The 57,671-nt window shown below is 62.8% G+C and carries 48 protein-coding genes (2 of these 48 cut by a window edge); 18 read left to right on the top strand and 30 right to left on the bottom strand.

Features of this window, described 5'->3' with window-relative positions; genetic code table 11:
- From G9X67_RS04295 to G9X67_RS04280, 4 genes are all read left to right on the top strand, one after another.
- On the top strand, positions 1-703 hold the 3' portion of the coding sequence (locus G9X67_RS04295; protein ID WP_171598186.1) for a carbohydrate ABC transporter permease. 236 nt of this gene lie to the left of the window's left edge; the window shows 703 of its 939 coding nt (coding positions 237-939); its start codon lies beyond the left edge, outside the window; it ends in the stop codon at positions 701-703.
- Positions 704-706: 3 nt separating this feature from the next.
- On the top strand, positions 707-1,807 hold the full coding sequence (locus G9X67_RS04290; protein WP_171598185.1) for an ABC transporter ATP-binding protein: 1,101 nt from the start codon (positions 707-709) through the stop codon (positions 1,805-1,807).
- 26 nt (positions 1,808-1,833) lie between these two features.
- Positions 1,834-3,081 (top strand): ABC transporter substrate-binding protein, encoded by a 1,248-nt coding sequence (locus G9X67_RS04285; protein ID WP_171598184.1) that lies wholly within the window; start codon positions 1,834-1,836, stop codon positions 3,079-3,081.
- Positions 3,082-3,165: 84 nt separating this feature from the next.
- A complete protein-coding gene (locus tag G9X67_RS04280; RefSeq protein WP_138389834.1) occupies positions 3,166-3,654 on the top strand; it encodes a VOC family protein in 489 nt (162 codons plus the stop codon).
- A 4-nt stretch (positions 3,655-3,658) separates the two neighbouring features.
- Here the strand turns inward: G9X67_RS04280 and nadC are convergent, their stop codons facing one another.
- The 8 genes from nadC to G9X67_RS04240 all read right to left on the bottom strand — a co-directional run bounded on the left by nadC (position 3,659) and on the right by G9X67_RS04240 (position 11,671).
- Complete coding sequence (nadC, locus tag G9X67_RS04275) at positions 3,659-4,582, bottom strand: carboxylating nicotinate-nucleotide diphosphorylase (RefSeq protein WP_171598183.1); 924 nt, start codon at positions 4,580-4,582, stop codon at positions 3,659-3,661.
- On the bottom strand, positions 4,560-6,101 hold the full coding sequence (locus G9X67_RS04270) for an L-aspartate oxidase (protein ID WP_171598182.1): 1,542 nt from the start codon (positions 6,099-6,101) through the stop codon (positions 4,560-4,562). The genes nadC and G9X67_RS04270 overlap by 23 nt, the downstream gene beginning before the upstream one ends.
- Positions 6,098-7,069, bottom strand: a complete 972-nt coding sequence (nadA, locus tag G9X67_RS04265; protein ID WP_027665421.1) for a quinolinate synthase NadA — start codon at positions 7,067-7,069, stop codon at positions 6,098-6,100. The genes G9X67_RS04270 and nadA overlap by 4 nt, the downstream gene beginning before the upstream one ends.
- A gap of 69 nt (positions 7,070-7,138) precedes the next feature.
- Positions 7,139-8,137, bottom strand: coding sequence for a hypothetical protein (locus G9X67_RS04260; RefSeq protein ID WP_171598181.1), 999 nt, complete (start codon positions 8,135-8,137; stop codon positions 7,139-7,141).
- A 29-nt stretch (positions 8,138-8,166) separates the two neighbouring features.
- On the bottom strand, positions 8,167-8,982 hold the full coding sequence (locus tag G9X67_RS04255) for a 3-methyl-2-oxobutanoate hydroxymethyltransferase (RefSeq protein ID WP_171598180.1): 816 nt from the start codon (positions 8,980-8,982) through the stop codon (positions 8,167-8,169).
- Positions 8,983-9,008: 26 nt separating this feature from the next.
- Complete coding sequence (locus G9X67_RS04250) at positions 9,009-10,235, bottom strand: FAD-dependent oxidoreductase (protein ID WP_171598179.1); 1,227 nt, start codon at positions 10,233-10,235, stop codon at positions 9,009-9,011.
- An 11-nt stretch (positions 10,236-10,246) separates the two neighbouring features.
- Positions 10,247-10,561: a MocE family 2Fe-2S type ferredoxin gene (locus G9X67_RS04245; RefSeq protein WP_171598178.1), complete on the bottom strand. Its 315-nt coding sequence runs from the start codon at positions 10,559-10,561 to the stop codon at positions 10,247-10,249.
- 21 nt (positions 10,562-10,582) lie between these two features.
- Entirely contained in the window at positions 10,583-11,671 is a 1,089-nt protein-coding gene (locus G9X67_RS04240; RefSeq protein WP_171598177.1) for a fatty acid desaturase family protein, read from the bottom strand.
- Positions 11,672-11,801: 130 nt separating this feature from the next.
- On the opposite strand from G9X67_RS04240, the gene G9X67_RS04235 reads away from it, so the two are divergent.
- Positions 11,802-12,830 carry a LacI family DNA-binding transcriptional regulator gene (locus tag G9X67_RS04235; RefSeq protein WP_171598176.1) on the top strand — a complete coding sequence of 343 codons (1,029 nt, stop codon included), beginning with the start codon at positions 11,802-11,804 and terminating at the stop codon, positions 12,828-12,830.
- 161 nt (positions 12,831-12,991) lie between these two features.
- Entirely contained in the window at positions 12,992-13,804 is an 813-nt protein-coding gene (locus G9X67_RS04230) for a TIM barrel protein (protein WP_171598175.1), read from the top strand.
- A gap of 97 nt (positions 13,805-13,901) precedes the next feature.
- Here G9X67_RS04230 and cobM read toward each other — a convergent pair whose 3' ends face one another.
- Positions 13,902-14,660 carry a precorrin-4 C(11)-methyltransferase gene (gene cobM / locus G9X67_RS04225; RefSeq protein WP_171598174.1) on the bottom strand — a complete coding sequence of 253 codons (759 nt, stop codon included), beginning with the start codon at positions 14,658-14,660 and terminating at the stop codon, positions 13,902-13,904.
- A gap of 4 nt (positions 14,661-14,664) precedes the next feature.
- Positions 14,665-15,897, bottom strand: a complete 1,233-nt coding sequence (cbiE, locus tag G9X67_RS04220) for a precorrin-6y C5,15-methyltransferase (decarboxylating) subunit CbiE (RefSeq protein WP_171598173.1) — start codon at positions 15,895-15,897, stop codon at positions 14,665-14,667.
- On the opposite strand from cbiE, the gene G9X67_RS04215 reads away from it, so the two are divergent.
- Positions 15,896-16,666, top strand: coding sequence for a cobalt-precorrin-6A reductase (locus G9X67_RS04215; RefSeq protein WP_171598172.1), 771 nt, complete (start codon positions 15,896-15,898; stop codon positions 16,664-16,666). The genes cbiE and G9X67_RS04215 overlap by 2 nt on opposite strands.
- Here G9X67_RS04215 and G9X67_RS04210 read toward each other — a convergent pair.
- The 5 genes from G9X67_RS04210 to cobF all read right to left on the bottom strand — a co-directional run bounded on the left by G9X67_RS04210 (position 16,630) and on the right by cobF (position 20,971).
- On the bottom strand, positions 16,630-17,394 hold the full coding sequence (locus G9X67_RS04210; protein ID WP_171598171.1) for a precorrin-3B C(17)-methyltransferase: 765 nt from the start codon (positions 17,392-17,394) through the stop codon (positions 16,630-16,632). The two genes, G9X67_RS04215 and G9X67_RS04210, sit on opposite strands and share 37 nt — an antisense overlap.
- On the bottom strand, positions 17,391-18,122 hold the full coding sequence (locus G9X67_RS04205; RefSeq protein ID WP_171598170.1) for a precorrin-2 C(20)-methyltransferase: 732 nt from the start codon (positions 18,120-18,122) through the stop codon (positions 17,391-17,393). Before G9X67_RS04205 ends, G9X67_RS04210 begins: the two co-directional genes overlap by 4 nt.
- A complete protein-coding gene (locus tag G9X67_RS04200) occupies positions 18,119-18,751 on the bottom strand; it encodes a precorrin-8X methylmutase (RefSeq protein WP_171598169.1) in 633 nt (210 codons plus the stop codon). The genes G9X67_RS04205 and G9X67_RS04200 overlap by 4 nt, the downstream gene beginning before the upstream one ends.
- A 2-nt stretch (positions 18,752-18,753) precedes the next feature.
- Complete coding sequence (gene cobG / locus G9X67_RS04195) at positions 18,754-20,133, bottom strand: precorrin-3B synthase (RefSeq protein ID WP_171598168.1); 1,380 nt, start codon at positions 20,131-20,133, stop codon at positions 18,754-18,756.
- A gap of 73 nt (positions 20,134-20,206) precedes the next feature.
- On the bottom strand, positions 20,207-20,971 hold the full coding sequence (cobF, locus tag G9X67_RS04190) for a precorrin-6A synthase (deacetylating) (RefSeq protein ID WP_171598167.1): 765 nt from the start codon (positions 20,969-20,971) through the stop codon (positions 20,207-20,209).
- A gap of 203 nt (positions 20,972-21,174) precedes the next feature.
- Here cobF and repA point away from each other — a divergent pair, with 203 nt between their 5' ends.
- From repA to G9X67_RS04170, 4 genes are all read left to right on the top strand, one after another.
- Positions 21,175-22,371 (top strand): plasmid partitioning protein RepA, encoded by a 1,197-nt coding sequence (repA, locus tag G9X67_RS04185; RefSeq protein WP_171598166.1) that lies wholly within the window; start codon positions 21,175-21,177, stop codon positions 22,369-22,371.
- On the top strand, positions 22,368-23,363 hold the full coding sequence (repB, locus tag G9X67_RS04180) for a plasmid partitioning protein RepB (RefSeq protein WP_171598165.1): 996 nt from the start codon (positions 22,368-22,370) through the stop codon (positions 23,361-23,363). The genes repA and repB overlap by 4 nt, the downstream gene beginning before the upstream one ends.
- Before the next feature lie 154 nt (positions 23,364-23,517).
- Entirely contained in the window at positions 23,518-24,732 is a 1,215-nt protein-coding gene (gene repC, locus G9X67_RS04175; protein ID WP_171598164.1) for a plasmid replication protein RepC, read from the top strand.
- 180 nt (positions 24,733-24,912) lie between these two features.
- The gene (locus G9X67_RS04170) at positions 24,913-26,046 is read left to right on the top strand and encodes an RHE_PE00001 family protein (RefSeq protein ID WP_171598163.1); all 1,134 of its coding nucleotides are present in this window, start codon (positions 24,913-24,915) and stop codon (positions 26,044-26,046) included.
- A gap of 326 nt (positions 26,047-26,372) precedes the next feature.
- Here the strand turns inward: G9X67_RS04170 and G9X67_RS04165 are convergent, their stop codons facing one another.
- From G9X67_RS04165 to G9X67_RS04155, 3 genes are read right to left on the bottom strand one after another with little or no spacing between them, the layout of a single operon-like run.
- Positions 26,373-27,083: a Bax inhibitor-1/YccA family protein gene (locus G9X67_RS04165; RefSeq protein WP_171598162.1), complete on the bottom strand. Its 711-nt coding sequence runs from the start codon at positions 27,081-27,083 to the stop codon at positions 26,373-26,375.
- 20 nt (positions 27,084-27,103) lie between these two features.
- The gene (locus G9X67_RS04160) at positions 27,104-27,871 is read right to left on the bottom strand and encodes an anti-sigma factor (protein WP_164052531.1); all 768 of its coding nucleotides are present in this window, start codon (positions 27,869-27,871) and stop codon (positions 27,104-27,106) included.
- Entirely contained in the window at positions 27,858-28,397 is a 540-nt protein-coding gene (locus G9X67_RS04155; RefSeq protein ID WP_064655082.1) for a sigma-70 family RNA polymerase sigma factor, read from the bottom strand. The genes G9X67_RS04160 and G9X67_RS04155 overlap by 14 nt, the downstream gene beginning before the upstream one ends.
- Before the next feature lie 188 nt (positions 28,398-28,585).
- Here G9X67_RS04155 and G9X67_RS04150 point away from each other — a divergent pair, with 188 nt between their 5' ends.
- Positions 28,586-28,894 (top strand): hypothetical protein, encoded by a 309-nt coding sequence (locus G9X67_RS04150; RefSeq protein WP_171598161.1) that lies wholly within the window; start codon positions 28,586-28,588, stop codon positions 28,892-28,894.
- A 42-nt stretch (positions 28,895-28,936) separates the two neighbouring features.
- Here the strand turns inward: G9X67_RS04150 and cueR are convergent, their stop codons facing one another.
- The 5 genes from cueR to G9X67_RS04125 form a co-directional block, all read right to left on the bottom strand.
- Complete coding sequence (gene cueR / locus G9X67_RS04145) at positions 28,937-29,326, bottom strand: Cu(I)-responsive transcriptional regulator (protein ID WP_025397678.1); 390 nt, start codon at positions 29,324-29,326, stop codon at positions 28,937-28,939.
- Positions 29,327-29,335: 9 nt separating this feature from the next.
- The gene (locus G9X67_RS04140; RefSeq protein WP_171598160.1) at positions 29,336-31,861 is read right to left on the bottom strand and encodes a heavy metal translocating P-type ATPase; all 2,526 of its coding nucleotides are present in this window, start codon (positions 31,859-31,861) and stop codon (positions 29,336-29,338) included.
- 106 nt (positions 31,862-31,967) lie between these two features.
- On the bottom strand, positions 31,968-34,577 hold the full coding sequence (treY, locus tag G9X67_RS04135) for a malto-oligosyltrehalose synthase (RefSeq protein WP_171598159.1): 2,610 nt from the start codon (positions 34,575-34,577) through the stop codon (positions 31,968-31,970).
- A gap of 102 nt (positions 34,578-34,679) precedes the next feature.
- Entirely contained in the window at positions 34,680-36,758 is a 2,079-nt protein-coding gene (gene pbpC, locus G9X67_RS04130; RefSeq protein WP_171598158.1) for a penicillin-binding protein 1C, read from the bottom strand.
- Positions 36,755-42,223 carry an alpha-2-macroglobulin family protein gene (locus G9X67_RS04125; RefSeq protein WP_171598157.1) on the bottom strand — a complete coding sequence of 1,823 codons (5,469 nt, stop codon included), beginning with the start codon at positions 42,221-42,223 and terminating at the stop codon, positions 36,755-36,757. The genes pbpC and G9X67_RS04125 overlap by 4 nt, the downstream gene beginning before the upstream one ends.
- Positions 42,224-42,422: 199 nt before the next feature.
- Between G9X67_RS04125 and msrA the strand changes: the two genes are divergently transcribed.
- Positions 42,423-43,127, top strand: coding sequence for a peptide-methionine (S)-S-oxide reductase MsrA (msrA, locus tag G9X67_RS04120; protein ID WP_171598156.1), 705 nt, complete (start codon positions 42,423-42,425; stop codon positions 43,125-43,127).
- Between the two features lie 66 nt (positions 43,128-43,193).
- Here the strand turns inward: msrA and G9X67_RS04115 are convergent, their stop codons facing one another.
- Positions 43,194-43,733, bottom strand: a complete 540-nt coding sequence (locus G9X67_RS04115; protein ID WP_138331553.1) for a L,D-transpeptidase family protein — start codon at positions 43,731-43,733, stop codon at positions 43,194-43,196.
- Between the two features lie 282 nt (positions 43,734-44,015).
- On the opposite strand from G9X67_RS04115, the gene G9X67_RS04110 reads away from it, so the two are divergent.
- Entirely contained in the window at positions 44,016-44,456 is a 441-nt protein-coding gene (locus tag G9X67_RS04110) for a response regulator (protein ID WP_138331554.1), read from the top strand.
- 29 nt (positions 44,457-44,485) lie between these two features.
- On the opposite strand, the gene G9X67_RS04105 is transcribed toward G9X67_RS04110, so the two are convergent.
- Complete coding sequence (locus tag G9X67_RS04105) at positions 44,486-45,226, bottom strand: TetR/AcrR family transcriptional regulator (protein WP_138331555.1); 741 nt, start codon at positions 45,224-45,226, stop codon at positions 44,486-44,488.
- A gap of 268 nt (positions 45,227-45,494) precedes the next feature.
- Here G9X67_RS04105 and G9X67_RS04100 point away from each other — a divergent pair, with 268 nt between their 5' ends.
- The gene (locus G9X67_RS04100) at positions 45,495-46,694 is read left to right on the top strand and encodes a multidrug effflux MFS transporter (RefSeq protein WP_138331556.1); all 1,200 of its coding nucleotides are present in this window, start codon (positions 45,495-45,497) and stop codon (positions 46,692-46,694) included.
- Between the two features lie 179 nt (positions 46,695-46,873).
- On the opposite strand, the gene G9X67_RS04095 is transcribed toward G9X67_RS04100, so the two are convergent.
- The 5 genes from G9X67_RS04095 to G9X67_RS04075 all read right to left on the bottom strand — a co-directional run bounded on the left by G9X67_RS04095 (position 46,874) and on the right by G9X67_RS04075 (position 53,755).
- The gene (locus tag G9X67_RS04095) at positions 46,874-47,911 is read right to left on the bottom strand and encodes a LacI family DNA-binding transcriptional regulator (RefSeq protein WP_171598155.1); all 1,038 of its coding nucleotides are present in this window, start codon (positions 47,909-47,911) and stop codon (positions 46,874-46,876) included.
- Positions 47,912-48,038: 127 nt separating this feature from the next.
- Positions 48,039-49,079 carry a LacI family DNA-binding transcriptional regulator gene (locus G9X67_RS04090; protein WP_171598154.1) on the bottom strand — a complete coding sequence of 347 codons (1,041 nt, stop codon included), beginning with the start codon at positions 49,077-49,079 and terminating at the stop codon, positions 48,039-48,041.
- Positions 49,080-49,291: 212 nt separating this feature from the next.
- Positions 49,292-49,591 carry a hypothetical protein gene (locus tag G9X67_RS04085; RefSeq protein ID WP_138389802.1) on the bottom strand — a complete coding sequence of 100 codons (300 nt, stop codon included), beginning with the start codon at positions 49,589-49,591 and terminating at the stop codon, positions 49,292-49,294.
- Positions 49,592-49,802: 211 nt separating this feature from the next.
- Positions 49,803-51,701, bottom strand: a complete 1,899-nt coding sequence (locus G9X67_RS04080) for an ABC transporter ATP-binding protein (RefSeq protein ID WP_171598153.1) — start codon at positions 51,699-51,701, stop codon at positions 49,803-49,805.
- A gap of 92 nt (positions 51,702-51,793) precedes the next feature.
- Positions 51,794-53,755, bottom strand: coding sequence for an ABC transporter ATP-binding protein (locus G9X67_RS04075; RefSeq protein WP_171598152.1), 1,962 nt, complete (start codon positions 53,753-53,755; stop codon positions 51,794-51,796).
- Positions 53,756-53,877: 122 nt separating this feature from the next.
- On the opposite strand from G9X67_RS04075, the gene G9X67_RS04070 reads away from it, so the two are divergent.
- The 3 genes from G9X67_RS04070 to G9X67_RS04060 all read left to right on the top strand — a co-directional run.
- A complete protein-coding gene (locus G9X67_RS04070; protein WP_171598151.1) occupies positions 53,878-54,495 on the top strand; it encodes an NAD(P)H-dependent oxidoreductase in 618 nt (205 codons plus the stop codon).
- A 353-nt stretch (positions 54,496-54,848) separates the two neighbouring features.
- Positions 54,849-56,255 (top strand): FAD/NAD(P)-binding protein, encoded by a 1,407-nt coding sequence (locus G9X67_RS04065; protein ID WP_171598150.1) that lies wholly within the window; start codon positions 54,849-54,851, stop codon positions 56,253-56,255.
- A gap of 68 nt (positions 56,256-56,323) precedes the next feature.
- On the top strand, positions 56,324-57,671 hold the 5' portion of the coding sequence (locus G9X67_RS04060) for a PAS domain-containing sensor histidine kinase (protein ID WP_171598149.1). It continues 581 nt past the right edge of the window; 1,348 of the gene's 1,929 nt are visible here — the first part of the coding sequence; it begins with the start codon at positions 56,324-56,326; its stop codon lies beyond the right edge, outside the window.

Here is a 57,671-nt window from a genome sequence, read left to right as displayed (position 1 = left end):
CTGGACGCTCGAGGCCTGGGACCACGCCTGGAACAAGGCCTGCTCCGGCATCAACTGCAACGGGTTGAAGGTCGGCTTCTGGAATTCGGTGCTGATCCTCTTTCCGTCGCTGATCCTGTCGATCGCGCTGTCGATCGTCACCGGTTATGCGCTGGCGCTCTGGAATGTGCGCTGGGCGAATGCTTTCCTGTTCCTGCTCTTCATCTGCGCCTTCGTGCCCTTCCAGGTCATCATGTATCCGCTGATCCGCATCACCGCGGCGATCGGCATCTACGGCACACTCTGGGGCATCGCCGTGGTGCACGCGGTGCTCGCCATGCCGGTGCTGACGCTGATCTTCCGCAATTATTACAAGGATATTCCGCAGGAGATCATGCGGGCCGCGATCATCGATTCCGGTTCCTTCTGGCGGATTTTCATCGAGATCATCCTGCCGATGTCGGGCAATATCCTGATCGTCGTGCTGATCCTGCAGATCACGTCGATCTGGAACGACTATCTGATTGGCGTCACCTTCGGCGGGCTCGGTACGCAGCCGATGACCGTCATCCTTGCCAATCTCATCACCGTGTCCACCGGCGTCGTCGCCTATAACGACAATATGGCGGCTGCCCTGCTCACCGCCATTCCGCCCCTCGTCATCTATTTCCTCGTCGGCAAGTTCTTCGTTCAGGGGATCACTGCCGGCGCGATCAAGGGTTGATCCATGCCGCGTGTTTCCTTCGAACATATCGTCAAGTCGTTCGGCACGGTGACGATCCTCGACGATCTCAATCTCGCGGTCGAGGATGGCGATTTCCTGGTTTTGCTCGGCCCCTCCGGCTGCGGCAAGACCACGCTGCTCAATCTGCTCGCCGGCCTGCTCGAAGTCTCCGACGGCCGCATCATGATCGGCGAGCGCGACGTCACCGATCTCGACCCCAGGGATCGCGGCCTGGCCATGGTCTTCCAGTCCTACGCGCTCTATCCGACCAAAACCGTCTACGGAAACCTGAAATTCGGCCTTGCTGCGAGCCGCCTCGACCGGGCGGAGGTCGAGCAGCGAATCGCCGCTGCCGCCAGGCTGCTGCAGATCGAGCCGCTGCTTGCCCGCAAGCCCGGGCAGCTCTCCGGCGGCCAGCGTCAGCGCGTTGCGATCGGCCGAGCCCTCGTCAAGCAGGCCGGCGTGATCCTCTTCGACGAGCCGCTGTCCAATCTCGATGCGAAGCTTCGCACCGAGATGCGCCTGGAGATCAAGAAGCTGCACGACACGCTGAAGCCGACCGTCGTCTATGTCACCCATGACCAGATCGAAGCGATGACCATGGCGACGAAGATCGCGGTGATGGATGGCGGCGTCATCCAGCAATTCGGTACGCCCGATGAGATTTACGGCAAACCCGCCAATCTTTTCGTTGCCGGTTTCATCGGCGCGCCGGCGATGAACCTCCGCCCGGCGCGGCTGAAGGTGGATGGCCATTGCGTCAAGGCGGGCTTCGATACCGGCGATGTCATCGATCTCGGCGACTATGGTTTTTCGCAGCGGCCGGAAAGCGGCGCCGGGGTCGTTATCGGCCTAAGGCCCGAGCACTTCGTCGTCGCCGATCAGCCGATTGCCAATGCAGCGGCAAGCTTCGAGCTGCCGCTCAGACATGCCGAACGCACAGGCTCCGATGCCACCGCCTATCTCGGCTTCGGCGATCAATTGCTGGCGCTGCGCGTCGATCCGGACCGCGCCGCCGGCCTCAACGCCGGGGAGAAGCTGCGCGCCGATTTTCCGCGCGGCAAGGCAAACGTCTTCGACGCCCGCACCGGGCGACGCATGTGAATGAGCAACCAAAGGGAGGAATGGAAATGATGAACAGGATACTCGCCGGCATCACCGCCGCCATGCTTGCGGGCGCCGCCCCCTTAAGCGCGCAGGCGACCGATCTCGTGATCTACCACACCTGGTCGGCGCCGCCTGAAGTGGCGGCGCTGAACGTGCTCAAGAAGAACCTGGAGGCCAAAGGCGACAGCTGGACCGACCTCGCCATCCCGCATGACACCGGCTCCAACGTCAACCTGATGAACCTCGTTGCCGGCGGCAACCCGCCGAACCTGTTCATGGAGTCAAATCCCGGCGTCTATCGCGATCTGACGAAAGCCGGTCTCGGCCGGCCGCTGACGGATTTCTTCAAGGAGCATGGCTACCCGGACAAGTATCCGGATGCTGTGGCCCATTCGATGGTCGTCGACGACCAGGTCATGAAGGTGCCGACCGCGCTGCACATCGACGGCATGGTCTATTACAATATGGATGTCGCCAAGAAAGTCGGCATCGATCCGACGGCCTGGAAATCGCTCGACGAAATGTTTGCCGACTTCGACAAGATCAAGGCGGCTGGCGTCATTCCGCTGGCCGTTGGCGGCCAGCAATGGCAGGTGGGTTACCTCACCCATGCGCTGGCGGCGACGATCGGCGGACCGGACTTTTTCAACAAGATCTATGGCGAAAAGCCCGATCCCGCCGTCTTCGATACGCCGGAATTCCGCCAGGTGTTCGACTATCTGCGCAAATTCCAGCAGGCGGCCGACGAAGGCTCGGCCAACCGCGAATGGAACCTCACCACCAATCTCGTCATCACCGGCAAGGCGCTGATGCAGATCCATGGCGACTGGATGAAGGGCGAATGGCTGGCGGCCGGCAAGACCGCCGGCAAGGATTTCGGCTGCATCCAGATCCCCGGCGCTAAAGCCGTGGCTGCCAGCGTCGACAGCTGGGGCCTGCTTGGCGGCCAGCCTGCTGACAAGGACAAGGCCGAACTCGACTTTGCCTCGATCGTCGTCGATCCGAATGTCCAGGCGGAATTCGCCAAGGCCAAGGGTTCGACCCCGGTGCGCCTCGATGCGCCGCAGGACAGTCTCGACGCCTGCTCCAAGGAAGTGCTCCGCATCGTTGCCGATCCGAAGCATCAGGTACAGAACCCGCACGCCATCAGCGACGCCGACTGGGAGAACTCGATCTGGGACGTGGCCTTCAACTTCTGGAGCGATCCCGACATGAGCGTCGACGACGCGATCGCCAAGATCAAGGAAAACTACAAGACCATTCTCGGCTAGAGCAGCGGTTCGACGCTTCTCCCGAAGGGGCGGTCCGTTTCCGAAACGGCGGGCCGTCCCGCCCCATCGCAGAAAGGAATACCGATGGACAAGCGTTTGCTTGATGAAGATGCCGTCATGCAGATCTGCTTCGTGACCGACGATGTGCAGAAATCCGCTGCCTGGTTCTCGGAACTGACCGGCAAGCCGGTTCCGCCGGAAGGCAAAGCCGCCGAGCCGGATGAGGCGCAGGCGATCTACAACGGCAAGCCCGCCGAGGTCGGCTGCCGCATCATCATGTTCAAGTTCGGCAACATCGACGTCGAGTTCCTGCAGCCCGGTCCGGAGAAGAGCGCCTGGCGCGATCTGCTGGAGGAGAAAGGCCCCGGTTGCCACCACATCGCCTTCAAGACGAAGAATCTCACCGAGCGAAACCGCTATCTGGAAGACAAGGGCCACCGCCTGCTCCAGCGTGGCGAATTCGACGGCGGCCACGGACGCTATGCCTATTACGACACAGTACCCGATCTGGGCGTCATGATCGAACTGCTGGAATTCGACAGCGACAAGGAAGTCCAGCCGAAGCAGGCCTGAGGGATTACAGCACCTGTGCAATCCGTCTCGGGCTTGTTTCCGTTGCGGTCGCGGCCTCGACGAAATCGAGCCCGATATCCAGCACCGGGGCGCTATGCGTCAACCAGCCGACGGAAATGAGGTCGACACCGGAAGCCGCGATTGCGGCGGCCGTTATCGGCGTGACCCGGCCGGACGCTTCGGTGATGGCTCGGCCGGCGACGATGGCGACCGCCTCGCGCAGCTGGTCCGGTGTCATATTGTCGAGCAGCACCGCATCGACGCCGGTCTCCATCGCTTCTTGCAACTGATCGAGGGTGTCCACTTCGACCTCGATCTTCACCATATGGCCGACGCCTGCCCGCGCCCGGCGGATCGCTTCAGCGACCCCACCGGCGATGGCGACGTGATTGTCCTTGATCAGCACCGCGTCATAAAGCGCGAAACGGTGGTTCATGCCGCCGCCGGCCCGCACCGCATATTTCTCCAGCGCCCTCAGACCCGGCGTCGTCTTGCGCGTGCAGGCAACTGATGCCTTGGTGCCGCGGATGGCGGCGGCGATCCCTGCCGTCACTGTGGCGATGCCAGAGAGGTGACCGAGGAAATTAAGCGCGGTGCGCTCGGCGCTCAGCAGGCCACGCGACGGGCCTTCGATGGTGGCGATCACGTCGCCAGGCTTGACCGCGTCGCCATCCTGAAGATGGCGGCGCATGACGATCTCGGGATCGACGAGAGAGAAAGCGAGTTCGGCGGCATCGAGACCGGCGATCACGCCCGGCTGACGGGCCGCCATCACCACCGTCGAACGGTGATCGCGAGGGATGACGGAGGCCGAGGTGATATCACCGGCAAGACCGAGATCTTCAAGCAGGGCCGCCCGCACCAGCGGTTCGACGATCAGGCGCGGAAGGGGAACGAGGCTCATCTCAGGCACTCCTTGCAAGGGCATAGGGCGGCGTCGCGCGGGCGATCTCCAGAACGTCGGAAAGGTGCATCTGGCGCCGGTTGGCATTGGCGAGTTTCAGCGGAAAGTCGGTGCGGGCATGGGCACCGCGCGATTCCATCCGCAGGCTGGCAAAGACGGCAATCAGTAGCGCAACGATGGCCGGATCGGCGGCAGGGCCGTTGCCTTCGGCAAGCGGCAGCAGGGCGGCGATCGCCCCCTGAATGGCGCCGGCATTGCGCAACACGCCGAGATGGCGCGAGACGATCGGCCGCACGAATGACGCATCAGCTGGCGCCGGCAGTCTCTCGGGGAAGATCGTGCCGGCGGCACTTGCTGGCACGTCTGATATGTCGCGCGCTGCTCGCATGCCCATCACCGCCGCCTCCAGCAGCGAATTGCTTGCAAGCCGGTTTGCGCCGTGCAGGCCGGTCGAGGCCGCCTCACCGGCGACCCAGAGGCCTGGCACCGAGCTGCGGCCATTTGCATCCGTGGCCACGCCGCCCATGTGATAGTGAACGGCCGGGCGCACCGGAATGGGGTCTTTCGCCGGATCGATACCGGCCTCGCCGCAAAGGGTCGAGATGACAGGAAAGCGCATGGCAAACCGGCTGCCGAGAGCATCGCGGGCATCGAGAAAGACTCGTCCGCCACGGGCGATTTCGGCGCTGATCGCCCGCGCCACCACGTCGCGGGGTGCAAGTTCGGCACCTGATGTGCGGGCCATGAACCGTTCGCCTCGTTCGTTGACGAGCAAAGCCCCCTCGCCGCGCACCGCCTCGCTGATCAGTGCCAGCGGCCGGCGGCGGGAATCAAGTGCGGTCGGATGGAACTGGACGAATTCCATATCGGCGAGCGCGGCACCGGCTCTTGCTGCAAGCGCGATCCCCTGGCCGAAATTGCCCGTCGGATTGGTGGTCGCGTCGTAAAGCCCGCCGATGCCGCCGGTGGCGAGCACCACCCTTGAAGTCGGCAGAATGGCGGCGCCATTCGCGGTCGCGCAGAGCAGGCCGGCGACCTGATCGCCATCCATCAGAATCCGCCGCGCCTCGAAGCCTTCGAGCACTGATATAGTTGGCGTTTTCATCACCGCCTTGATCAGCGCGGCGATGATCGCCGTACCCGAGCCGTCGCCTTCAGCATGGACGATGCGGCGGCGATTATGGGCCGCCTCCAGCCCGAGCGAGAGTTCGCCGGCGGTATTCCGGTCGAAGCGAACGCCGGCCTGCTCCAGCGCGACGATCGCCGCCGGCGCCTCGGCGATGATGCTGGCGGCAATGGCCGGATCGCAGAGCCCGTCGCCGGCGGCAAGCGTATCGGCAAGATGCAGTGCCGCGCTATCGTCGGCGCCCATGCTGGCGGCGATGCCGCCCTGCGCCCAGGCGCTCGACGTCTCTGCGCCAAGGGCCGCGCGAGTGACGATGACGGAGGGTTCGGGCGCCAGTGTCAGCGCGGTCATCAATCCGGCAAGCCCGCTGCCGACGATCACCGTGCGTCCAGCAAGATGGTCGAGAAGCTCGGTCATATCGCCAGCATCCTCTCGACGGCGCGGCGCGCGGCCACGGCAATTGCTGGATCGACGGTGACCTCGTGGCGGTTTTCCTCAAGGGCGGCGCGGATATTGGCCAGCGTGATGCGCTTCATATGCGGGCAGAGATTGCAGGGGCGAATGAACTCGACATCGGGATGGTGCACGGCGACATTGTCGCTCATCGAGCATTCGGTGAGCAGCACGACGCGCGCCGGCTTCTGCCTGCCGACATAATCCGACATCACGGCGGTGGAGCCGGCGAAATCGGCTTCGGCCACCACTTCGGGCGGGCATTCGGGATGGGCGAGCACGGTGACGCCGGGATGGTTTTCGCGCAGCTGGCGCACGTCCTCGGCGGTGAAGAGTTCATGCACCTCGCAATGGCCATGCCACGCAATGATCTCGACGTCAGTCTCGCGGGCGACGTTACGCGCCAGATATTCGTCCGGGATCATCAGCACCTTCGGCACGCCGAGCGATTCTACCACCTGCTTGGCATTGCCCGAGGTGCAGCAGATGTCGGAGGCAGCCTTCACCGCGGCCGAGGTATTGACATAGGTGACGATGGGCACGCCGGGATGGGCCTGGCGCAGCAGGGCGATATCCTCGGGCGTGATCGAATCCGCCAGTGAACAGCCGGCGCCGAGATCCGGGATCAATACTGTTTTCCCGGGGTTCAGCAGCTTTGCGGTCTCGGCCATGAAATGCACGCCGGCAAGCACGATGACATCGGCATCGACCTCGATCGCCTTGCGGGCGAGCGCCAGGCTGTCGCCGACGATATCGGCCACGCCGTGGAAGATCTCCGGTGTCTGATAGTTGTGCGCGAGAATGACGGCGTTGCGGCGGCGCTTGAGCTCGAGGATCGCGTCGACGTCATTTTCGAACGTCATCCACTCGGCTTTGGGAATGACACGGCTGACGCGCTCGTAGAGCGAGGATGCGGAAACAGGGTAATTCATGACCGGCTCCTAATTATGCTCTCTTTGAGCATATCATAGGCAAAGAGATATTCTCACGGTGAGCATATGTCAATTGCGGGAGAGCGGTAATTTCGTTCCTGCCAGCGCCCGTTCCTCAAGCACGGTGTGGCGAAAGCGAAAAAGCTTGGCCGGCCGGCCGCCGGTTTCGCTTTCGGTTCCGCCGGTTTCCTCGACCAGTTCCTGCTGTTCGATGAGGCGGCGGAAATTCTGCTTGTGCAGCGTCAGCCCCGCCAAGGCTTCGATGGTGCGCTGCAGCCTCAGCAGGGTGAAACTGTCAGGCATCAGCTCGAAGACGACGGGGCGGTATTTGATCTTGGCGCGCAGCCGGGCGATGCCGGTTGCGAGAATACGGCGGTGATCGGCAAACATCGCGCGGCCGAGATTGGCCTCCGTCCCGCATCCGGCTTCCGAGACGAGCCCCGCCTCGTAAAGCAGTTCATAGCGCTGCAGGGCCAGATCCTCGTTCCAGCCGCCGCCATCGAGGCCGAAGGTGAAATCCGCCCGGCGATGGCGATGGTCGCGCCGGGCCGGATCGGCATCGGCCCAACTCCTCAGACGCGCCATGATCTCGTCAAGCACGGCCGGCCGTCCCTGCCGATGGTCTTCCCAGGGGAAATATTCGTACCAGCCGTGCCATCCCGGCCGACCGGCGCCGGATTGCTCGTTGACAAGGCCGAGATAGCTGATCGAGATCGTCCGCCCACCTGGAATGTCGTTGTTCCGGTCACGGTCGGCGAAGGTATAGAGCTGTTCGAGATAGCCGACGGGATGTTCCGTCTGCTCCTGCACCCATTCGCGCAGGCCCGATTGCAGGGTGCGATGCCCCATTTCGAAAGGCCCTGACGGCAACGCATTGCCGGAACGGATGGTCATTACGCGCGGCTCGTCCCCCGTCACCGCGACGAGCACCGCAATCAATTCCGCATGCGCAAAGCCGATCGTCACAGGGGACCGAATACTCCGTTCCGAATGAATCGAACGGATAATTCCTGACACAGGCCGGGACGGAAGCCAATGGAGAGGAAGCGACTTTGCCGCGCTTCCCACATCATCGAGGCAATAGAACTCGTTTGCGCTCAGCTATTGCCCGTCTCGCATTTCAGCCGCTGCACGAAGATTTCCAGTTCCGCGTCGTCGATACCGACGAGATGGCGCTTTTCCGGATAGGCGCCGGTCCTGACGTCCTCGGCAAATTCGGTGAAGGCGGCGATGCGCTCGCGTTGCAGCCGGTCTTGTTCGGTGGCGAAGTCGCGATAGATCTTGGCGTGGCGCGGATAGTGGCCGCGATTGGCGCCGAGCACGTCGTCGGCGAAGAGATATTGGGCGTCGCAGCCGCTGCCTGCTCCCATGGAGATCATCAGCATCGAGGTGTTGCTGCTGATGGCGGCAGCGACTTCCCCTGGGACGACTTCGATTTCGGCGGCGAAGGCGCCGGCCTCTTCCAGCGCCTTGGTCTGCCGCCAAATCTCGGCGGCACTCGCCGCCGTCTTGCCGACGGCGCGGAAGCCGCCGGTCCAGGTCGCCTTCGAAGGGATCAGTCCGAGATGGCCGCAGACCGGGATGCCTTCATCGCGCATGCGCCGGATTGTCTGCAGGCTTGCGGCGCAATAGACCGCATCACCTCCTGCCTTCAGCGCCGCAAAGGCCGCACGCAGATAGTCCTCGGCCGAGACATGATCGCCATATTCGAGCCCCGGAATGGCAAAGGGTGTGGGGGCGATTTCGCGAAAGACCGGCCCGAGCAGCGAGGGCGGCACCGAGACGATGTCGATCCCCGCCTTTTCGGCGGCGTCCGCCTCCTCCAGCGAGGTGACGCGCAGCATGGTGAGCTGGCGCTTGCCTTTTTCCGCAAGCAGATCGGCGACGGTTGCGCGTCTATGTTTTTTCATCATCAATTCCTTTGAAAATATCGGGCGGCTTAGGCGGCCAGCAGGGATTTCAGTTTGATGTCGCTGGCTGCGAGTGCTGCCGGGTTCGGATGGGCGCGCGCTGCGATCAGCATCTCGGCGAGCCTGATGTCGCGTGCCACCGCATTGCCCGGCCCGATGCCGCTTGCAGCGATCAATCGTCCGCCGGCGTCGAGATGGAAGAGAATGAAGGCGCCTGCACCGAGCTCGCGTCGCTGATGCGTGGCGGCCCCTTCGGCAAGGCCTGATATCTGCAGCGTCATGTCGTATTGATCCGACCAGAACCACGGCACCGCCGAAACGGCCTCGTTAAGGCCGAGCATATTGGCCGCCGCCAATGTGCCCTGCTCCTGCGCATTGCGCCAGGATTCGAGCCGCACCCGCCGGCCGCCATAGATCGACAGCGGAAAGGAGCAGCAATCGCCGGCCGCAAAGACATCAGGTGCGGAGGTCTGGAGATAGGTGTCGACGGCAATGCCGTTGTCGATTGCCAGCCCGGCCCTTTCGGCGATCTCGATATTCGGCCGTGCACCGATGCCGACGAGGACGAGATCGGCTTCAACCACCTCGCCGGTCGACAATTTGATCAGGGCTTTGCCGTTTTCCGCAGTCAGCGCCTCGATGGAGACGCCGCAGCGGATATCGACGCCTTCAGCGCGATGGCGCTCGGTGATAAGATGAGCGATCTCCTCCGGCACCCCACGCTTCAGCACGCGTTCCAGCCCCTCAATGACGGTGACCTCGGCACCGAGCAGCCGCGCCGTTGCCGCAAGTTCCAGCCCGATAAACCCGCCGCCGATGATGGCGATGTGCCGCCCCGGCTTCATCGCATCGCGCAACGCCGCCGCATCGTGATGCGTCCGCAGCGCGCGAATACGCGGGCTGCCCTGCGGCGCGCCGGGGAACGACCGCGCGGCAGCACCCGTCGCAAGCAGAAGCTTGTCGTAGGAAAGCACGGTACCGTCCGAAAGCGTGACGGTCCTGGATGCGGTGCCGAGATCCGTTGCCTCGAGCCCGGTCAGCAGTCGGATGCCGTTTTCGATATATTTTTCCGCCGCGGCGATGAATTTCGGATCGCTTGCACCGGTGAAGCCGGCCTTCGAAAGCGGCGGCCGTTCATAGGGCGGAAGCGGCTCGGCGCCAACCAGCGTTATCTCGCCGGCAAAGCCCTTCTCCCGCAAGGCGAAGGCAGCGCGCGCACCGCATTCGCCCGCTCCGAGGATGACGTAGTGAGCCATGCCGGCCTCCGTCAGAGCGAGATGAAGACGGCGCCGTCTTCGATCTTGACCGGATAGGTCTTGAGATTGACGCAGACCGGCGCACCCTTGGCTTCGCCGGTCTTGTAGTTGAAGCGGCCGTTATGCTTTGGACATTCGATGATCTCATCCATGACAAGCCCGTCGGCGAGATGGATATGTTCATGCGTGCAGAGCCCGTCGGTCGCGAAGAATTCGTCGTCCGGGCTGCGATAGACCGCGAAGGTGCGCCCGTCGTGATCGAAGCGGATGACATCCTCTTCGTCGATCTCATCCTTGTCGCAGACCTGGATCCAGTTTCCGTTCATCTTGTCCTCCCTCGATTGTCTTTATTGCGCGGCCGGGGCCAGCTCGTTGTGGAATTCCTCGCGATAGGGCCGCGCGGTGGCCGGCAGTTCGCGCTTCAGGAAATAATCCTCGTTGCGCAGCTGGCGTAGGAAGGCCGGGATCATCTCGCGATAGCCGGACCATATCGATGGGTTCGGCGCCGGCAGGTCGTGTTTGATCATCGCGTGCAGTTGGGGCAGCGCGTGGTAGGGCACCATGGGAAACATGTGATGTTCGACGTGATAGTTCATGTTCCAGTAGATGAAGCGGCTGATCGGGTTCATATAGACCGTGCGGCTGTTCAGCCGGTGGTCGGTCACATTGTCGGCAAGACCGCCATGCTGGAGCAGTCCGGTCAGCACATGGTGCCAGGCGCCATAGAGGCGCGGCAGGCCGATCAGCATCAGCGGCAGGATCGAACCCATGGCGATCGTGGCCGCGATCGTCGCGATATAGATCGCCAGCCAGATGCGGGCGATGCGGATGGCCTTCGGCTGCTCCATCTCCGGGATGAACGTCTTTTCCGCCGCGCTGACGCCGCCGAAGGCATTGCGCAGCATGTCGATGATCGCATGCCAGGCGTCGAGGATGCCGAAGAAATTGAGCACCAGGCGGAAGAGATCGGGCGGCCGCATGACGGCGATCTCGGGATCGCGGCCGACGATCACCGTATCGGTATGATGGCGCGCATGGCTCCATCGCCAGGTCACCGGATTGCGCATGATCATGAAGCAGGCAATCTGGTAGACGGCATCGTTCATCCAGCGCGTCTTGAAGGCGGTGCCATGGCCGCATTCGTGCCAACGACTGTCGGAGGCCGAGCCGTAGAGCACGCCATAGGCGAGGAAGAAGGGCAGCGCGATCCACGAGCCCCAGAAATAAATGCCGAGCCCGGCAAGGACGACCATGCTACCGACCCAGAGGGCCGTGTCACGGATCGCCGGTGCATCGGAGCGCTGCATCAGCGCCTTCATCTCCTTGCGGGGAATGTCGGTGTGATACCATTCGGCTGCCGCCAGCCCCGTCTCGACGGCGGAGCGGCCGCTTTCGCCGAGAAGGTCGTAGTCACGCTTCTTTGTCTGGGTCGCCATTATCCGCCTCCCGTTGCCCTGCCTGGGAGAATAGGTTGACTTTGAAAAGCGCTCAATGCAGGCTTGATATAATCTATCAAAATCCGTCATGAATGACTTGCATTCATGATTGAATCCATCAGGAACGCCGATGCGCCGTCCCACCATATCCGATCTCGCCCGCGCCTCCGGCGTCAGCGTCGCCACCGTCGATCGCGTTCTCAACGCTCGCCACCGCGTGCGCGAGGAAACGGCGCGACGGGTCTATGATGCGGCGCAGTCGATCGGCTATCACGCTGTCGGGCTGATCAAGCAGCGCGTCTTCGAGGATCTGCCGCAATACAAGCTCGCCTTCCTGCTGCAGAAGCCGATGCAGCCCTTCTATCAGAGCTTCGTGCGTGAGATCGAAACTGCAGCGCGGGCGCTGACGAGCGCGCGCATCCAGACGCAGATCGAGTTTCCGTCCGCCGCGACACCGGCTGCGATCGTCGAAAAGATCAAGACGCTCGGCGCCCGCAACCAGGCCGTCGCTCTCGTCGGCCCGGATTATCCGGCGGTGACGACGGCGGTCGAGGAGTTGAAGGAGCGCGGTATTCCGGTCTTCTCGCTGCTTTCCGACCTCGCCACGGGCGTGCGCGACGCCTATGTCGGCGTCAGCAACCGCAAGGTCGGGCGCACCGCCGCCTGGACGATTGCGCGCACGGCGAAGAAGCCCGGCAAGGTCGCCTGTTTCGTCGGCAGCCACCGCTTTCACGGCCATGAGCTCAGAGAAATCGGCTTCCGCTCCTATTTTCGCGAGAATGCGCCTGAGTTCGATGTCATCGACACGCTGATCAATCTCGAGACAGCCGAAATCACTCATGAGGCGACGTTGACGCTGCTGCAGAAATATCCCGATCTCGTCGGCCTCTATGTCTGCGGCGGCGGCATGGAGGGGGCGATCTCGGCGTTCCGCGAAGAAGGCGTCGGCGGCAAGATCGTCCTGGTGGTCAACGAGCTGACCCCCGACAGCAAGGCCGGTCTTGCCGACGATATCGTCGCCATGGCGATCGGCACTCCCCTGCCCGCTCTCTGCAAGGAGCTGATGGTGCTGATGACGGGCGCCATCGAAAACGGTGAAACGGCTGTTCCCGGGCAGCTCTTCCTGCCTTTCGATATCCATATTTCGGAGAACATCTGAGGAATGATGGAATTCCATCAATCCTTTCGAAATTCTCTCAGCAATGAAAGCCGGCGCCGGCGATGGCGGATGGATTGCGACGCGAATTCCGATAGAGATTCGCTGACCCATTCACGAAGACTGCTCCGCCCCGACGCGGAGATCAGGAGGAGATGCCGATCATGACGTCGATCCGTTTTGCGCTCAACCATATGGCCGCGCCGTCGCTTGCCATCGACGATTTTTTCGCGCTGGCCCGATCGCTCGGCATCGATGCCGTCGAGATCCGCAACGACCTTTCCGGCAATGCCATCCTCGACGGCACCAAACCTGAAACGATCAAGGAGGTTGCCGCCAGCCATGGCGTGACGATCATTTCGATCAACGCCCTGCAGCGCTTCAACGAGTGGAACGCGACCCGGGCCGCCGAAGCGCAGGAACTGATCGATTATGCCGGCACGTCCGGCGCCAAGGCGCTCGTCCTCGTTCCGAAGAATGACGGCACCGGCTGCGCCGATGGCGAACGGCAGGCCAATCTGCGCCAGTCTCTGGCGGCGCTGCGGCCGATGCTAGAGGACGCCGGCATTATCGGTCTCGTCGAGCCGCTCGGCTTCGAGATCTGCTCGCTGCGCTCGAAGACCGAGGCGGCCGAGGCAATCAGGGAACTCGGCGCGGAATCGACCTTCAGGCTTGTCCACGACACCTTCCACCATCACCTTGCCGGTGAAGCGGCGACCTTCCCTGAGCTGGCCGGCCTCGTTCACATTTCCGGGGTCAGCGATCCTTCCGTTTCCGTTGCCGATATGCGCGATTCCCATCGGGTGCTCGTGGACGGCGACGACCGGCTCGATAATGCCGGGCAGATCAGGGCGCTGCTGCAGGCGGGCTATAAGGGTCCGTTCTCCTTTGAACCCTTTGCAGCGGAAGTTCATGCGGTCGAGGACCCGGCCGGTGCGCTTCGGGCCAGCATGGATTATCTGTCCGCGCGGGTTTGAGACCTGAGAGAAACGTCCTGATACCGCCATTGGTGTCGGGACTGGGCGGGGGACGAATGTCACGATTGGCCGCGCTGGCGCGGCCAATCGCCTGAAGTTATTCCCGGCCTCTGAACCGACGCTGATAGGCCGGATCGTAGAGCGAGCTTTCGCGGAAATCTTCCACTGCCAGCGATGGGCCGACGAAGATGATCGCCGTGCGTTCGATCGGTTCGGCCGCAACCTTTGCTTCGATATCGGCGAGCGTGCCGCGCAGGATGCGCTCGTCTGGCCAGGAGGCCTTGACGACGATCGCGACAGGGCAGTCGACGCCGTAAAGCGGCGTCAACTCTTCGACCACTTGCTTCAGCGCGTGGATTGCCAGATGGATTGCCAGTGTGGCGCCCGTTGCGCCGAACTTCGCCAGGGTCTCGTCGTTGGGCATCGGTGACGCGCGGCCGGAAACGCGGGTCAGCACCAGGCTTTGGGCCACAGCCGGGATCGTCAGTTCGCGCCCAAGCGTCGAGGCTGCGGCGGCAAAGGCCGGAACGCCTGGCGTCATCGTATAGTCAATGCCGTGTTTTTGCAGCCGGCGCACCTGCTCGGCGACTGCACTCCAGACCGAGAGATCGCCGGAATGCAGCCGGGCGACATCTTGGCCCGCCGCAGCGGCGCGAAGATATTCCGCCTCGATCTCGTCGAGCGACATCGGCGCCGTATCGACGATGCGCGCACCCGGCGGACAATATTGCAGCAGTTCGGGCGAGACGATCGAGCCGGCATAAAGGCAGACCGCGCACCGGGCGATGAGATCGCGGCCGCGCACCGTGATCAGATCCGCAGCACCCGGCCCCGCGCCGATGAAATGCACCGTCATCTCGTCATCCTTTCGTCCAGCGCCACTGCGTTACCGGCATGGCCGGCCGCCAGCCGCTCATGCCGCCGATGGGCTGGGCGCGCGATATTTCGATCCGCGTGAGGAAGCCGCCGCGTTTGGTATGTTCGGCGAGCAGCACCGCCTCCATTTCCAGCGTCACAGCGTTGGCAACGAGCCGCCCTCCCCGCTTCAGCGCGGCAATCGCAGCATCGATAACACCCGGTTCGCTGCCGCCGCCGCCGAGGAAGATCACATCCGGCTCCGGCAGGCCCTTCAGTGCATCGGGCGCCGTACCCTCAATGACGGCGAGATGCGGCACGCCGAAGGCGGCTGCATTGCGGGCGACCCGCGCAGCCCGCTCCGGCGATTGTTCGACGGCGATTGTCTTGAGGCTGGGTTCGGCGAGCATCCATTCGATGCCGATCGATCCCGATCCCGCGCCGATATCCCAGAGCAGTTCGCCGTGACGGGGCGCGAGTGCGGAAAGCGTCATCGCCCGGATTTCGCGTTTGGTGATCTGCCCATCATGCTCGAACAGCTCATCCTCGAGCCCGGCGGCAAAAGGCAGAATGCGCGCCCCCTCCCCTGCCGCAACATCGACGGCGCACACATTCAGGGGATCGATGTCCAGGAGATCAAAATCCGTCGCCGTAGCACTTCTCTGCCGTTCCCGAATCCCGCCCAGCGCCTCGAGCACTGTAAGCCGCGACTGACCGAAGCCAGCAGCAGTCAGCAGGGCAGCCAGATCGCCAAGCTCCTTCTCGTCCGAGGTCAGCGCGATGATGCGTCGTCCGGGGTGCAGATGCGGCCGGATCAGGTCGATCGGCCGTCCATGCAGCGAGATCGTCGCAACGTTCTGCAGCGGCCAGCCAAGGCGGGACGCGGCAAGGCTGAAGGTCGAGGGCGCCGGGATGGTGCGCATCTCTTCCGCCGCCACATGGCGGGAGAGCGTTGCGCCGACGCCGTAGAGGAAGGGATCGCCGGAGGCGAGCACGACAACAGGCGTGCCGCGCCTTTCGAGGATAGCGTCGACCGAGCGCTCGAAGGGGCTCTGCCAGGAAAGCTTTTCGCCTGTGATCAGCGACGCAGCGAGTGCATGGTGCCGCGCACCACCGAAGACGGCAGGTGCGGTCGCGATCAGCCCCCTCGCCTTCTCGCCCAGCCCTTCTGGACCATCTTCGCCGATGCCGATAATAGTCAGCCAGCGCTGGCTAGAGGCAGGAGAGACATCAGACATGGGAAGACCCCGCATCTTGATCCTCGGCGGCACCAGCGAGGCGCGGCTGCTGGCCGAGGCGCTGGCGGCGCGTGATGATTGCGATGTTCTGCTGTCGCTTGCCGGTCGCACCGAGAAACCGGCCGCGCAGCCTGTTCCAGTTCGCATCGGTGGTTTCGGCGGCGCTGCCGCACTTGCCGATTTCCTCAAGGCCGGCGGATATCGTCTGTTGATCGACGCCACGCATCCCTTCGCCGAGCGCATTTCGGCCAATGCCGCTTTCGCGGCCGAGACCACCTGCATCGCCGCGATCGCTCTGCGCCGTCCCGAATGGCATCGCATGGCCGGCGATCGCTGGCGGGACGTGCGGAGCATTCCGGCTGCCATCGAAGCGCTCGGCCCCTCCCCCCGCCATGTCTTCCTGGCGACGGGCCGGCAGGGTGCCCATTATGCGCAAGCCGCACCGCAGCATCACTACCTCGTTCGCAGCGTCGATCCCGTCGAACCGCCGCTTGTGCTTGATAATGTCGAGTACATCCTCGAGCGTGGTCCGTTCACGCTGGACGGTGAATGCGATCTGCTGAGGCAGCACCACATTGACGTCATCGTCGCCAAGAATAGCGGCGGTGCGGCCACCTATGCGAAGATCGAGGCAGCCCGCCTGCTCGGTATCGAGGTGATGATGGTGGCGCGCGCGCCGGCCTCGATCGTCAAGGCGGTCGACACTGTCGAGGCGGCGCTGGCGGCGATCGATCACCTGTTCCCCCCCGCCGTGAAACGAGGCGTATAGACGAGGTCCAGTCTGCCTGGCCGTGTGACGATGCGTGTCTCGGCGGAGCCGATGATGATGCAGGTCGCCATATCGGCAATCGACGCATCTGCCTGCGACAGCTGCTGGACGGCGATACGTTCGTCGGGACGCCCGGCCGCGCGCCCGAAAATAACCGGCGTTGCTGCAGGCAGATGGTCGCGCATCAGCTTGAAGGCTTCGCCGAGCTGCCAGGGCCGCGCCCGGCTGATCGGATTGTAGAGCGCGATGACAAAACCTGCCTTTGCCGCCAATACAAGACGGTTTTCTATTATATTCCAAGGCTTTAGATTGTCAGACAGCGATATGGCGCAGAAGTCGTGGCCAAGCGGAGCGCCTGCTCTTGCCGCCACTGCCAGCATCGCCGTGATGCCGGGCAGGATGATGAGATCGACCACGCGCCATGCGGCCGGCCCGTTCTCGATCGCTTCGCAGACCGCGGCGGCCATGGCGAAGACGCCGGGGTCGCCGCCGGAGACGACGCAGACCGTGGCGCCATCGGCTGCCATGGCGAGGGCTGCCCCTGCCCTATCAAGCTCCTCGCGATTGTCCGAGGCATGCCGCAACTGATCGTGGCGGAGCTGCAGCCTGTCGAGATAAGGTCCGTAGCCGAAGAAATCCGTCGCCGCATCGACAGCGGCCAAAGCTTCCGGCGTCATCTGCTCGGGGTTGCCGGGACCGGTGCCGATCACGAAAAGCCTGCCGCTCATCGGCTGCCCTCCCAGCCCGGCACCAGCACGATCGAAAAGTACGGTGCATCGCCGTCGGTCCTGTCGGCAAGCTTTTCCATCGCCGCATTCGCCATGGTGCCGCGCTCGACATAGACGGCTTCCGCAAGCCGGCCGGCCGCCGCCAGCGCCCGGCGGATCTTCGGCAGGTTGCGGCCTACCTTCATGATGACGGCGGCTTGCGTATCGGCAAGACGGCGCGTCAGCTCGGTCTCGGCCATCGTACCGGGCAGTACGGAAAGCACGTCGTCGCCCTGAACGATCGGCATGCCCGCCAGCGACCAGCAGCCCGACATGGCGCTGATGCCCGGGATCACTTCCGTCGGGTAGCGCGTGGAAAGCCTGACATGCAGGTGCATATAGGAGCCATAGAAGAGCGGATCGCCTTCGCTGAGAACGGCGACGGTCAGCCCGGCATCGAGATGCCCGGCAACAGCTTTGGCAGACTGGTCGTAGAATTGGGTGATCAGGCGCTGGTAGCGTTCGTCGTTCTTGTCGATCTCCGTGGTCACCGGATAAAAGAGCGGCAGCAGCGTCACCCCGGATTTCAGCAGCGGCTCGACGATCGCCTTGCCGTTGCCGCCCCTGCCCTGCTTGGCGAAATAAGCGATCACATCAGCGCCTTCGATGGCGCGGACGGCTTTGAGGGTCAGGAGGTCCGGGTCGCCGGGACCCGTGCCGACGCCGATGAGACGGCCGCTTCTGGTCATAGGCCTGGCCTCGCCAATGCATTGATGGCGGCTGCCGTCATGGCGCTGCCGCCGAGCCGACCGCGGACGATGGCAAAGGGTACGCCGTAGGAATTATCTGCCAGCGCATCCTTGGATTCGGCGGCGCCGACGAAGCCCACGGGCATGCCGAGGATCGCCGCGGGTTTCGGGGCGCCGTCGCGCAGGAGTTCGAGCAGATGGAAGAGGGCGGTCGGTGCATTGCCGATCGCAACAACGCTGCCGCCGAGCCGATCGAGCCAGAGATGCATGGCGGCGGCCGAGCGCGTATTGCCGGTCTCGCGCGCAAGCTCCGGTGTCGCGGGATCGCGCAGCGTGCAGATCACCTCGTTCAGCGCCGGCAGCCGCGCCCGGGTGACGCCCTGGGACACCATTTCCGCGTCGCAGAAAATCGGCGCCCCACCCTTCAGCGCATCGCGCGCCGCGCTGACGAAATCGGCCGAGAACAGGAAATGCTCCGCCGCCTCGACCAGCCCGCAGGCATGGATCATGCGCACGGCGATTTCGGCTTGATCGTCGGTGAAGCGCGAAAGATCGGCCTCGGCACGGATAATGGCAAAGGAACGCTCGTAGATCGCATCGCCGCTGCGGATATAATCGTAGTCTGGCATTCCTATTCCTGTCGCAGCGCCTTCGAAACGCCGGTTGCGCCAAGCCGTGTAAGGCAGGCGGCGGTCGATTCGCCAGCGCCTTTGTTATCTTCGATGGCCCGGGCGAGCCTCTCTATAGCGAAATCGATCCGACCGCCAGCGATCCGTTCGTCCGGCAGATCCGCAGCAAGCCCATTGAGGATGAGGCCATAACCTTCCGCCGAGCCCGTCAGGGTCAGCGCCGGCCGGGCATGAGCGCAGCCCTTGGCGCAGCCGGATAGATGCAGCGTCAGCGAACCGTCGAAAAGGGCAGGTGTCGCGGCAATGAGGCGGCGGGCCAGGGTTCGCGTCTCGTAAAAAGCCGAACCGCAGGCGCCGGCGCCGGCACAGGCGGCGATATGCTCGGTATTCTCGCCGGGCTGGGTGCTGAAGCCATGCCTGGCGGCGGCGATCTGGATAGCCGGCACTGTATCGGCGGAAAGCCCGATGAGGAAGAAACCGCGACCGGGCGCAAGCCGGATGGCTGTTGCGCCGCGGGCCTCTGCCAAGTCAAGCAAAGCGATCAGATCGGAGGCTCTCATCTGCCCCAATTCCGGCCTGACGCCAAGTATGGTTTTGCCGTCGGCGAGCTTGTGCGAGCCGGCAAGCGGCATCCCTGCCGCGCGGGACGCAATGGGTCGAATGCCATCCATCGCGGGAAAACGCGCCCGCAGAAGCGCCGGATCGATATCCCGTGCTCGCCTGCCCTGCCCGAGGGCCAACAAGCTCAGAATTTCGCCGACGGCCGATATCGCCGCCTCCGCATTACCGATCGCGACCGGCATTGCGGTTTCAGCGTCGCGATTGATCGCGACCAGCCATTCTGCGCCGGATTGCGCGACAATACGGATATCGGCGGACAATGCCGACAAGCCGAAGGCCCCACCGCCGTCGGCGACGAGCGAGAGTTTTGGCGCGAGGCGCGGCGACGCAAGCTGATCACGGAGCATGCTGCGCAAGGCCATTTCCATTGCCGCCGGATCGCTGATCTCTTCCGGGTCGATGCCGTGCAGTGGCGATGTCTCGATCGCCGGCCCGTCCGGCACGGTGATCCCGGCTGCATCGATATCGGCAGCGAGCTGTCCGAAGGTCTCAGTCCGAAGGCCTCGGATCTGCAGATTGCCGCGGGCGGTGATTTCGAGAATGCCGTTTCCATGTGCTGCGGCGGAGCGGGCAAGGCTTGCGAACTGCGACAGCGTCAACGCGCCGCCGGCCGGCCGCAGCCGTACCAGCAAACCATCGCCGGTCTGCATGGGCGCGGCAAGGGCGGGGCAGGCGCCGCGCCTACGCATCGTCACCGCCGGGCGCTCGTGCAGATCCGCCTCGCCTGTCCTGTCGCTCGCCTTTGCGGCCTCAATGCTCATTCTCGATCCTCTGGCCATTTCTTACATGATCGCAACCGGGCCGGCAAAGCATGATGGAAAGGCTTCGGAGTGGCTATTCGTCGAAATCCCGTCCCTTGCGCAGGAGATAGATGTCCATGATCCAGCCATGCCGCAGTCTGGCCTCGGCCCTCAGCGTCAGAATGTCGGTGGCGATGTCGCCAAGCCGTCCTGATCTGACGATCTCGTCCTTGGTACCGAGATAGGCGCCCCAGAAGATCTCGGCATCGGGATCGTCGATCTTCGCAAAAGCCTGTTCGCCGTCAAGCATGACGACGGTGCTGTCGGTCAAAAGTCCGTCTTGCGCCAGCCTGCGCCCTGTGGTGATCTCGATTGGTTTGCCGACGAGGTTGACCGGGATTTTGTGGCTGGCCGCCAGCGCCTGGATGCTGGTGATGCCGGGAATGACGCTGTAATCGAAATCCAGGCTGCTTTCCCGGCGCACGCGTTCGATGATGCGGATCGTGCTGTCGTAGAGACTGGGATCACCCCAGACGAGAAAGGCGCCGCTGCCATCATCCGGGAGACCGGAGATCAGCTCTCCATAGATACTGGCGATCTCGCCGTGCCAGGTATCGACGCTTTGCGCATAGGTCTTGTCTGCCGTCTGCCTTTGCGGCACCTCGAATTCTGAAATCCTGCCGGCCGGCCGGGTGATATAACATTCGCAGATATCCCGCCGGATTTCGGCGAGCTCTTCCTTGCCGGCGCCCTTGACTGGCAGGAAGACCACGTCGGCTGCGTTCATCGCGTTGATTGCCTGTATGGTGAGGTGCTCCGGGTTGCCGGTGCCGATGCCGATGATATGGATATGCTTCAAGCGGATACTCCCCGTTGAGTCCTGGCGGTCTTGCCGAAAAAGCCGGCTCGCCGCAAGGGTGGGAAAGGGAGTTGGCCGCGGCCAACCGAGCCTGTAGGCGGCATCTGAGCCCTGTTGTTGCTGCAAATCCCGAATCGTGTCACCTTCGATACGCTTTTTGACGCTATGTTGACAGAAAAGCGCATCGAAAAGGATTGAGTGTTTTGGACAACATTAGCGTATCGACGACAGATGTACGGATCGAGCGGCATGCCAACCAGCTTTCTCGGCAACTGAAGCTCCTCCGCGACAAGCTGTTTCCGCCGCTCTCGCAAAAGACGCTACGAACATTCTCCTCCGGCGAGGCGGCTCAGATGATCGGCGTCTCGGACGGCTATCTTCGCCAGCTTTCACTGGATGGCAAGGGACCGCAGCCGGATCTTGCCCAGAATGGCCGGCGTTCCTACACACTTGGCCAGATCAACGAATTGCGCCAGTATATGGCCAAGCTCAAGCCGAAGGACGCACTTTCCTATCAGCCGTGGCGCCGCCCTGGCGAAAAGTTGCAGACGGTTGCCGTCACCAATTTCAAGGGCGGCTCGGCCAAAACCACGACGACGCTCTATCTGGCGCAGTATCTGGCCCTGGCTGGTTACCGGGTGCTTGCGATCGATCTCGATCCGCAGGCTTCGCTCTCTTCCATGCTCGGCGTCCAGCCCGAATTTGATCTTTCCGAAGGGGACACGCTCTATGGCGCAATTCGCTATGATGCGGACCGCAAGCCGCTGAAGGAGATCGTCCGCAAGACCTATTTCGACGGTTTGGATCTGGTGCCGGGCAATCTCGAACTGATGGAGTTCGAGCATGAGACGCCACGGGCATTGAACGACCGGCAGCGACCTGGCGAGCTGTTCTTCCGTCGCGTCGGCATCGCCATTGCCGAGGTCGAGGCCGATTACGACATCGTGGTGATCGACTGCCCGCCGCAGCTCGGTTACCTAACGCTTGGCGCTGTTTGTGCCGCGACATCGCTGCTCATCACCATCCATCCGCAGATGGTCGACGTCGCTTCCATGTCGCAGTTCCTGCTGATGACCTCGGATCTGCTTTCCGTCGTACGCAAGGCAGGCGGCGACCTACAGCATGATTTCATCAAGTATGTCGTCACGCGTCACGAACCCTTCGACGCGCCGCAGTCGCAGATCGTCGCGCTGCTGCGCAGCCTTTTCAGTGACGACGTGTTGACGGCGACCATTCTCAAATCGACGGCGATCGCCGATGTCGGCCTGACCAAGCAGACGCTCTACGAGATCGAGAAGGGGCAGGTGCGCCGCTCGACCTATGACCGGGCGCTGGAATCGGTCAATGCCGCCAACGGCGAGGTTCTCGCCGGTATTCACAAAGCGTGGGGCCGCACATGAGCAGACGCGATCGCCTGAAGGGTCTTTTCGACGATACGGCGCAGGAGTTGGCCGCGGCCAACTACGAGGAACCATCTTCGCGCGGATCGGCCGGGCCGGTTCGGACGATGGCGTTGACCCTTGGCCGCATGGAAGAAGAGAGTAGGGCGATGCAGGAGGCCTTGCTCTCCGGTGAACGCATCGTCGAACTCGATCCTGATCTGATCGATTCCTCCTTCGTCCGCGACCGCCTTGCCGACCAGCCCCTCGATATGGAAGACGAGTTGGTGCGGTCGATCGCCGAGAACGGCCAGGAAGTGCCGATCCTCGTTCGCCGCCATCCCAATGATGAGGACCGCTACCAGATCGCCTACGGCCATCGCCGCCTGCAGGCGGTCAAGCTGCTCGGCCTCAAGGTGCAGGCGATCGTCCGTAAGCTCGACGATACCGATGTCGTCATCGCGCAGGGCATCGAGAATTCGGCGCGCCGCAACCTTTCTTATATCGAGCGCGCGGTCTTTGCCCTTAATCTCGAGCTCAAGGGTTTTGAGCGCCCGGTCATCATGAAAGCGCTGTCGACGGACAAGACGGAGCTATCGAAGCTGATATCCGTCGCAAAAGCCATCCCCGCCGAAATCGTCAGGTCGGTCGGAGCTGCGCCCGGTATCGGGCGGCGCCGTTGGATGGCGCTTGCCCAGGACTGGAATGGGATGACGGCCGCCCGACTTGCCAAGCTCGTTGCCTCGGGAAGTTTCATGGCGGAGGAGAGCGACCGCCGTTTCGAGCTTTTGGTCGCCGAGCTCGCCAGGAAAGAGGCAAAGCCCGCAACCACGGAATTTGACTGGAAGCCGAAGAGCGGCGGCAAGATCGCCGGCCGAATCAAGAGCGCCGGTAATTCCTTCACGATCGCGTTGAAGACCGGCGATGCGCCGGATTTCGGCGCTTACATCTCACGCCGTCTCGATGAGCTTTACGAAGCCTATCGGGCCGGCAAGTTGCAAGCAGGAGAGTAAACCGCAAAAGAAAAAAGCCTCCGAACGTTGCCGCCGCGGAAGCCTTTCTCATATCTGGACAATCTGAGAATCGCACTTCCTCGAATCACTGTCAAGCGTCTTCGGCATCCTTTTGGGTGGTAGGTTTCTTTTGCCTTGAGAAAAGGTGAGGGACATGGAGCCTCAATATGTATCGACGCCCTTTGGGCGGCGGTCGATGACGCTTGGCATGCTGGCAAGTCAGCAAAGCGTCAGCAAGGTCGATCCGGACGCATCGGTCGACAAGTGGAAGATTTTTCGCGCGCTCTGCGAAGCAAAGGACATGGTCGGCGTATCTGACCGCGCCCTGGCTGTTCTCAACGCGCTGTTGACCTTCTACCCGAAGAACGAGATTGCCGAGGCCAACGGCTTCGTCGTCTTTCCGTCGAACGAGCAACTGTCGTTGCGCGCGCACGGCATGGCCGGCACGACGTTGCGGCGGAACCTGGCGATGCTGGTGGAAGCCGGCCTGATCATCCGCCGGGATAGCCCGAACGGGAAACGTTTTGCCCGGCGCAACGGCGAGGGCGGGCTTGGAGAGGCCTTTGGCTTCAGCCTGGCGCCGCTCCTGGTACGCGCTCGCGAGATCGAGGCGCAGGCGGCTCAGGTGATGGCCGCCAAGCTCGAATGGAAGCGCCTGAGGGAGCGCCTGACACTTTGCCGGCGTGACATCACCAAGCTCATCGAGATCGCGCTGGAAGAGGAAATTGCAGGCGAATGGATCGAGATGCAGAAGTATTTCAATCTGCTTTCCGCAAGCCTGCCGCGCCGCCCGTCGGCCGCCGAGATGGAAAGCCTGCTGGCCGATCTCGAAGCTTTCCGGGAATTGATCGTCAAGACGCTGGAATCGAAGTCGAAAACAGAAAAATCAGACGCCAATGATAACCAAAACGGTCGGCACATACATAATTCAAACCCACACCTTAACTCTGAACTTGAACCAAGCTTCGAACCGAAGCAGGGTGCAAAGCCGGAGGAAGAACCGCGGCATTGGCGCGAGCCGCCGAAATCCTTCCCCCTTGCCATGGTGCTGCAGGCCTGCCCGGAGATCATCGCTTACGGACCGGGCGGCGGCATCGGCAGCTGGCGCGATCTGATGGCCGCGGCCGTCATCGTCCGTTCCACGCTTGGCGTCAGCCCCAGCGCCTATCAACTGGCCTGCGATGTCCTGGGGCCGGAAAACGCCGCCACGGTGATCGCCTGCATTCTGGAAAGGGGCGGACATATCAACTCGGCCGGCGGCTACCTGCGTGACCTGACGCGGCGGGCGGAGCGCGGCGAGTTCTCGCTCGGACCGATGCTGATGGCGCTTATGCGGGCAAATGGTCCAACGGCGAGGAAAACGGGATGAGCGGCTATGAAAAAGCTTCGCGCCAGCTCAGACGGTTAGAAGGAGATGCGGCCGGTCGATCAGCCAGGTTAACGGCTTCCATTTCCCAAGGTTTGTTGAAATACGCTGTTAACCATGTCATACATGGCGGAAGGAAACACGTATTTTGCTTCCATTTGTGAAAAACCGTAAAGCTTAACAATGCGCTACGATATCGACGGTACGATGCTTCAAACCCTGCTTCCAGCCCTTACCGCGGCGGAGGATGCGGTGGCGCGGCTGGACGAGCGGGTGTCGCGCTCGCCGGTCGGCGAGGGATTTGCCGACCGCAGCCATTTCTTCGATGCCGCCGGCGCGCTCTGGGTGGCCGGCGAACTCGTGCATGTCGAGGATCTCGTTTTGCATGATGCGCATATGGATAGCCGCGCTCCCACCCACGAACTGACGATCGCCCATTCCGTGCTGCGGGCACGTCGGCGCATCTGGACCGGCGAACCCGCCTGGGCACTCGGCGTCGCGGGTCTTGCGACGCTGACCGCGACCGGCGGGGAAGGGGAGGGGAAAGCGCCGGAGGCAAAGAGCGTCGCCGCTCCACTCGAGACCGACGAAGAGGGCGAGGATGAGGAGGGGCCGCTCGCTGCCGAGATGGCGGAGATCGATGCGCTTCTTGCCCGCTCGCAAAAGCTGCTCGACATCCATACCGGGAAAACGCCGGAAAGCGAGACGGTCGCCGTTACCCCGGCAAGGCGCAACGAGGATCCCCTCGGCTTGCTCGGTGACGACGAGTGGGACGAGGAACAGCGGCTTGCGGAGTGGCGAAGCGTGCAGCCATTGGGCGATAGCTTGCCGCCGGTTCTCGGTGCTATCATCCTCTTCGAAGCCTGGGAAAGGATCGAGCCGTTGCGGCGTCAGCACTGGCTCGGCGGTCTTCTGGTCGCAAGCCATCTACGCGCCCGCGGCAAGGTCGCCTCGCATCTCTTTTCTTTCTACGGCGGGCTGAAGCTGGTGCGCCATGAGCGTCGTCGGGCACGCGATCGCGTCACGCGGCTACAAGCCTTTCTGGAGGCGATGCATCTGGGTGCTGTGGCCGGCCTCAAGGAAATCGACCGCTTGACCTTGGCGCGCACGCAGATGGAGCTGCGGTTCCGCGGCCGCCGTTCGAACAGCAGCCTGCCGGAACTTGCCGATTTCATCCTGTCGCGGCCAATGGTCTCGGCGGCGATGATCGCCCGTCAACTGCGCATCACGCCGCGCGGCGCGCTCAACCTCGTCAACGACATCGGCATTCGTGAAATCACCGGGCGCGGCCGCTATCGCGCCTGGGGTATCATCTAGCGCATAACCCCGAAAATCGGAACCGATTTTCGGAAAGGATTATGCGGAGATTCAAAGTGATAGAGCGTCCTTAGCGCGTCTGCAAAGACGCGCGGCGCTCTAATGTATGTCGCCCAAAAGTGGGCAGCGGTTTTGGGACGACGACATGCATCAATCAAAGACTCAAAGCGAGTCGCATGATTCCGATTTGACGCGATGCGCTTTAAAAACGGAAACGGCCGGGCGTTGGCCCGGCCGTCTCGTTTAGGTGAGCACCCAGTCCGCCATCCTGTCACAGACTGCAGACCAGGCGCTCTTGCGCTTCCTTTGCCCCCAGAAGCGCAGTCCTATTCCCGCTCGCCGGTGAAGTTGAGCAGAAGCTGGAAGATGTTGACGAAGTTCAGGTAGAGCGAGAGCGCACCGAAGACTGCGAGCTTCTGGTTCGATTCCTGATCAAAGTTTTCCGAATACTGTTCCTTGATGTTCTGCGTGTCGTAGGCGGTGAGGCCGACGAAGACGACGATACCGATCACGGAGATCGCGAACTGCAGGGCGCTCGAACCCAGGAAGATGTTGACGACAGAGGCGATGATGACGCCGAAGAGGCCCATCATCAGGAACGAGCCCATGCGCGAGAGGTCACGCTTCGTCGCATAGCCGTAGAGGCTGGTGGCGCCGAACATCGTCGCGGTGATGAAGAAGGTCCGCGCGATGCTCGCCCCGGTGAAGACCAGGAAGACGGAAGCGAGCGACAGGCCCATCACGGCGCAGAAGGCCCAGAAGGTGATCTGGGCAGTGCTGGCCGACATCGTCTGGATCTTGAACGAGAAGAAGAAGACGAAGGCGAGCGGGGCGAGCATCACCACCCACTTCAGCGGCGAGCCGAAGATCGGCACGTAGAGTGCCGGCGTCGAACCGACGACAAAGGCGACGAGGCCTGTGATGACGAGGCCGAGAGCCATATAGTTGTAGACGCGCAGCATATGCTGGCGCAGGCCTTCGTCGAACAGGGCCTGGGAGCCGGCGACGGCGCCGTAGCGGGAATTGATCGGGTTCATGCTGATCTCCTCGGTTTGAATTAATAGAGCGAGCGGGCGAGCCGTTCGGCCGCCTGGTCGAGATTGAGACCGCTATCGTCGGCGATCAGCGCATAGGCGACCTCGCCGATCTGCCAATAGGCGGCTTCTGCTTTTTCCAGCGTGAGATGACTGACCGGCTTGACCTCGAAGGCGCCCGGACGGACGGCGAAAAGCGACAGTTGCTTTCCGTCTGATTGTTCGATCGCCATCTCGACGCTGGGGCCGAATTCGGACGGGAAGATCTGCACGTCGGCGACCTTCCAACCCTTAGGCAGCTCGGGCATCACGATCGCGGTGGCGGCGCGAATGTCGTCGGCGCTATAGGTGGCCGGCGTCTGCGGAGGCATCGATTGGCGCAGGGCCGCGGTCTGATAGGCGCGGACGGCATCCTCGACATAGGCGGGTGCCGGAACGGATGCCACCACCTCGGTCGCCGAGAAGGCGCCGAAGGAATTGTGCGCCACCCAGCCGGCGGCGATCAGAATACCGACAGCGGCGACGCGCTGCATCGAATGGAAGATGCGACCATAAGAAAGGCCGCGTTCCAGCCGCCGGGCGGCATCGCGGGTCTCGGGGCGGCCAAAGGCACTTTCGCCGGCCAGCGCCAGACGCAGTTCGCCCTTGACGCTGAGGTCGGCCATGACCTTGGCGGCGATCGCCGGATGCTCGGAAAGATAGGATTCCACCTGGATGCGGCGGGCGACATCGAGCTCGCCATCCACATAGGCGTCGAGATCGGCATCGAGGATCGGATCAATTGCTTTCATTGCCGTTCCCTCCGATGATTCTCAGATGCGAAACCCGCGGCGTCTTCTCCTCGAATTCGCGCAGTTGAGCGCGGGCGCGGGAGATGCGCGACATCAGCGTCCCCACAGGAATGCCGAGCGCCTGGGCGGCCTCCTGGTAGGAAAGGTCTTCGATCGCAACGAGATGCAGCGCCTCGCGCTGTTCCTCCGGGAGGTCGAAGAAGGCGTCGCGCACCTGCTGCAGGCGCACGGCATGTTCCTGGCCGGCCGGCAGCGACTGCTCGGCTTCGACAGCCGCCTCGTCGTGACGGCGCGTCAGCGACCGGTTCCGGCGAAGACGATCGATATGGGCATTGTGCAGGATGGAGAGCAGCCAGGTGCGCAGGTTGCCGCCACTGCGGAAGCTCTTTCGCTTCTCGAAGGCGCGCACCAGCGCATCATGCACCAGATCCTCCGCCTCGTCCGAATTGCGCACCAGCGAGCGAGCGTAGCGCCTCAGCGCTGCAAGCTGTCCGATGACGTCGAAGGGGCGTTCTCTGCGTTCCATGATTGAGTATACGGAATTGCGGCGGGTTTTATTCCCGGCGGACGTAAAAAAATCATGCGGACCGAAGACCGTCGCCGGATCATCATCAAAATAGTCTTCTCAAGCGGACAGGTGCCTCAAGTCCGCGATTGTTTATGACAATTACATGACAGATCATGACGCCGCTGATTTGCAGGGGAAAATCAAGAATGAAGGAAAAGAAGCGGGTCTACGAAGCTCTCGTGGACGGCGCCATGGAAGGGCTGACGGATGAGGCGCTCTACGCTTTCGTCAAGGCGCGTTGTCCGAAGGCCACCAGCAAGAGGATCGTCCGGGCTTCGCTTCTCGCCCTGTTGGATCCTCATCTCAGGGATCGCAATATTCTCGACGTGATCTATGCGCTGGCGATCAAGCATCGGCTGGATGACGGCGTACTGGATGACGGCGAAGACGAAGGACCCGACGAGCGGCCTCAATCCTCGCAGGCGGCCAACCAGAACATGCCGCAGCCTTCCTGAGGCAGGTCTCGCCTGAAGCGAGGCGCTCGCTTCCTGAAATGATCAGCCGCCGTCCGAAAGCTCTTCGAGGATCGGACAGTCCGGCCTGTCGTTGCCGTGACAGGCATGTACGAGATGCTCGAGGGTGCGGCGCAGTTCCGTCAGTTCGCGGATCTTGCGGTCGATCTCGGCGAGCTTGGTCTCAGCAATATCCTTGACGTCGGCGCTCGCCCGATCCTTGTCCTCGTAGAGCGCCAGCAATTGCCGGCATTCCTCGACGGAAAAGCCGAGGCCGCGCGAGCGTTGCAGGAAGCGCAGCTTGTGGATGTCGGTTGCGGCATAGTCGCGATAGCCGTTTCCGCCCCTTTCGGGACGGATGAGGCCGATATCCTCGTAGTAGCGGATGGTCTTGGAAGGCAGGCCGGAGCGTTCCGATGCTTCGCCGATATTCATCGCCATCTCCTATAATTTTGCAAAGCGCAGTCTGAGCGCATTGGCAATGACCGAAACGGACGAGAGGCTCATCGCTGCCGCGGCGATCATCGGCGAAAGCAGCAGGCCGAAGATCGGATAGAGCAGGCCGGCCGCGATCGGCACGCCGAGCGCATTATAGCCGAAGGCGAAGCCGAGATTCTGGCGGATGTTTTTCATCGTCGCCTCCGCCAGTCGCCGCGCCCTGACGATGCCGTTCAGATCGCCCTTTACCAATGTGATGCCGGCGCTTTCCATCGCGACGTCGGCGCCGGTACCCATGGCAATGCCGACATCGGCGGCGGCAAGCGCCGGCGCGTCGTTGACGCCGTCACCGGCCATGGCGATGATGGCGCCCTTGGCGCGCAACTCGTCGATCAGCTCCTTCTTGCCTTCCGGGAGCAGATCGGCGCGCACCTCGTCGATGCCGAGACTTTTCGCCACCGCACGCGCCGTGCGCTCGTTGTCACCGGTCGCCATGATGATCTTCAATCCGCTCTCATGCAGTGCCTTGATGGCGGCTGCTGTCGTCGGCTTGATGCGGTCGGCAACGGCGACGAGACCGGCAAGCGCGCCGTCGAACACCACGAACATCACCGTCTTGCCGTCGCCGCGCAGGGCTTCGGTCTTCTCGGCAAGTGCTGCCGGATCGATGCCAAGATCGGCGAGCATTGCCGCATTGCCGAGCGCTACCGTCGTGCCGCCGGCACGGCCCTGAACGCCCTTGCCGGTCTTTGCCTCGAAACCGGTGACTTCCAGGAAAGGGACGCCGCGCTCCTTTGCGCCGGACACGATCGCTTCGGCCAGCGGATGTTCCGAGCCGCGCTCCAGGCTTGCCGCCAGCAACAGCAGTCTGTTTTCCTCGACTCCGCCGAAGGCGACGATATCGGTAAGCTTCGGCTTGCCTTCAGTCAGCGTGCCGGTCTTGTCGACCATCAGCGTGTCGACCTTGGAAAAACGCTCCAGCGCTTCGGCGTCCTTGATCAGCACGCCTTCCTGCGCGCCGCGCCCGGTCGCGATCATGATCGACATCGGCGTTGCAAGGCCGAGCGCACAGGGGCAGGCGATGATGAGAACGGCGACGGCGGCAAGCAGGCCATTCGCCATGCGCGGCTCCGGCCCGATCGCGGCCCAGACGAGGAAGGCAAGGACGGCGGCGGCGATCACCGCCGGCACGAAGACGGCCGACACCCGGTCGACCGCACTCTGGATCGGCGCCCGCGAGCGTTGCGCCTTGGCGACCATGTCGACGATGCGCGACAGCACCATGTCGGCGCCGACTTTCTCGGCGGCCATGACGAAGGTGCCGTTCTTGTTGATCGTGCCGCCGGTCAGCGGGTCGCCCTTCGACTTCTCCAGGGGCAGGGGCTCACCAGTGATCATCGATTCGTCGACGGTCGACTGGCCTTCGAGGATGGAGCCGTCCACCGGCACCCGCTCGCCGGGGCGCACGCGCAGCCGGTCACCAGTCTGGATATCGTCCACCGGCACGTCGCTCTCGCTACCCTCGGCATCGATGCGCCGCGCCGTCTTCGGCGCAAGGTCGAGCAATGCGCGGATTGCCGAGCCGGTGCGTTCGCGGGCTTTCAATTCCAGCACCTGGCCGACGAAGACGAGCGCGACGATGACGGCGGCCGCCTCGAAATAGACGGGCACGGCCGCACCATGGCCATGGAAGCTCATCGGGAAGATGCCGGGCGCAAGCGTGGCGACGACGCTGTAGACATAGGCGGTGCCGACGCCGAGACCGATCAGCGTCCACATATTCGGGCTGCGGTTGACGACAGACGCCCATGCGCGGCGGAAGAAGGGCAGGGCCGCCCAGAGCACCACCGGTGTTGCCAGCAGCAGTTCGATGAATGTCGCCTGCGGCTCGCCGATCGCGTCCCGCAGCGGCAGGCCAAACATCGGTCCCATGCTCAGCGCCAACAGCGGCACGGCGAGAATGGCGCTGACCCAGAGCCGCCTGACGAAATCGACGAGTTCCAGGTTCGGGCCTTCATCAGCAGGCGGAATGCCCATCGGCTCCAGCGCCATGCCGCATTTCGGGCAGTCGCCGGGACGGTCGCTGACGACTTCGGGATGCATCGGGCAGGTATAGAGCGTGCCCGTCGGCGCCGGCTTTGCCGGTGGGCGCTTGCCGTCGCGATAGGCTGACGGGTCGGCTTCGAACTTCGCGTGGCAGGCGGCCGAGCAGAAATAGAATTTTTCGCCGTCGACTTTCAGAAAGTGTTTCGCCGTCGAGCGATCGACGGTCATGCCGCAGACGGGGTCCTTCGCTGTCAGATAATCCTCAGGTGCAGCCGCAAACTTCGTCCGGCAGCCCTCGGAGCAGAAATGATGGATGCGGCCGTCATGGTCGAGCGAGGGTTTGCCGGCCTGCGGATCGACCGTCATGCCGCAGACAGGATCACGGATCATGGCGCTTACTGCCTTCTCCTGTTCATGGCCGCAATGGCAATGATTATCGCCATCGGCGTGGCTGTGATGGTGATCGTGTTCGTGCTTGATATCCATGACTATCTCCTGTGCCCGGAGGGCGCTTGGATAGTCTTATCAACCTTCCAGCGACTGGAAGGTCAAGAACTATTTTCATGGGCGAGATTTTTACGGCGGCTGATCCTCAGATCGGGGTGATCAGCCCGACCGGCTGGCTCCCGAGCAGGCTGGCGACCGAAATGCTTCCCCCGGGCTCGATCGTCTTTCCGGTCACCAGATCCGCCTTCAGACCGTGAAGCGGGGAGGGGACGGCAATCGCTGTATCCTCCCAGAATTCCGGACCGGCAAAGAGCACGCCCGGATCGAGCCAGCCGAACATCAGCCGCGGCGCCGCGATGATGGCGAAATCACCCTTATGCACCCGGGCAAAAGCAAGCACATGGTCGCGCCGGCTGCCCGTCACCTTCAGCGGCAGATAGTCGCCTCCAGCAAAGAGCTCTGCCTGCCGCTGGCGCAGCTGCAGGCCGATCCAGACGAGGCGCTGCTTCAGCGCCGCCGCCGGCAGCTTGGCGATCGGCCCGGCTTCATCAAGCCAGGCCGTCAGCCGCAGATGATCGACCGGCCGGCGGTTGTCGGGATCGACGAGGCTGAAATCGAAACCCTCCGCACCCTGGTAGATATCGGGAATGCCGGGGGCCGTCAGCTTGAGCAGCGTCTGCGACAGGCTGTTGAGGTAACCCGCCGCGATGAAAGGCTGCAGCACCCTTTCGAAATCCTCGAGGAAGACGTCGTTGTCAGGCGAGACCAGCGCCGCAGCATAGGTGGTGACCGCTTCCTCGTATGCTGCATCCTGCTCTGTCCAGCCGCTGCGCAGTTTCGCCTCTCGCACCGCCTTGACCGCATAATCGGTAAAGCGTTCGCGGAGTTCTTCGGTCTGTCCCCGGTCGAAATCCTCCGGCCAGATGCCGGCCAGCGCCTGATAGAGCATCCATTCGACATTGGGTTCCGGCGCTATGCCATCCGGCCGATCCTTTAGCCACGGCCGGTTCATCTCACGCCACCGCTCGACCGCCTGGGCAAAAACATCGGCGCCCTCGCTCAGGGCATAAAGCCTTGCGCGCGCATCCTCGCCGCGTTTGGTGTCGTGGGTGGCGCTTGCCGAAAGCCCATGCGGCTGCAGCCTGGCCCGCTCGGCCATGCGGCGGTGGAATTCTTCCGGGCCGCCAGGCGCCTTGCCCGGTTCGCCGCCGACTTCGTTTGCGGCAAGCAGCCTGTTATAGCGGTAAAACAACGTGTCTTCCGTCGCCTTCGCCATCACCGGTCCACTCAATTGCTGGAAGCGGATACGGAAGTCGTGGGCCGGGTCACCTTCGACCTTGCCTTCTAGAAGCGTCAGCACATGGTCGCATGCACGCCGATCGTCGAGCCGCTCCATGGCTTGCGAGGCGGTCGCCGCAAGCACCGCTGAATCCTGCCAGGAAAGCGGGCCGCCGTCGCCATAGGTGCGGTAGACCGGAAAGGCGATCAGCAACTCGCTGAGCGCAGTGGCGATCTCGTCTCTTTTCACCTCGGGAAAGATGCCGGCCGCGATCGACACCAGCCTGTCGGTCTCGCCGGCGAAATTGCGCTCGACCATCAGTCGCTTGGCAATCCGCCGGCTCTCCTCGAGATCACCCGTCTCGCCGGCGATGCTGCGATAGGCATCGTCCAAAATGCGCAGACCGCCGGCGTCGATGAACAGCTCGCTGAGCGCGGCGATGAATTCATATCCCGTGGTGCCGGCGACCGGCCAGCTCTCCGGCAGGACCTCGCTGGCCCCGAGGATCTTTTCGACGACGATATAGGTGTCCGGTCCGGCCGCCTCCCGCAACCTGTCGAGGTAGGCCTTAGGCTCGGCGAGCCCGTCGACATGGTCGATGCGCAGACCCTGGACCTTGCCATGGCGCACCAGCTCGATCACCAGCCGGTGCATGTCCTCGAACACGGGGGGATCTTCGACGCGGATGCCGACCAGTCCGGTCACCTCGAAAAAGCGTCGATAGCTCAGATGTCGTGCCGCCTCCTTCCAATGGGTCAGCCGCCAATGCTGCCCCTCATGCAGGCTTCTGGCGAAATCGCGATCGGCCGAGACGTCATCGAGCTTCTGCCGGAGGGCTGCCCGGTCGCCGCCTTCAAAGAGGATATCGCGCATCGCGCGGTTGAAGTTCTCGCCGGAGGTGACGGCCGCAGCTTCCGCCATTCTGGTGGCAACCGGATCGTCGAGCCGGTTTGCGATCGCTCCGTAACTGCCGGGGTTCAGCGGCAACAGCGTTTCGAAATAACCGAAGGCGAAATTGCCATGCGTTTCGTCGAGCGCGACGCGCAGTTCGCCGTTGGCTAGTGCTCCCTCGAAATCCTGGCCGAGCTGCGGCAGCGTCAGCGGTTCGCTCCAGTCGATGTCGAAGTGGCCGGAATAGGCGCTTTGCCGGCCAAATGTCAGCACGTCGCGCCACCAGCCGTTTTCCGGCGAGGCCGCCATGTGGTTCGGGACGATGTCGAGGATCAGCCCGATGCCCGCGGAGGCAAGACTTTCCGTCAGCCGGTCGAATCCGGCTCGGCCGCCGAGCACCGGGTCGATTTCGTTGGCGTCGGTGACGTCATAGCCGTGGGTCGAGCCGCTGACGGCGGTGAAGATCGGAGAGGCGTAGAGGTGGCTGATGCCAAGCGTCTTGAGGTAGGGGACGAGGCCGCAGGCGCGATCGAAGGTCATGCCGTTGCGGAATTGTATCCGGTAGGTCGCTGTCGGAAGTGTCATGGGGCCGTCTGACGTTGGAAGGAGATTGTCCCCAACGGTTGCAGCGCGGCTTTGTTCCCTTACCGCGCCGCGTGTCTTTTCAGACGCGCAAAGAACGATGCTTTAGTCGATGAAAACGCCGACGCTTGCGGCGCGTCCGGCCGAGTCGATGACGGTCAGTTTGGAGTAGCCGCCGCCATCGGGCAGCCATTGCTGGATGCGCCGGCGGGAGAGGTCGGGCAGCGGCTTGCCGTTGGCAAGCCAGCGGAAGGGCGCGCGGCCGCCCTGGAGCTTCAGCATCAGCGGTGACACGTTGCCTTTTCCTGCGCCGAGATCGACATGCGCGCCCTCGGGTGGATAGATGATCTGCGGCGCGGCCTCGCGGCCGGAGGCGAGCAGCCCGCTGGCATTGAGGGCGAAACGCCGCTGGCTGATCGGCAGCTCGGACTGGGCGATGCGCACGGCGCCCGCGGGCGGGCGGGGCAGGGGCGTCGTCGCGATGCCGGATTTGGCGAAACCTTCAAACAGGATGGGCGCGGCGGTGCCATAACCTGTCAATCCCGGCACGGCGCTATTGTCGGGCCGCCCGACCCAGACGCCGAGCACAAAGCGGCCATCATAGCCGACCGACCAGGCGTCGCGATAGCCGTAACTCGTGCCGGTCTTGTAGGCGATGCCGCGTTGCGGGGCGCCGGCGGGGGGAATGACGCCGGAGAGAATATCGGCGACGTTCCAGACCGCGACCGGCTCCAGCAGCGGTTCGCCTTCGAGTTTTCCCGGCGCTCCGGTGACGCCGTCGCCGAGCCTTGCCGGCTGGCCGCGATTGGCGAGCGCCGTATAGAGTTGCACCAGATCCTTCAGGGTGATGCCGACGCCGCCAAGACCGATCGCAAGCCCCGGCGTCTCATTTGGCGGCAGGACGGGGCGTACCTCGGCGCGGCGGAAGCGGACCATCAGCCGCGACGGCCCGACGGCATCGAGCAGCTTGACGGCCGGCACGTTCAACGAAAGCTGCAGCGCCTCGCGCACGGTAACGTCGCCCTGATAGCTCATGTCAAAATTGCGCGGCCGGTAGCCGAAGAAATCGGCGGGCCGGTCTTCGATGATCGTCTCCTGGGACACCAGGCCCTGTTCGAAGGCGAGCCCGTAGATGAAGGGCTTCAGGGTCGAGCCCGGCGAGCGATTGACGCGCGTCATGTCGATCCAGCCGGAACGGCTGGCGTCGAAATAGTCGGCCGAGCCGACCTCGCCGACGATCGCGCCGGTTTGCGCATCCGCCATCACCATGGCAAGCGAGAGCTTCGGCCCGAGCTTCATGGCCGCTGCCCGCGCAACCGCCTCCAGCCCTTGCTGCACCTGTTTCTTCAGCGTCGTCTGATGCTTGAGAACCGTCGGCTCCTTGCGCAGCGCCGCTTCAGCGACATGGGCGGCAAGTGCGGGCAACTGCATGCGCCGCGGTGGGACCGCGATACCCTCGGCCCGCTCCGCTTCGCCGTCGCCAACGGCTCTAGCGACCGCGACGCGGTCGAGCACACGCTTGCGTGCGGTCTCGGCTGCCTTGAGATTGCGGTCCGGCCGGCGCCGTTCCGGCAATTGCGGCAGGGCGACGAGCAGCGCCGCCTCGGCGACCGTCAGGCGTCGCGGCTCCTTGCCGAAATAGGCAAGGCTGGCGGCGCGCACGCCTTCCAGATTGCCGCCATAGGGCGCATGCGTCAGATAAAGGTCGAGGATCTCTTCCTTCGACAGCCGCCGCTCGATCTGCACGGCGCGCACCAATTGCAAGAGCTTTGCCGAAAGCGAGCGCCCTTCGCGCGGTTCGATCAGCCGCGCCACCTGCATGGACAGCGTCGAGGCGCCGGAGACGATGCGGCCGTTGCTGACCAATTGCACGGCAGCGCGCCCGAGCGCCCAGGGGTCGATGCCACCGTGGTCATAGAAACGCTGATCCTCATAGGCGATCAGCATGCGCAGGAATTGCGGATCGACCTCGGGAACCGTGGTCTTCAGCCGCCAGCGGCCTTCCGATGTCGCAAAGGCACGCAGCAATTGCCCATCGGCATCCAGCACTTCGGCCGACACGGCATTCGCCCTGGCGAGTGGCGGCGGAAAGGCCCTGTCGGCGGCATCGAGCGCAAAGAGAGCCGCGCCGGCAAGAATGATGCCGGCAGCCGACCCGATCGCAAACTTGTGCCGCCGCCTCATTGTTGCGCCGTCACGACCTCCATCTTGCCTGTTGCCGTGCGGGCCGAAAGCTCCGGCCGGTACATATCCTCGACATTTGCGGCCGGATGGTCGTAGGTGCCGGGGGTGACGGCGCGCACGACATAGGCGACGTTGAATTCGCGGTTGTCGCCTGTCGCGCGGTTGAAGGCGGCGACGAAGCGGTCGTAGCGGAATTCGGTATGGGCAGCGGAGATCTCGCCGATCCAGTCGAAATTCGTCATCTGGGCGCTGTCGACGAGATTTGGATTGTCGATCTCGAAGCCGGCGGGCAGAAGGTCGGTGATGACGATGCGCGACGGCCAGTCATTGGTTTCGCGCACATGGATGACGACGACGTAGCGTTCGTTCTGCTTCGCCTCGCTGACATTCGCCTGCTCGCCGTCGAGCGTGTAATAGGTCCGCTCGATGATGAAGCCGTCGCCGCCGGCCGGGAGCGGCACTGTCGGGGCGGCAACGGTGGTGACCACGGCCGAAACCGTGTCGTTTGTCTGGTTGGTCAGTGTCAGCGGATGGTCGGCGAGCGCATCGCCGGTCATGCGTGCCATGTAGGCACCAGTGTGTGCGGCGCCATTGACATCGACCTTCAGGCCATCGTCACCGCCCTGGATGGCGCGCGCGGCAAGCAGCATCCAGGTTTCTTCCTGCGTGCTCTTGTATTTGCTGCGCTCCCATTCCTTGCCGACCGCCTTTGCGAGTTCCGGGATGACAGGCGGGACCGGCCGGCTTTCGGCAGCAAGCGCCAAGATCGCCGCGCCGTCGCGCAGGATCGTGCCGTAATCGGTGCGCGACAGGTTCACGCGTGACACCATCGACTGCTCCGACATTTGCAGCGCGTCGAGGAAAATGGTCTTCGAACGCTGCGCATCGCCGTAGAGCGCCAGCGCGGCGGCGATATGCGCCTTGGCGAGCGGCGTCGGGAAGTCGTTGATCATCGTATCGGCATAGTAGCGCAGATCGCTGATCGCAGCCTTCTTGTTGCGGGCAAGGACGTAGATGGCATAGGCGATCTGGTCGCCCTGGCCCTTGATGTCGGTGGTGTAGGACAGCGTGTTCTGCAGGTTTTCGAGCGCCTGCACGAAAGCCCTTTCCGGTACGTCATATTTCATTTCGCGGGCCCGCGTCAGGAAATCGGTGACGTAGGAATCGAGCCAGACATCGCCCGAATCCGGTCCCCAGAGGCCGAAGCTGCCGGCCGAGGCCTGATAGGAAAGCACGCGGTAGATCGCATCCTGCACGCGCTTCTGCACGTCCTCGTCGTTTTCCATGCCCGCCTGCTTCGCCACTTCGGCGAGATAGAGCAGCGGCAGCGCCCGGCTGGTGGTCTGCTCGGCGCATCCCAAGGGATAGCGGTCGAGCGTCATCAGCAGGGCTGGGATATCGAAGGCGGCCGAACGGGTGACGTTGACGCTGATCGAGGCGCCGGGCAGCACGCTGTCGGCAAGCAAGTTCTTGTCGACGGTGAGTTTTGCCCCCGGCTTCAGCGCCAGCACCCTGCGTTCGGTGATCGGCAAGGAGGCCGGGCGCACCGGCACGTCGACCGTCTGGTCGAGCGAAAGGCCGGAGGCGTCGGAGAGGTTGATCGAGACGCTGCCGGCGCCCGGCTGTTTGCCGATGAGCGAAAGCGTCAGCTCGGATTTCGCGCCGTCCTCGAGGCGGATTGTCTGCGAGGCGGACGCTTCTTCGATGCCGACCGCGTCATTGCCGGTCAGCTGCAGCTTGTAGTCGCCGGCCGGCGCATCGGTATTGGCGATGTCGAGGCGCAGATTGGCCTGGTCGCCGGGGGAGAGGAACTTCGGCAGGCTCGCGGTTACCACAACAGGATCGCGGATGATGACGTCCTTGACGCCGTGGCCGACGCCTGATTTCGACCAGGCGACCGCCATGACGCGCGCCGTGCCGTTGAACTGCGGAATGTCGAAGGAGACATTGGCCTTGCCTTCGGCGTCGAGCTTCACGGGCCCGGAGAAGAAGGCGACGAGCTTCTGCGTCGGCGGGCTTGCCTGCAGCGCGATGGCGCCGCCATCGCCGCCGGTCCGGAGCTTGCCGGTCGCACCCAGCGAGCCGTCGATCAGGCGGCCATAGAGGTCGCGGATTTCGAGGCCGAGCTGGCGCTGGCCGAAATACCAGTCCTCCGGGTTCGGCGGTTCGTAGCGCGTCAGGTTGAGAATGCCGACATCGACGGCAGCAACCGTCACATAGGCATCCTCGTTGGCGCCGGCGCCCGCCACCTGCAGGCCAATGTTCAGTGGTCCGCGCGGCAGCATCTTTTCGGGCGTGTCGAGCGTCACCTGCAGCGCGCGCTGTTCGGGATCGACTTTCAGCCATTTGATGCCGATCGAGCGCATCGGCATGTGGCTGTCCTGGGCGTCGCCAGGGCGGAAGAGCGTGGCGGTCACATAAGCACCGGCACCCCAGTCCGATGTAACGGGGATGTCGACCTCACCGCCGGTCTCGCCGATCGTGGCGTTCTGTACGGCAACCAGCTTTTCGGTTCCTGATGTCACCATCAGCTCGCCGCCGTAGCGCGAGGTGACTTTCAGCTTGGCCGTTTCGCCGATCTTGTAGCTGTCCTTGTCGAGGGCGATTTCCAGCCCGTCGGGCGTTTCGGTCGAGGTCGAACTCACGAACCAGCCGGCGTCGAATTCGACGCTGGAGGTCGGGCCGTCGGCATCGGGGCTTTCCACTTCGAGGCGATAGCGGCCCCAGGTCACCGGCACGGAGATCTTGCCGCCGTCCATCGTCGCGTCGACGCTGCCGTTGGAGACCTGCTCGGCAGTGTAGACCGGCTCGTATTTCCAGGCCGTTCCTTCGCGATACCATTGGTATTGCCGGTTGAGGCTATAGAATTTCCAGCGCAGGCCCTTCGCCTCCTGCTTCTGTCCATCGGCCTTGACGCCGATCACCGTGAAGTTGGCGATCGAGTTCTCCGGCAACTCGTCGGAAAATTCCGGCTTGATGCCGATCGATGCGCCCTGATTTTTCACCGGAATGGTCAAAGTGCGCTCGATGGCCCGGCCGCCCGCCTCCTGCATGCGCATATAGACGGTGGCGTTCAGCAGTTGCGTCGTTGCCGGCAGTTCGCTGATGGTGAGATCCGTCGAGGCTTCGCCGTTCTCGTCGAGTTCCGGCAGGCCGTCGATCGGCTGGCGCGAATCCTCGCTCGCTTCTTCGTCGGCAAGCCCGAAGAAGAAGCCCTTATAGGCCGCACTCTCACGCGTCGGCTTGACGACGACGTCGCCTTCGAGCGTCAGGCCGGCGGCCGGGGCGCCGTAGAGATATTTGCCCGAAACGGTAATCGTCGCCGGCGTGTCCGGACCGACTTCCTTGGCCTCGGTCTTGATCTCCATGTCGGTGCGATCGGGGACGAAATCGTCGACGAGGAAACTCTTGGTGGCGATCGCGCTGCCCTTGGGATCGGTATAGATGTTCATCGTCCAGGTGCCACGCATAGCGTTTTCCTGGGTCGGGAAATCGACGGTATAGCCGCCGAGATTGCTGGTCTGGCTGACGATCCGCCGGTCCTCGACACCGTCAGGGCGGCTGAAGATGAAGGTGAGAGGCAGGTTCTCGATGGCGTTGCCATCGGTGTCGCGGGCGAGCGCCTGCGCATGCACCGTCTCGCCGGCGCGGTAGATGCCGCGTTCGGTAAACGTCAGCACGTCGATCGCGCCGGGTGCTGCACGACCGGTCACGCCGCGGTCGGAAAGGTCGAAGCCGGCGCGCGTCATGTCGAGGAAGACGTAGTCCGAGGTGCCGTTCCTGGCGGCAATGACGGCGGGCGTCAGCGCCGCCGTGCCGCGGATCAGCCCGGCGGTGAAGGTGGCGCGGCCGTTTTCGTCGGTCGTCGCAGTGCCGAGCACTTCGTTGTTCTTGGCAAGCAGCTGCAGCTCGACGCCTGCGATCGGCTTGGCCGAAGCGAGCGAGCGGGTGAAGACGTTGAGCCCGTCCGTGCCGGCATAGGTGGTGACGCCGATATCGGAGACCAGGAACCATTGCGTCGCCTGCGAATTCCACTCCTGCGCTGGGCCGTTTGCCGCCGTTGCGGTCATCACATAGATGCCGGGCTTGCGCTCGGGCAGCGCCTCGTCGACCGGGAAGCTGGTGACGATGTCCTTGTTGAGCTCGTTGGCGATGTCGATCGAGCCCTGCCAGACAAGTTCGCCGCTCTGATCCTGGATGTTCTGGGCGCTGTAGCCGTCGAGCTGGCTCAGGAACTGCGAATTGGTCAGCAGCGGTGCAATGGCGCGATCGCCGATGCGGTAGAGTTTGAGGTTGGCCGAGGTCATGTTGACCGAAACGATCGGGATGCCGCGGCGCGCCGTTGACGGCAGCACGAAGCTGTCGCCGGTGAAACGCACCATCTGGCTGCGGTCCTTGATATAGACGTCGATGCTGACAGGTGCTTCGAGCACCTCGTCGACTGATGACGGCAGCCCGGTGCGGAAGCCGATCTTATAGGTCTGGCCGTGCGTCAACCCTTCGACGCAGATCTGCTTGTTCTTGGTTTCGAGTGCCTTCGGCGCTTCGCCGTTCAGCGTCACGAAAGGTGTGTAGTCCGTGGTTTTGACCAGCGCCTCGGAGAAGGTGACGCAGGCGCGTGGCGTGGCGCTGTCGGCATCGACAGTATGTTCGGTGACGCGGAAGCCTTGCGTCGATTTCAGCTGCAGGTAGGCGGCCTGCACATCCTTGGCACCGACAAGCGCCAGGCTCGCCTTGTAGGCGTCGAGCGCCGGGCGGTAATTGGCGTTTCGTTCCAGTGCATTGGCGAGTATGGCGAGCGCATCGGCGCGCTTGGCGGTGGTGCGCGTCAGCTCGTAGCCGTTTAGCGCGTCGACTACCGCTTGTCCCGTCGTGCTGCTCTCGGCGCTGCCGAGCGACGCTGCGGCACGAGCGGTTTCGAGCCAGAGATCGGCGTCGTCAGGTGTGATCGACAACGCACCATGGAAGGACTTCAGCGCGTCAGCCAGGTTGTTGGCGGTGAGGTCGAGGCGGGCGTTGGCCGTCAGGCTGTCAACGCCTTGGCCTTGCTGGTCGTCGGCTAGGGTGAGATTGTCCTTGAAGTCGTGGGCCTGCTGGATGAGATCGTTGCTCAGGAAGGTCAGGCGCGGCGCGGCGCCGATGTCCCGTTCCTGCTGGCCGGCCGTTTCGACGATCTTGCCGGCGATGGCGCCGGGGAAAGCGTTCATCGTCTTGAAATCGGATTTGAGGAAGCACCATTTCACCTTGGGATTGTAGGTGAAGGCCTTGCAGCTCTTGTCGCCGATGCAGGAGGTCTTGCACTGATCGAGCGAAACATTCTGTTCCGTGCGAAGATCGAAGCCGAAGAAATCGGCGTCCTTGATCGTCTGGATGTCGCGCTTGTTATCCGCAGCGGCTGCGGGAAAACTGACGGCGATCATGGAAAATGCGATTGTCGCGAATGCAAAGAACGAGCGCACGGACATAGGTTCCCCCCGGAATGCTGGCTCTGACCGGCCGGCACTCTCCTCACTCCACGCGAGATTGTCAACTCGACTCGCGCGCTGTTTCAACTTCGCACAGGCGCTTTCGTCCGGCTGTCACTTCGGCGTGAGTGACCGCCTTGTGATTTGCGGCTTTTGCAAGGATGAGCAAGGATTTGGGTGATCGCAGGAGGTAGCGCAAATGTCCCCGTTTTCCCACCGCAGGAGCCTTGCCGCGCTCCTTGCAGCCACTCTTTTCTCGCTCGGTACGGGTGCCGCAGACGCGGCCGAAGATGCCGTCGTCATCCCGCCGCCAGCCGTCGACGAGGTGGCCGGCTCAGGCACCGAGACTGCCATTTTCGCCGGCGGCTGTTTCTGGGGTGTCCAGGGCGTCTTCCAGCACGTGAAGGGTGTCGAGAGCGCCGTCTCCGGTTATGCAGGCGGCGACGCCAAAACGGCGCAGTACGAGACCGTCAGCACCGGCTCGACAGGCCATGCCGAAGCCGTCCAGGTGAAGTTCGATCCGAAACAGGTGACCTACGGCAAGTTGCTGCAGATCTTCTTCTCTGTGGCGCACAACCCGACGCAGCTGAATTTTCAGGGGCCGGACCGGGGAACGCAGTACCGTTCGGCGCTGTTCGTTGCCGATCCGGAGCAGCGCAAGGTCGCCGAGAGTTATATCAGCCAGCTCGACAAGGCGCATGTCTTCCCGCAGTCGATCGTCACCAAGGTGTCTGAAGGCACAGGCTTCTATCCCGCTGAAGCCTATCATCAGGATTTCCTGACGCTCAATCCGACCTATCCCTATATCGTCTACAACGACCTGCCGAAAATCGAGAACCTGAAGTCGCTGTTTCCCGCCGACTACCGCGGCAAGCCGGTCCTCGTGATGAAGGTCAAGGGCTGATCGATCCTGTCGGTCCTGGGATTGTCGGCTCCGAACACAGGGATGCAATGCGTTCGTCGCAACAGTTCAGGGCATGATGTCTATGGGCGTGTGGTTGGGGACGCGGGCCCAAATATCGCGCATCTCCGAGTTGGTGACCGCAATACACCCATCCGTCCAATCCCACAGTCGATGGGCGTTTGCGAATAGGCCCCAGCCATTGGGAAGCCCGTGGATCATGATATTGCCGCCGGGAGGAAAGCCACCGGCTTCAGCGTTGCGCCGATCATCAGGGCCTGGATATGAAATGTGCAGGCTCAGATGCGCCATGGACTTGGGATTTCGCCAGTCTATTTCATAACGCCCTTCAGGTGTTTTCTCGTCACCTTCTCGTTGCTTGGGACCCTCATCGGCAGCCTGCCCAAGAGAAATCCGGTATGTTGAGATGGGGGTATCCCCTTTGAGAAGGACCATCCGGCGTTCGGCTTTATGAACGCGAATGCTGTCAGCCTGTTGCTCCAACGGCGCATCTGGAGGTGGTGAGCCCGCGCCGATCCTGGCCATCAATTTCGTGTAAGCGAACAAGCTGACGACCACGGCGGCTAAAATGACAAATTTGCTTCTCAACCTGATCCTCATCTTCGAGCTCACAGAATGGCTAATACCGCCTTACCGCGTCCCCATCCAGAAGGCGCGCAGTTGAGACTGAGCACGATCGGGTGCCGCCTTTTTTCTTCATGTTCTTTATTCTTAAGAATTTGTCAACGTTAACAATATCTTAAATACAAGAAACGGCGTTCCACCGCGGAACATATCGTCGACTTGCCCGTTACTGCCATGAGTTTCGCGTCGGATAGACTGCCGGAGCGGATACCTCTTTCGAGTTATGCGTAACCAAGGGGACGTATCATGGCCACCAATGTCGTGCGGCGCTGGCAACGAGATGATCTCATGAAACAGAGAGTATTGATCGTCGAAGATGAATTCCTGATCGCCCTCGATCTTGAGGCGACGGTGGAAGGCATGGGGATGCAGGTTGCGGGCCTTGCGAATGATCGCGAACAGGCGCTGCGGCTGGCGCCGCTTGCCGACATTGCTTTTGTCGATGTCAATCTCGCCGACGGCCCGACCGGGCCTGAGATCGGCCGGCGGCTGGCGCAGGAGCATGGCATTGCCGTCGTCTTCATGACCGGCAATCCCGAAGTGGTGGCTGACGGCGTCAAGGGCGCGGTCGGCGTGGTCCAGAAGCCGGTCATGCCTTCGGTTGTCGAACAGCTGGTGAAATACCTTGCCGCGCGCCGTGTCGGCATGTTTGCGGTCGTACCCTCACAAATGACGGTCTTTACCTGATCGGACGGGGCCCGATCGTAAGGGCCTGATCAGCCGGATATGGCTGCGAGCTGCGGCGGATGACCGGCCTTTTCCGCCTCCGGCCTGCCATAGGCCTTGAGAAAGGTATGGACGGCGTTACGCGCCGCGTTTTCCAGTTCTTCGTCGGTGGGCGTGCCGCCGAGCAGGATCATCATCTGCAGATCGGCATTGCCGAGCGCCACGAACTGCCTCGCGGCGACGTCGAAATCATCGATGGCGAGCGCGCCCTTATGGGCAAGCCGTCCGAAAAGCGCGGACAGTGCGGTGGTCAGCTTGCCCGGCCCCTGCTGGCGCCAGCTTTCGAAGAGGTGCGGATATCGCTCGCCCTCGGTCTGCACCAGCTTGCGCAGGAATTTTCCATCGTGGTTGCAGATGCAGTTCTTGTTGAGGCGCACGGCGAAGGCCGTCAGATCGTCTTCCAGATTGTCGGCACGATCCGGGAAGGTCGACAGCACGGAGAAGAGCATGGCGTTGGCGCGGTTCATGACGTCTTCGACGACGGCGACGAACAGCGTTTCCTTCTCGCGATAGTGATTGTAAATCGTCTGGCGCGAGACACAGGCAACGGCGGCGATCTCGTCGATGCTGGCGCCGGCAAAACCCTGGCGGCAGAATACGTCTGCCGCGGCATCGAGGATCGACATGCGCTTGGCGCATTGTCCGCGCTGCGTATGCCCCGTCATCCGGACTGCCGGTGTCATGCGATCTTTCATGAGAGCGAAGATAAGACGTCTTGACGTTTTAGACAATGGCGTCTAATTTTACATACGTGTCCAAATTTGTTGACACTCCTGGTTCCGCCGCTGAGATATGAGCTCCCAACTTCGTCTTTGCGCGAACGATCATCATTGAGCCCGCGCATCGCCGAAAATCGGAACCGATTTTCGGAAAGCACGTGCGTAGATTTAAAGTGTTGGAGCGTCCTTGTGCGTCCGAGAGGACGCACGGCGCTCTCAGAGCAATGTCGCGGAGCGACGATCCGGTATTTCCGCTGCGCTTTTATGAAAGATCACCATTATGACGGCTCCCTTCTTTCGCATTGCCCTCATTCTCGGCCTTCTGTCGGCCATCGGGCCTTTCGCCATCGACATGTATCTGCCTGCGCTGCCGTCCATCGGCCAGGACCTGCATGCCGATAACAACGTCACCCAGCTTACCCTTCTTGCCTTCTTCATCTCCTTTGCGCTCGCCCAGCTCGTCTATGGTCCGCTGTCGGATATGTGGGGCCGCAAGCTGCCGCTCTATCTCGGCATCGGCCTTTTCGCCGTCGCCTCGATCGGCTGTGCGCTGGCGACCGATATCGAAACGCTGATCGCCTTCCGTTTCGTTCAGGGTATCGGCGGTGCCGCCGGCATGGTCATTCCGCGCGCCATCGTTCGCGACATGCATACCGGCGTGCAGGCCGCCCGCCTGATGTCGCTGTTAATGCTGGTCTTCTCGATCTCGCCGATCCTGGCGCCGCTGACCGGCAGCGCCGTCATCGAGTTCTACGGCTGGCGCGGCGTATTCTGGGCCGTGACGATCGCCGCCTTCATCGGCCTCGTCCTGCTTGCCACCCAGCTTGACGAAACCCGTTCGGCGACCGAACGCAGCGGCAGCGGTTTGAAAAGCGCCATGGCGGCCTACCGCCTGCTGCTTGCCGACCGCAATTTCCTGACGCTGACCTTCATCGGCGGCCTCGGCATTTCGAGCTTCCTGGTCTATCTCGCCAACTCGCCTTTCGTGCTGATTCAGCATTACGGGCTGACGCCGACGCAATACAGCTTCGCCTTCTCGATCAACGCCGTGTCGTTTTTCGCGGTATCGCAGGCGACGGGCTGGCTCGGCGAGCGTTTCGGCCTCGTGCGCGTCATGCGGATTGCGGTCAGCGCTTTTGCCCTTGCCATGGTCGTCATGGCGGTGGTGATGGCCGCGGGCTTCAACCAGCTTCCTGTCCTGGCGACCTTCCTGTTCATCGGCTACGGCTTCCTCGGTCTCGTCATCCCGACGAGCGCGGTGCTCGCGCTTGAGGATCACGGCGAGATCGCCGGCACCGCCTCGTCGATGATGGGCACGCTGCATTTCGTGATCGCTGCCGTCGCCATGGTCATATCGAGCATCTTCTTCGACGGCACAGCCGTTCCGATGGCCGCCGGCATCGCACTCTGCGCCTTCGCAGCCTTCGTGCTGACCCAGGCAACGATCGGCCGCCGCGCCATTGTTGCCGCTGCTGAATAGTCAACCACAGGCCGCACCCGGTTCCCCAGGTGCGGCCACATGACTGGTCGTGGCCTCGGAGAAAATGCAACGCGGGTGCAGGGGCTGCGGCGGGCCTTGCTGCCATCAATTCGGTCGGAAATCTCGGCGGCTCCTAGCCGGGTCTGATCAAGCCGCTAAAAGTATCTACGCGGCGGGCTTCAGGCCGTCAGCGTGAAAGCGTCGCTTTCGCCTGGAACGAGTTCCAGCGGCCAGATCCTGTTTCGGGCGCCCTGCGGATAGTGATCGGCATAGGCCGGCATGGTGGCGAGCAGGGTTTCGCCGAGCTGCGCGCCGAGATCGCGTAGCGACATGCGGAAGGATGTCAGCGTCGGCTGCAGGAAATGCGTGCGCGGCTCCTCGCGGAAACCGACGACGGCGAGGTCGCGGCCGGGCACGATGCCCGCCTCGGCAAGCCGGCGATAAAGCCCGATCGCCATCAGTTCGTGGATCAGGATGATCGCCGTCGGCCGCTCCTCGATCATCAGCAATTCGTGGCCGGCCTGGTAACCGCCCTGTTCGCTCGACTTGACCCGGATGACGAGGGTCGGGTCGAAGGCAATACCGTGCCGTTGCAGCGCCTGGCGGTAGGCGTCGAGGAAGAGGTAACCGAGATTGATGTCGGAGGAGGGGGCGGCCACCGCGATCCGCCGGTGGCCTTTGGCGACCAGTCGGTCGACGCCGCGCGCCGCCACGCCCTCGAAATCGAGGTCCATCCAGGTGTAGCTGCCGCCCGACGCGCTGCGGCCAAGCGCCACGAAGGGGATGCGGGCCTTTTCCAGAAGCTCGATGCGCCTATCGGTGCGCCGTGTCGCCGAGATGATCAGCGCGTCGACAAGCCGGCGCGCCACCATGCGCTTCAGATATTCATGCGGGTCCTCGTCATCGGGGCAGGGCAGCATGACGAGATCGAGCTTGTGGCGGGAAAAGACGCTCTGTAGCCCGTCGGTGACGCCAAGGAAAAAGTCGTCGCTGTTTTCGACCGTCTCGCGGCTCACTTCAAGCATCAGCCCGATGACGTTGGTCATGCCCTGGCGAAGGCTGCGGCCCGATTGGTTGGCGACGTAACCGAGCTCTTCGGCGGCGGCGAGTACGCGCCGACGTGTCTCGTCATTGACGTCGGGCTTGCCGTTCAGCGCACGGGACACCGTTCCGATCGAAATGTCGAGATGCTCGGCGAGCTGGCGAATTCCCTTCATCTGCGGCGATCTTCCTCCCCAATGCATGTCGCCCAAAACTGTGCAGCGCTTTTGGGATAACGACATGCGTCAAACCGTCAGCCCTTCTTGCCACAGGATGGCGCCTGCGAAAAGACAGAGGGAGGGGTCAGAGTCTGAAGCTCTGGCGGATGACGAGCTCCGGAATGACGCGTTCGTAACCCGGAGGCAAGTCCGGGTTTTCAAGCCGCCGCTCCATCAGTTCGACGGCGCGCTGCGCCATGGTCAGCGGGTCCTGGCGGAAGGTGGTCAGCTGATAGCTCAGCCAGGAGGATTCCGGCACGTCGTCGAAGCCGATGACGGCGACATCCTCGGGGATGCGCAGTCGCGCTTCGAGGCGCACGACATCCATCAGTCCGAAAGCGATCTGATCGTTGGCGCAGAAGATGGCGTCGGGCTTTATTGTCTCCGAAAAGAGCGCGCGTGCGGCGGTGACGCCGCCGTCATAGTCAGAATCGCCGCCACGTCCGACGACGACGGAGACACCGAGCGACTCGGCTGTCGACAGGAATGCGCTTTCGCGCTCGATGATAGCAGGCGTTCCGGTGTTGGAGCCGATGACCGCCAGCCGCCGTCTGCCGTTTTCGTAAAAGGCCGTCGCCGCCTTGCGGGAGGCCTCGGAGTTGCCGGCGCGCACATGGTCGGCGTCGGGTTCCGAACGGCCGATCACCACAAGCGGTTGGCCATTTCGCTGCGCGAGCTCGAAGAAACTCGCCGGCGGCGAGCCGGACAGGATGATGATCGCCTCGGCACGGTGGCCGATCAGCATCTTCTGGGCGGCGAGCAGCTCGTCTTCCGTCTGGCCGGTGTTGATGAGAATCGGGATGCTGCCGCGTTTGATCAGGCATTTGGCAAGCGCTGCGGCCAGATGCGCGCGAAAACCCACTTCCGGCCGGGTCGCAACGATGCCGACAAGGCGGCTCTGGTTGGCAAGCACGCCGCGCGCCAGGTCGTTGACATGGTAGCCAAGTTCTTCAGCCGCCCGCAGCACCTTTTCGCGCGTTGCAGGCGCCACGCTGGTGCCCGGCGTGAAGGTACGCGAGACGGCTGAGCGCGAAACGCCCGCCAATTGCGCCACCTGCTCGGCGCTGACGAAGCGCATGCGTTCTTTCTTTGGCGTCTTGTCGCCGTTCACTGGACCATCATTCATCGGCTTTCAGCTATTGATCGTCTCTAACAGCCGGATGACAGGCGGCCGAGGCAGCCAGAAATTTTTGCTGTGGGGAGTAACTGCGAACCAACTGATTGGCCAAGCAAAGAAAAACCGAGGCTGCCGGATGCAGCCTCGGTTGATGGGCGAAAATCAGCGGCGACGACGTATGATCAGATCCGCGCCGCCATAGGGAAGGCCAAGTCTGCCCGTTATTCGCAGACGCGTACAGTTTCGGCATGATAGCCGCCGTCGTAGCGGTTGCGGACATCGCGGTCCTCATACCAGCATCTCGGCGCGGGTTCGACATAGCGAGGACCATCGACATAGCGAGGGCCGCCGCCATTGGCGATTGCGCCGCCAATTAGCCCGCCAACAACACCTGCGGCAACGCCGCCGGCGATAATTCGACCGGTGTTATCGTGGTGATGGCGATCACGCGCCGCAGCGGGCTGAATGGCCAATCCAACAAGGGCCGTTGCGATCAACAGGCTGCTGGTAACTCTCTTCATAATATTCTCCTCAGTGGCACTCGCCCCGGATAAAAGGGAAATGCGGCAGCAAGTCGTCGGTTCGTTCAAACTTTGCGACAGGCGTTAATGCATGTCGCCTGAGATTAGAGCGCCGTGCGTCCTCACGGACGCACAAAGGTCGCTCTAACACCTTCAATCCGCGAATCGTGCTTTCCGAAAATCGATTCCGATTTTCGGAAAGCACGATGCGCTAGGTCGCCGACTCCGCTGTCGTCGTCTCTTCCAGCACGTCTTCGGGAATGTCGTCGAAGGAGGAGTAGTTCAAATTGTAGAGCTTGGAATAGAGCTTGCCATTCTTCATCAGCTGGCGGTGGTCGCCGCTTTCGATGATTTCGCCGTTCTGCAGCACGATGATGCGGTCCGCCTCACGGATCGTCGCGAGGCGATGGGCGATGACGAGGCCGGTGCGGTTTTCGAGTAGCTTCACCAGCGCCTTCTGGATCAGCATCTCGGTATAGCTGTCGATATTGGCCGTCGCCTCGTCGAGCACGAGGATCTTCGCATCCGCCACCAAGGCACGGGCAAAGCTCAAAAGCTGGCGCTGGCCGAGCGAAAGGTTGCCGCCGCGCTCGCCGAGGACACTATCGTAACCATCGGGCAGGCGCATCACGAAATCATGCGCGCCGACCGCTTTGGCGGCCTCGATCACCTGTTCGCGCGTCGCCTCCAGCTTGTGGTAGCGGATGTTTTCGAAGACGGTGCCGGTGAAGAGGAAGGGTTCCTGCAGCACCATGGCGATCTGCGCTCCGAGCGAATCCTGCGTCAGATCACGCACATCGTCGCCGCCGACCAGCACCTGGCCCTGCTGCACGTCGTAGAAGCGATGGATCAGCGACATGCAGCTCGATTTGCCGGACCCAGTCGGCCCGACCAGCGCTACCGTCTCGCCGGGATTGACCTTGAAGCTGACGTGCTTCAGCACCGGGTGTTTCGGATTGTAGCCGAAGACGACGTCCTTGAATTCCACCGATCCGTCCATGTCGCGCGACAAGGCTTTGGCGTCGGGCGCGTCCTTGATGTCGACAGGCACGTCGAGCACTTCGGTCAGCCGCTGGCCGGACGCCATGGCGCGCTGCATCACCGAATATTGCAGGGTCAGCGAACGGATCGGGTCGAAGAAGCGCTGGATGTAGAACAGGAAGGCGACGAGCACGCCGACATCGAGCGCCTGATTGAGAACGCGCGCGCCGCCGACGACGATGACGAGCGCCATCGCCACGCCGGTCAGGCTGTCGACGATCGGCACCATCACCTGCGCATAGCGCGCCGCCGTCAGATGCGTCTTGAGGTTGGCATGCGCCTTGTCGTCGTAGAGCGTGAAGTTGACGCCCTGCCTGTCCATGCTCTGGACGGCGCGCACGCCATGGATCGCTTCTGCAAGCGCACCGTTCGCGACCGAATTGGTCTCGTGCGCGGCCATGAAGGATTTGCGGGCCAGCGGCAGCCAGAACAGCCGGACGATGAACAGCACCGGCAGCACCGAGAGCGTCAGCAGCCCCAATTTGAAATCGAGATAGAGCATCACGAAGACGATGCCGAAGAGCAGCACGATGTCGCCGACTGACAGCACCGAGGTTTCGAGGAATTCCTGCATCGAGTTGACGTCGCCCTGCAGGCGCGACATCAACCGGCCGACTTCGGTCTTGTCCATGAAGGACAGCGAGACGCGCTGGAGATGCGAAAACATCGCCTTGCGGATATCGAAGAGCACGTCCTCGGCCACGCCGCCGACCAGCGTCTCCTGCGCATAGCTTGCCGCATAGTTGATGAGGATGGCAATCGTGAAGGCGACGATCGACCACACCAGGGCCGAATGGTTGCCGCCCGGCGACATGCCGTGGTCGATGGCATAGCGGATGATCAGCGGGATGGTGAGCTGCATCATCGTGAAGGTCAGAACGGCGACGACTGACCACAGGACCTGGCGGCGATAGGGGTGAACGAAAACCCAGATGCGCTTGACGATATTGCCGTCGAAGGCCTTGCCAAACATCTCCTCCTCGACGCGATGCGAACCGACCACCGCCCGCGGCGGGCGGCGTCCATCCTCGCGAACGTCGGGACGCTCGGTTTCCAGTTCCTCGGCCATGCCATTCCTCCCGCGGCCATCACGTCCGGTGGCCTGCATAGTCATTGCTTGTCCGCTCTTCTCCCTGGTGGGCAGAAGAACGGAATTCATTGCTAGGCGCTCAAGACCTCGTCGCCCGGCCGCACCTGCAGGTCGTAGAGCGCCTTGTAGCGCCCGCCGAGCGAAAGCAGCGCTTCATGCGTTCCGCGCTCGACGATCCGGCCGTCTTCGACGAACAGGATCTGGTCGGCATGCATCAGCGAGCTCAGGCGGTGGGCGACGATGATTGTCACCCGGTCGGCGGCATAGCGGCGCATGGCGCCGCGGATGCGCTGTTCGGTGGCGGCGTCGATAGCCGCTGTCGAATCGTCGAACACCATCACCGCCGGTTTCAACATCAGCGCGCGGGCGATCGAAAGACGCTGCCGCTGGCCGCCGGACAGCGAAACGCCGCGCTCGCCGACGACGGTGCCGTAGCCTATTGGCAGGCCAAGCACGTAATTGTGAAGTTGGGCGCTTTCACTGGCGCGCTCGATGCGGCCTTCCTTCGCCCATGGGTCGCCATAGGCGATGTTGTTTTCGATCGTCGTCGTGAACAGGAAGGAATCCTGCTGCACGACGGCAACCGCCCGGCGCAGCGATTGCAGCGTCGCCTTGCGGATGTCCTGACCGTCGATCGTGATCTTGCCGCCGCTGACGTCGTAGAAGCGGGGAATGAGATGGGCGATCGTCGACTTGCCGCTGCCGGGCGGGCCGACGATGCCGATCGTCTGGCCGCGCCTGGCTTCGAAGGAGACATCGTCGAGCACGGTGCGCTTTTCCGAACCGGGATAGGCGAAGCTGACATTCTCGAAGCGCAGCACGCCGTCCGTGACGTTCAGCTCTGTCGCATCCGGCGCATCCTTGATCGCGACGTCGAGGTCGAGAAGGGCAAAGAGGCGCGAGCCGCAGGTGGAGGCGCGGGCAAAGGCATTGACCATCAGGCCGAGCTGGCGCACCGGCATCTGCAGGATGGTCATGAAGGTCAGGAACGAGGCCAGCGTGCCGACGGTGATTTCACCAGACATTACCTTGCCGCCGCCGACCCAGAGCACCAGACCCATCGCAGCGAAGAAGGAGAAGGTCATGGCGCTGGTGTTGGTGACGCGGATGCCGACGCGCTGATGCGCGAGCGCCAGCGCGCTCTTCGACGCCGCCTCGAATTTCGAAATCTCGTGTTCGTGGGCGGCAAAGGCGCGCACGACGCGAATGCCGCCGAGATTTTCCTCCATGATGCGGGTCAGCACCGAAAGCCGCTCCTGCAGGTCGAGCCAGGTGGCGCGTAGCCTGAGCTGCGTCACCGATGAGCGCCAGCCGACGAAGGGCACGAAACTCAGCGCCAGGAGGCCGAGCACGACATCGGTCGACAGCAGCATATAGGCGCCGATGCCGATCAGGGTCGACAGCAGGATCATCCGGACTAGTGCGGTGGAAAAATACATGCGCACGCCTTCGAGATCGAGCAGGCCGACGGTGATCAGGTCGCCGGAATGAACGGTGTCATGAAAGCTGAAGGAGAGCCGCTGGATCTTCTCGTAGCAGGCCAGCCGCAACTCATATCCGATGTGATGGCCGACAGCTTCGCTGTAATAGTTCTGGACCATGGTGAAGAGGCCGCGCAGCACGCTGGCGCCAAGCAGCAACAATGCCGTGGTCAAAAGCGCGTCCTGTGCCAGCAGACCCGCCGCACCACCGCTCATCGCCATCTGCGTATGGTCGACGGCCTGGCCGAGAAGGCGCGGGATCATCAGCTGGAAGGTGGAGGCAACAAGCGTGGCGCCGATTGCAAAGCCGGATTGCCAGGGGTGGCGGAAGGCCATCATGGTGATGCGCACCAATGTGAAGAGGCCTCGGCCCCAGCCTGCCGCAGTTGCAAGCGCCATCGAAGCCGAAGGCTTCGTCGCGCGTGTTAACACATCGCTGCTCACGGTATTTTTTCCAATAGATGTGTGGTCGGACGCTGGCCCGAAAAGACGGCAAATCCATGAAGGGATTGATTGCACCTTCACTTTTGCCGATTCCATTTGGGGGTTCAAGTAAAGAATTCACCAGTTGGTTATTTTTACGTGAGGTCTCCTCGCATCCCGGCGGGAACAATCTGTGGGCGAAGGGGTTGCAGCAGGCGAATGCCAACCGCCGACCGGTGCCGGAGAGACCCATGCCGCTGAAAGCCCTCGCCCTCAACGCCACGCTGAAGAGCAGCGACGCCAAGGAGGCGTCCTCGACCGACCGGATGATCGGTCTTATCGACAAGGCAATGTCCGCACACGGCGTTGTGACCGAAGTGCTCCGCCTTGCCGATTTCAACGTCAAGCCGGGCGTAACCTCCGACGAAGGCCCCGGCGATGATTGGCCTGATATCCGCGCCAAGGTGCTCTCCGCCGATATCCTGCTGATGGCGACGCCGATCTGGCTCGGCCAGCCGTCCAGTGTCTGCAAGCGGGCGCTGGAGCGCATGGACGCCTTCCTCGAGGAAACGGACGAAAATGGCCGTATGGTTTCCTATGGCAGGGTCGCGGCTGTTGCCGTCGTGGGCAATGAGGACGGCGCCCATCATGTATCGGCCGAGCTCTTTCAGGCGCTGAACGACGTCGGCTTCACCATTCCGGCGAATGCGGTCGCCTATTGGGTTGGCGAGGCGATGGGTTCCACCAATTTCGTCGATCTCGACAAGGTGCCGAAGGTCGTGACGAAAGCCGTCGACATGCTGGCGCGCAACACGGCGCATCTTGCGGGCCTGCTGAAGGCAAAACAATATCCGGGCGAGGGCCGCTGAGGTCGCTGGCGATCTGACATTTGCAACGATCAGTTCGCAGTTCGGGGTGCAAAACTCGCCAGACTTCCCACAGGAGAGTTCTAAATTCTAATATATTTCAATATCTTGAAGTGATTTAACAACAAACCTCTTGCCACCTGCGCCATTTAGCGCTTTCATACACTACTAGTTTGATAGACTATGGATGAGCGTGATTGCTCACCTAGTTCTCTTGCGGGGCCGCTGGTTCGGACCCGGATGCCGCGGCAGGTGTTTTGAATGGCCGCATGAACCTCATCAACGCGTGAACCGCTGTTTTATGCGTTGAAACCTCGATCGACCCACGGTGCGGATGAAGCCGCAAAGGAGTTGTGATGACGGTTCAGGGACTCTTTTCCGCCAGAGCCAATGCGGCGGCGCAGATATCAGCCGTACCGCGCATTGCGATCGTCGGGCGCGGCTTTTCCGGCATGATGACGGCTATCGCGCTGATGAAGACGGTGCGCGCGCCCTTCCACCTGCAGCTGTTCGATCCGAATTCGTCGGTCAGCGGTGGGCAGGCGCTGGCCTCAGTCCGTTCCTCGACGATCCTCAACACCCGCGTCCGCGATCTCTCGGTTTCGGTCGGCGACAACGACGATTTCAACGACTGGCTCTGCAGCAATGCCGCCTTCCGCGCCGCCGTGCCGGCCGCCATCCCCGGATTTCGGCAGATCTTCGTGCCGAAGGAGATCTTCAGCGATTATGTCTATCAGCGCTTTTCGGAGGCGCTCGCCGCGCGCAGGGACATCACCGTCCAGGTCTGCAACGATCCGGTGGTGGCGATCCGCAGGAGCCACGGCAACCGCTTCCTGCTCGAAAGCGCCAATCCCGCCAATCCGCTGTTCGATACCGTCATCCTCGCCACCGGCTACGGCCTGACCGCGCCGGATGCCGGCGGTGAGGACGCTTCGCCGGTCCGGGCCCAGCGCCTCGTTGCGCGGCCGCATGCGGTGCTGCTCGGCAGCGGCATCCGCGTCGTCGACCAGCTGCTGCAGCTGCGCGATTCCGGTTATGCCGGCCAGGTGACGATCATTTCCCGGCGCGGCTTCCTGCCCCAGAGCCATACGCCGAATTCCGCCGATCCGGTCTTCCCCGCCGAAGCGCTGCCCCAGAGCCTGCCGGAGATCGTCCGCTTCATCCGTGAAGCCTGTCGCGAGGCCGAGGAAGCGGGACGAAGCTGGCAATCGGTGATGAACGGCCTCAGAAAACATGCCCGCTCGCTCTGGCGCTCGCTGCCGGCGCGCGACAAGCATCAGTTCAACCGCCATCTCAGGGCGATCTATGACAGCCATCGCAACCGCCTGCCGGAAGCCATGCACCTGCGCCTGGGACGCGAACTCGCCGAAGGCCGCACGGTGCTGCGCCGCGGCCGGGCCGGCCGCCGGGGCTTGAGCGGCCTGTTCTTCACACCGGCCGGTTCCGCTGCCGAGGAAGTCATCCATGCCGAGCGCATCTTCGATTGCCGCTGCCAGGCGCCTGATCTTTCAGCACCCTTGATGCAGAGCTTGCTTTCCGCCGGCCTCGCCATGCCGGACGAGCTTTCGCTCGGGCTCGCGGTCAATGCGCGCGGTGAGCCCTTCCTGGAGGATGGTTCGACGGTCGCCGGGCTCTTTGCAGTCGGCCCGCTCGGTCTCGGAAGCCTGCCCGATATCGATCTCGTGCCGGAGATCGTCTCGCAGGCCTATGCCGCTGCCGAGCGGATCAGTGAGAGGTTCTACCCGCAGGTCAAGGCCGTCTGAAATTCGGGCCGTTTCGGAACCATCCGCCCCCTGCTGCGTTATAAAGCGCTGGTGAATCCGAGGGGCCGATGGAAGTGCTGAATCGACATGACACGTCTCTTGACGAAGAGGGACGCTTTCGCCTTCTGGTCGATGCCATCACCGACTACGCTATCTATATGCTGAGCCCCGAAGGCATCGTCACCAGCTGGAATACTGGCGCCCAGCGCTTTAAAGGTTACAAGCCTTCTGAAATTCTCGGCGAGCATTTTTCCCGTTTCTATCTGGAAGAGGACCGCGCTGCGGGAATGCCGGCGCGCGCGCTCGCCACGGCGGCGGAGCAGGGCCGGTTCGAGGGGGAAGGCTGGCGCCAGCGCAAGGATGGAAGCCGCTTCTGGGCGCATGTGATCATCGATCCGATCCGTCGTCCCTCCGGCGAGCTCATCGGCTATGCCAAGATCACCCGCGACCTGACCGAACGCAGAGCAGCTGAACAGACTATCCGCCAGAGCGAGGAACAGTTCCGCCGGCTCGTTCAGGGCGTCTCGGACTATGCGATCTACATGCTCGATCCCCACGGCCATGTCAGCAGTTGGAATTTCGGCGCCGAGCGTATCAAGGGCTATCGACCGCAAGAAATCATCGGCCGGCATTTCTCGACCTTCTATACCCCCGAGGACCGCGAAGCCGGCGTGCCGGAGACCGCGCTCGGCATTGCGCGCGCCGAGGGCCGGTTCGAAAAGGAAGGCTGGCGCGTCCGCAAGGACGGCACCCGTTTTTGGGCCAGCATCGTCATCGACGTCATTCGGGGCGACGACGGCGATGTGCTCGGTTTCGCGAAGATCACCCGCGATATCACCGAGAAGATGGAGACCCAGCGGGCACTGGAGCAGGCGCGCGAAGAGCTCTTCCAGTCGCAGAAGATGGAGGCGATCGGTCAATTGACCGGCGGTATCGCCCATGATTTCAACAATCTTTTGATGGCTGTCCTCGGCAGTCTCGAAATCCTGAAGAAACGCATGCCGCAGGATCTCTCGCTGACATCGCTTGTTGATAATGCCATGCAGGGTGCCCAGCGAGGCGCGGCGTTGACGCAGCGAATGCTGGCCTTTTCCCGCCGGCAGGAACTGCACATGGAGCCGATCGACGTCTCCGGACTGGTCCGTGGCATGATGGATATTCTGAGCCGTTCGCTCGGCCCGCTCACCGTGATCGAGACCTCGTTCCCCGTCAGGCTGCCGACGATCATGACCGATCCGAACCAGCTGGAGATGGCGATCCTGAACCTCGTCGTCAACGCCCGCGATGCGATGCCATCCGGCGGCCGGATCGCGCTTCGCGCTTCCGAGGAATCGGTGCCGTCAGGCAAGAGTCCGCTGCCGCCCGGCCGCTATGTGCGCATCGCGGTGGTCGATGAAGGCGAAGGCATGGATGCAA

This window comes from Rhizobium sp. WYCCWR 11152 (assembly GCF_013087615.1).
Taxonomy (GTDB): domain Bacteria; phylum Pseudomonadota; class Alphaproteobacteria; order Rhizobiales; family Rhizobiaceae; genus Rhizobium; species Rhizobium indicum.
This window is presented reverse-complemented; position numbering and strand designations above follow the sequence as displayed.

Bases quoted from the DNA above. Each gene is read 5' to 3' on its own strand.
- G9X67_RS04290 (WP_171598185.1), top strand. From the start codon at position 707: ATGCCGCGTGTTTCCTTCGAACATATCGTCAAGTCGTTCGGCACGGTG.
- G9X67_RS04285 (WP_171598184.1), top strand. From the start codon at position 1,834: ATGATGAACAGGATACTCGCCGGCATCACCGCCGCCATGCTTGCGGGC.
- G9X67_RS04280 (WP_138389834.1), top strand. From the start codon at position 3,166: ATGGACAAGCGTTTGCTTGATGAAGATGCCGTCATGCAGATCTGCTTC.
- nadC (WP_171598183.1), bottom strand. From the start codon at position 4,582: ATGCCCTTGCAAGGAGTGCCTGAGATGAGCCTCGTTCCCCTTCCGCGC.
- G9X67_RS04270 (WP_171598182.1), bottom strand. From the start codon at position 6,101: ATGACCGAGCTTCTCGACCATCTTGCTGGACGCACGGTGATCGTCGGC.
- nadA (WP_027665421.1), bottom strand. From the start codon at position 7,069: ATGAATTACCCTGTTTCCGCATCCTCGCTCTACGAGCGCGTCAGCCGT.
- G9X67_RS04255 (WP_171598180.1), bottom strand. From the start codon at position 8,982: ATGATGAAAAAACATAGACGCGCAACCGTCGCCGATCTGCTTGCGGAA.
- G9X67_RS04250 (WP_171598179.1), bottom strand. From the start codon at position 10,235: ATGGCTCACTACGTCATCCTCGGAGCGGGCGAATGCGGTGCGCGCGCT.
- G9X67_RS04245 (WP_171598178.1), bottom strand. From the start codon at position 10,561: ATGAACGGAAACTGGATCCAGGTCTGCGACAAGGATGAGATCGACGAA.
- G9X67_RS04240 (WP_171598177.1), bottom strand. From the start codon at position 11,671: ATGGCGACCCAGACAAAGAAGCGTGACTACGACCTTCTCGGCGAAAGC.
- G9X67_RS04235 (WP_171598176.1), top strand. From the start codon at position 11,802: ATGCGCCGTCCCACCATATCCGATCTCGCCCGCGCCTCCGGCGTCAGC.
- G9X67_RS04230 (WP_171598175.1), top strand. From the start codon at position 12,992: ATGACGTCGATCCGTTTTGCGCTCAACCATATGGCCGCGCCGTCGCTT.
- cobM (WP_171598174.1), bottom strand. From the start codon at position 14,660: ATGACGGTGCATTTCATCGGCGCGGGGCCGGGTGCTGCGGATCTGATC.
- G9X67_RS04215 (WP_171598172.1), top strand. From the start codon at position 15,896: ATGGGAAGACCCCGCATCTTGATCCTCGGCGGCACCAGCGAGGCGCGG.
- cbiE (WP_171598173.1), bottom strand. From the start codon at position 15,897: ATGTCTGATGTCTCTCCTGCCTCTAGCCAGCGCTGGCTGACTATTATC.
- G9X67_RS04210 (WP_171598171.1), bottom strand. From the start codon at position 17,394: ATGAGCGGCAGGCTTTTCGTGATCGGCACCGGTCCCGGCAACCCCGAG.
- G9X67_RS04205 (WP_171598170.1), bottom strand. From the start codon at position 18,122: ATGACCAGAAGCGGCCGTCTCATCGGCGTCGGCACGGGTCCCGGCGAC.
- G9X67_RS04200 (WP_171598169.1), bottom strand. From the start codon at position 18,751: ATGCCAGACTACGATTATATCCGCAGCGGCGATGCGATCTACGAGCGT.
- cobG (WP_171598168.1), bottom strand. From the start codon at position 20,133: ATGAGCATTGAGGCCGCAAAGGCGAGCGACAGGACAGGCGAGGCGGAT.
- repB (WP_171598165.1), top strand. From the start codon at position 22,368: ATGAGCAGACGCGATCGCCTGAAGGGTCTTTTCGACGATACGGCGCAG.
- repC (WP_171598164.1), top strand. From the start codon at position 23,518: ATGGAGCCTCAATATGTATCGACGCCCTTTGGGCGGCGGTCGATGACG.
- G9X67_RS04170 (WP_171598163.1), top strand. From the start codon at position 24,913: ATGCGCTACGATATCGACGGTACGATGCTTCAAACCCTGCTTCCAGCC.
- G9X67_RS04165 (WP_171598162.1), bottom strand. From the start codon at position 27,083: ATGAACCCGATCAATTCCCGCTACGGCGCCGTCGCCGGCTCCCAGGCC.
- G9X67_RS04160 (WP_164052531.1), bottom strand. From the start codon at position 27,871: ATGAAAGCAATTGATCCGATCCTCGATGCCGATCTCGACGCCTATGTG.
- G9X67_RS04155 (WP_064655082.1), bottom strand. From the start codon at position 28,397: ATGGAACGCAGAGAACGCCCCTTCGACGTCATCGGACAGCTTGCAGCG.
- G9X67_RS04150 (WP_171598161.1), top strand. From the start codon at position 28,586: ATGAAGGAAAAGAAGCGGGTCTACGAAGCTCTCGTGGACGGCGCCATG.
- cueR (WP_025397678.1), bottom strand. From the start codon at position 29,326: ATGAATATCGGCGAAGCATCGGAACGCTCCGGCCTGCCTTCCAAGACC.
- G9X67_RS04140 (WP_171598160.1), bottom strand. From the start codon at position 31,861: ATGGATATCAAGCACGAACACGATCACCATCACAGCCACGCCGATGGC.
- treY (WP_171598159.1), bottom strand. From the start codon at position 34,577: ATGACACTTCCGACAGCGACCTACCGGATACAATTCCGCAACGGCATG.
- pbpC (WP_171598158.1), bottom strand. From the start codon at position 36,758: ATGAGGCGGCGGCACAAGTTTGCGATCGGGTCGGCTGCCGGCATCATT.
- G9X67_RS04125 (WP_171598157.1), bottom strand. From the start codon at position 42,223: ATGTCCGTGCGCTCGTTCTTTGCATTCGCGACAATCGCATTTTCCATG.
- msrA (WP_171598156.1), top strand. From the start codon at position 42,423: ATGTCCCCGTTTTCCCACCGCAGGAGCCTTGCCGCGCTCCTTGCAGCC.
- G9X67_RS04110 (WP_138331554.1), top strand. From the start codon at position 44,016: ATGGCCACCAATGTCGTGCGGCGCTGGCAACGAGATGATCTCATGAAA.
- G9X67_RS04100 (WP_138331556.1), top strand. From the start codon at position 45,495: ATGACGGCTCCCTTCTTTCGCATTGCCCTCATTCTCGGCCTTCTGTCG.
- G9X67_RS04095 (WP_171598155.1), bottom strand. From the start codon at position 47,911: ATGAAGGGAATTCGCCAGCTCGCCGAGCATCTCGACATTTCGATCGGA.
- G9X67_RS04090 (WP_171598154.1), bottom strand. From the start codon at position 49,079: ATGAATGATGGTCCAGTGAACGGCGACAAGACGCCAAAGAAAGAACGC.
- G9X67_RS04085 (WP_138389802.1), bottom strand. From the start codon at position 49,591: ATGAAGAGAGTTACCAGCAGCCTGTTGATCGCAACGGCCCTTGTTGGA.
- G9X67_RS04080 (WP_171598153.1), bottom strand. From the start codon at position 51,701: ATGGCCGAGGAACTGGAAACCGAGCGTCCCGACGTTCGCGAGGATGGA.
- G9X67_RS04070 (WP_171598151.1), top strand. From the start codon at position 53,878: ATGCCGCTGAAAGCCCTCGCCCTCAACGCCACGCTGAAGAGCAGCGAC.
- G9X67_RS04065 (WP_171598150.1), top strand. From the start codon at position 54,849: ATGACGGTTCAGGGACTCTTTTCCGCCAGAGCCAATGCGGCGGCGCAG.